At 71.0% G+C, this 51,721-nt stretch carries 49 protein-coding genes and 1 tRNA gene; 32 read left to right on the forward strand and 18 right to left on the reverse strand.

Features of this window, described 5'->3' with window-relative positions; all coding sequences use genetic code 11:
- Positions 1–174: 174 nt before the first annotated feature.
- Entirely contained in the window at positions 175–519 is a 345-nt protein-coding gene (locus tag ACEXOR_RS16740) for an Rv3235 family protein (protein ID WP_374850874.1), read from the reverse strand.
- 512 nt (positions 520–1,031) lie between these two features.
- On the opposite strand from ACEXOR_RS16740, the gene ACEXOR_RS16745 reads away from it, so the two are divergent.
- Positions 1,032–2,525 (forward strand): sensor histidine kinase, encoded by a 1,494-nt coding sequence (locus ACEXOR_RS16745; protein ID WP_374850875.1) that lies wholly within the window; start codon positions 1,032–1,034, stop codon positions 2,523–2,525.
- A gap of 88 nt (positions 2,526–2,613) precedes the next feature.
- Here the strand turns inward: ACEXOR_RS16745 and ACEXOR_RS16750 are convergent, their stop codons facing one another.
- Entirely contained in the window at positions 2,614–2,862 is a 249-nt protein-coding gene (locus ACEXOR_RS16750; RefSeq protein WP_077055322.1) for a WhiB family transcriptional regulator, read from the reverse strand.
- Positions 2,863–3,050: 188 nt separating this feature from the next.
- On the opposite strand from ACEXOR_RS16750, the gene ACEXOR_RS16755 reads away from it, so the two are divergent.
- Complete coding sequence (locus tag ACEXOR_RS16755) at positions 3,051–3,497, forward strand: hypothetical protein (RefSeq protein WP_374850876.1); 447 nt, start codon at positions 3,051–3,053, stop codon at positions 3,495–3,497.
- Here the strand turns inward: ACEXOR_RS16755 and bcp are convergent.
- Complete coding sequence (gene bcp, locus ACEXOR_RS16760; protein ID WP_374850877.1) at positions 3,481–3,963, reverse strand: thioredoxin-dependent thiol peroxidase; 483 nt, start codon at positions 3,961–3,963, stop codon at positions 3,481–3,483. The genes ACEXOR_RS16755 and bcp overlap by 17 nt on opposite strands.
- Before the next feature lie 107 nt (positions 3,964–4,070).
- On the opposite strand from bcp, the gene ACEXOR_RS16765 reads away from it, so the two are divergent.
- Together ACEXOR_RS16765 and ACEXOR_RS16770 are read left to right on the forward strand one after the other, a co-directional pair.
- Positions 4,071–4,598: a septum formation family protein gene (locus ACEXOR_RS16765; protein ID WP_374850878.1), complete on the forward strand. Its 528-nt coding sequence runs from the start codon at positions 4,071–4,073 to the stop codon at positions 4,596–4,598.
- A 114-nt stretch (positions 4,599–4,712) separates the two neighbouring features.
- A tRNA-Lys gene (locus tag ACEXOR_RS16770) sits at positions 4,713–4,788 on the forward strand.
- Positions 4,789–4,903: 115 nt separating this feature from the next.
- Here ACEXOR_RS16770 and ACEXOR_RS16775 read toward each other — a convergent pair.
- Positions 4,904–6,319, reverse strand: coding sequence for a DHA2 family efflux MFS transporter permease subunit (locus tag ACEXOR_RS16775; RefSeq protein ID WP_374850879.1), 1,416 nt, complete (start codon positions 6,317–6,319; stop codon positions 4,904–4,906).
- A gap of 77 nt (positions 6,320–6,396) precedes the next feature.
- Complete coding sequence (locus ACEXOR_RS16780; RefSeq protein WP_374850880.1) at positions 6,397–6,975, reverse strand: TetR/AcrR family transcriptional regulator; 579 nt, start codon at positions 6,973–6,975, stop codon at positions 6,397–6,399.
- 184 nt (positions 6,976–7,159) lie between these two features.
- On the opposite strand from ACEXOR_RS16780, the gene ACEXOR_RS16785 reads away from it, so the two are divergent.
- Positions 7,160–9,904 carry a LuxR C-terminal-related transcriptional regulator gene (locus tag ACEXOR_RS16785; protein ID WP_374850881.1) on the forward strand — a complete coding sequence of 915 codons (2,745 nt, stop codon included), beginning with the start codon at positions 7,160–7,162 and terminating at the stop codon, positions 9,902–9,904.
- Between the two features lie 274 nt (positions 9,905–10,178).
- Positions 10,179–11,555 (forward strand): glucose-6-phosphate dehydrogenase, encoded by a 1,377-nt coding sequence (locus ACEXOR_RS16790; protein WP_374850882.1) that lies wholly within the window; start codon positions 10,179–10,181, stop codon positions 11,553–11,555.
- Between the two features lie 7 nt (positions 11,556–11,562).
- Here ACEXOR_RS16790 and ACEXOR_RS16795 read toward each other — a convergent pair whose 3' ends face one another.
- A complete protein-coding gene (locus tag ACEXOR_RS16795; protein WP_374850883.1) occupies positions 11,563–12,078 on the reverse strand; it encodes a hypothetical protein in 516 nt (171 codons plus the stop codon).
- A 155-nt stretch (positions 12,079–12,233) separates the two neighbouring features.
- On the opposite strand from ACEXOR_RS16795, the gene ACEXOR_RS16800 reads away from it, so the two are divergent.
- Entirely contained in the window at positions 12,234–13,406 is a 1,173-nt protein-coding gene (locus ACEXOR_RS16800; RefSeq protein WP_374850884.1) for a mechanosensitive ion channel family protein, read from the forward strand.
- 29 nt (positions 13,407–13,435) lie between these two features.
- Here ACEXOR_RS16800 and ACEXOR_RS16805 read toward each other — a convergent pair whose 3' ends face one another.
- Positions 13,436–13,732 (reverse strand): hypothetical protein, encoded by a 297-nt coding sequence (locus ACEXOR_RS16805; protein WP_374850885.1) that lies wholly within the window; start codon positions 13,730–13,732, stop codon positions 13,436–13,438.
- Position 13,733: 1 nt separating this feature from the next.
- Entirely contained in the window at positions 13,734–13,925 is a 192-nt protein-coding gene (locus ACEXOR_RS16810) for a hypothetical protein (protein ID WP_259487860.1), read from the reverse strand.
- Between the two features lie 140 nt (positions 13,926–14,065).
- Here ACEXOR_RS16810 and otsA point away from each other — a divergent pair, with 140 nt between their 5' ends.
- The 8 genes from otsA (at position 14,066) to ACEXOR_RS16850 (ending at position 22,654) form a co-directional block, all read left to right on the forward strand.
- Positions 14,066–15,628, forward strand: coding sequence for an alpha,alpha-trehalose-phosphate synthase (UDP-forming) (otsA, locus tag ACEXOR_RS16815; RefSeq protein ID WP_374850886.1), 1,563 nt, complete (start codon positions 14,066–14,068; stop codon positions 15,626–15,628).
- The gene (otsB, locus tag ACEXOR_RS16820) at positions 15,628–16,422 is read left to right on the forward strand and encodes a trehalose-phosphatase (protein WP_374850887.1); all 795 of its coding nucleotides are present in this window, start codon (positions 15,628–15,630) and stop codon (positions 16,420–16,422) included. Before otsA ends, otsB begins: the two co-directional genes overlap by 1 nt.
- Positions 16,423–16,489: 67 nt before the next feature.
- Entirely contained in the window at positions 16,490–18,184 is a 1,695-nt protein-coding gene (gene ilvD, locus ACEXOR_RS16825) for a dihydroxy-acid dehydratase (protein WP_374850888.1), read from the forward strand.
- Positions 18,185–18,228: 44 nt separating this feature from the next.
- On the forward strand, positions 18,229–20,028 hold the full coding sequence (locus ACEXOR_RS16830) for an acetolactate synthase large subunit (RefSeq protein WP_374850889.1): 1,800 nt from the start codon (positions 18,229–18,231) through the stop codon (positions 20,026–20,028).
- Positions 20,029–20,031: 3 nt separating this feature from the next.
- A complete protein-coding gene (gene ilvN, locus ACEXOR_RS16835) occupies positions 20,032–20,541 on the forward strand; it encodes an acetolactate synthase small subunit (protein ID WP_374850890.1) in 510 nt (169 codons plus the stop codon).
- A 31-nt stretch (positions 20,542–20,572) separates the two neighbouring features.
- Entirely contained in the window at positions 20,573–21,598 is a 1,026-nt protein-coding gene (gene ilvC / locus ACEXOR_RS16840) for a ketol-acid reductoisomerase (protein WP_374850891.1), read from the forward strand.
- Between the two features lie 205 nt (positions 21,599–21,803).
- Positions 21,804–22,316, forward strand: a complete 513-nt coding sequence (locus ACEXOR_RS16845; RefSeq protein ID WP_374850892.1) for a hypothetical protein — start codon at positions 21,804–21,806, stop codon at positions 22,314–22,316.
- Complete coding sequence (locus tag ACEXOR_RS16850; RefSeq protein ID WP_374850893.1) at positions 22,313–22,654, forward strand: hypothetical protein; 342 nt, start codon at positions 22,313–22,315, stop codon at positions 22,652–22,654. Before ACEXOR_RS16845 ends, ACEXOR_RS16850 begins: the two co-directional genes overlap by 4 nt.
- Positions 22,655–22,729: 75 nt before the next feature.
- Here ACEXOR_RS16850 and ACEXOR_RS16855 read toward each other — a convergent pair whose 3' ends face one another.
- Positions 22,730–23,128 (reverse strand): DoxX family protein, encoded by a 399-nt coding sequence (locus ACEXOR_RS16855; protein WP_374850894.1) that lies wholly within the window; start codon positions 23,126–23,128, stop codon positions 22,730–22,732.
- Positions 23,129–23,189: 61 nt separating this feature from the next.
- On the opposite strand from ACEXOR_RS16855, the gene serA reads away from it, so the two are divergent.
- The 4 genes from serA to ACEXOR_RS16875 are packed head-to-tail and all read left to right on the forward strand — an operon-like array spanning position 23,190 to position 27,778.
- The gene (gene serA / locus ACEXOR_RS16860) at positions 23,190–24,782 is read left to right on the forward strand and encodes a phosphoglycerate dehydrogenase (protein WP_374850895.1); all 1,593 of its coding nucleotides are present in this window, start codon (positions 23,190–23,192) and stop codon (positions 24,780–24,782) included.
- A gap of 19 nt (positions 24,783–24,801) precedes the next feature.
- Positions 24,802–25,878: a 3-isopropylmalate dehydrogenase gene (locus ACEXOR_RS16865; RefSeq protein WP_374850896.1), complete on the forward strand. Its 1,077-nt coding sequence runs from the start codon at positions 24,802–24,804 to the stop codon at positions 25,876–25,878.
- Positions 25,879–25,892: 14 nt separating this feature from the next.
- Positions 25,893–27,005 (forward strand): branched-chain amino acid aminotransferase, encoded by a 1,113-nt coding sequence (locus tag ACEXOR_RS16870; protein ID WP_374850897.1) that lies wholly within the window; start codon positions 25,893–25,895, stop codon positions 27,003–27,005.
- Complete coding sequence (locus ACEXOR_RS16875) at positions 27,002–27,778, forward strand: fumarylacetoacetate hydrolase family protein (protein WP_374850898.1); 777 nt, start codon at positions 27,002–27,004, stop codon at positions 27,776–27,778. Before ACEXOR_RS16870 ends, ACEXOR_RS16875 begins: the two co-directional genes overlap by 4 nt.
- Positions 27,779–27,832: 54 nt before the next feature.
- Here ACEXOR_RS16875 and ACEXOR_RS16880 read toward each other — a convergent pair whose 3' ends face one another.
- Positions 27,833–28,273: a MarR family winged helix-turn-helix transcriptional regulator gene (locus ACEXOR_RS16880; protein ID WP_374850899.1), complete on the reverse strand. Its 441-nt coding sequence runs from the start codon at positions 28,271–28,273 to the stop codon at positions 27,833–27,835.
- A 54-nt stretch (positions 28,274–28,327) separates the two neighbouring features.
- The gene (locus tag ACEXOR_RS16885) at positions 28,328–29,179 is read right to left on the reverse strand and encodes an alpha/beta hydrolase (protein ID WP_374850900.1); all 852 of its coding nucleotides are present in this window, start codon (positions 29,177–29,179) and stop codon (positions 28,328–28,330) included.
- A gap of 244 nt (positions 29,180–29,423) precedes the next feature.
- Between ACEXOR_RS16885 and ACEXOR_RS16890 the strand changes: the two genes are divergently transcribed.
- Positions 29,424–30,935, forward strand: coding sequence for an MDR family MFS transporter (locus ACEXOR_RS16890; RefSeq protein WP_374850901.1), 1,512 nt, complete (start codon positions 29,424–29,426; stop codon positions 30,933–30,935).
- 306 nt (positions 30,936–31,241) lie between these two features.
- On the opposite strand, the gene ACEXOR_RS16895 is transcribed toward ACEXOR_RS16890, so the two are convergent.
- The 5 genes from ACEXOR_RS16895 to ACEXOR_RS16915 all read right to left on the reverse strand — a co-directional run bounded on the left by ACEXOR_RS16895 (position 31,242) and on the right by ACEXOR_RS16915 (position 35,547).
- Positions 31,242–31,874: a 3'-5' exonuclease gene (locus ACEXOR_RS16895; RefSeq protein WP_374850902.1), complete on the reverse strand. Its 633-nt coding sequence runs from the start codon at positions 31,872–31,874 to the stop codon at positions 31,242–31,244.
- Positions 31,875–31,941: 67 nt separating this feature from the next.
- Positions 31,942–32,418, reverse strand: coding sequence for a PPOX class F420-dependent oxidoreductase (locus ACEXOR_RS16900; RefSeq protein ID WP_374850903.1), 477 nt, complete (start codon positions 32,416–32,418; stop codon positions 31,942–31,944).
- A 2-nt stretch (positions 32,419–32,420) separates the two neighbouring features.
- Positions 32,421–32,972: a luciferase domain-containing protein gene (locus tag ACEXOR_RS16905; protein WP_374850904.1), complete on the reverse strand. Its 552-nt coding sequence runs from the start codon at positions 32,970–32,972 to the stop codon at positions 32,421–32,423.
- A gap of 182 nt (positions 32,973–33,154) precedes the next feature.
- Positions 33,155–33,943 carry a response regulator gene (locus ACEXOR_RS16910; protein ID WP_374850905.1) on the reverse strand — a complete coding sequence of 263 codons (789 nt, stop codon included), beginning with the start codon at positions 33,941–33,943 and terminating at the stop codon, positions 33,155–33,157.
- Positions 33,940–35,547: a sensor histidine kinase gene (locus ACEXOR_RS16915; protein ID WP_374850906.1), complete on the reverse strand. Its 1,608-nt coding sequence runs from the start codon at positions 35,545–35,547 to the stop codon at positions 33,940–33,942. Before ACEXOR_RS16915 ends, ACEXOR_RS16910 begins: the two co-directional genes overlap by 4 nt.
- A gap of 99 nt (positions 35,548–35,646) precedes the next feature.
- On the opposite strand from ACEXOR_RS16915, the gene ACEXOR_RS16920 reads away from it, so the two are divergent.
- From ACEXOR_RS16920 to ACEXOR_RS16960, 9 genes are all read left to right on the forward strand, one after another.
- Positions 35,647–37,074, forward strand: a complete 1,428-nt coding sequence (locus ACEXOR_RS16920) for a cation:dicarboxylate symporter family transporter (protein WP_374850907.1) — start codon at positions 35,647–35,649, stop codon at positions 37,072–37,074.
- 20 nt (positions 37,075–37,094) lie between these two features.
- Positions 37,095–37,961 carry an alanyl-tRNA editing protein gene (locus ACEXOR_RS16925; protein ID WP_374850908.1) on the forward strand — a complete coding sequence of 289 codons (867 nt, stop codon included), beginning with the start codon at positions 37,095–37,097 and terminating at the stop codon, positions 37,959–37,961.
- Between the two features lie 207 nt (positions 37,962–38,168).
- Positions 38,169–38,594 carry an Asp23/Gls24 family envelope stress response protein gene (locus ACEXOR_RS16930; protein WP_374850909.1) on the forward strand — a complete coding sequence of 142 codons (426 nt, stop codon included), beginning with the start codon at positions 38,169–38,171 and terminating at the stop codon, positions 38,592–38,594.
- On the forward strand, positions 38,591–38,782 hold the full coding sequence (locus ACEXOR_RS16935; RefSeq protein ID WP_374850910.1) for a DUF2273 domain-containing protein: 192 nt from the start codon (positions 38,591–38,593) through the stop codon (positions 38,780–38,782). The genes ACEXOR_RS16930 and ACEXOR_RS16935 overlap by 4 nt, the downstream gene beginning before the upstream one ends.
- Entirely contained in the window at positions 38,779–39,201 is a 423-nt protein-coding gene (locus ACEXOR_RS16940) for a hypothetical protein (protein WP_374850911.1), read from the forward strand. Before ACEXOR_RS16935 ends, ACEXOR_RS16940 begins: the two co-directional genes overlap by 4 nt.
- Positions 39,198–39,782, forward strand: coding sequence for a hypothetical protein (locus tag ACEXOR_RS16945; protein WP_374850912.1), 585 nt, complete (start codon positions 39,198–39,200; stop codon positions 39,780–39,782). Before ACEXOR_RS16940 ends, ACEXOR_RS16945 begins: the two co-directional genes overlap by 4 nt.
- A complete protein-coding gene (locus ACEXOR_RS16950; RefSeq protein ID WP_374850913.1) occupies positions 39,779–40,384 on the forward strand; it encodes a hypothetical protein in 606 nt (201 codons plus the stop codon). The genes ACEXOR_RS16945 and ACEXOR_RS16950 overlap by 4 nt, the downstream gene beginning before the upstream one ends.
- A gap of 100 nt (positions 40,385–40,484) precedes the next feature.
- A complete protein-coding gene (locus ACEXOR_RS16955) occupies positions 40,485–40,658 on the forward strand; it encodes a CsbD family protein (protein ID WP_374850914.1) in 174 nt (57 codons plus the stop codon).
- A gap of 145 nt (positions 40,659–40,803) precedes the next feature.
- Positions 40,804–41,781, forward strand: coding sequence for an NAD(P)/FAD-dependent oxidoreductase (locus ACEXOR_RS16960; protein ID WP_374850915.1), 978 nt, complete (start codon positions 40,804–40,806; stop codon positions 41,779–41,781).
- 47 nt (positions 41,782–41,828) lie between these two features.
- Here ACEXOR_RS16960 and ACEXOR_RS16965 read toward each other — a convergent pair whose 3' ends face one another.
- A complete protein-coding gene (locus tag ACEXOR_RS16965) occupies positions 41,829–43,673 on the reverse strand; it encodes an amidase family protein (protein WP_374850916.1) in 1,845 nt (614 codons plus the stop codon).
- 44 nt (positions 43,674–43,717) lie between these two features.
- The gene (locus ACEXOR_RS16970; RefSeq protein ID WP_374850917.1) at positions 43,718–44,452 is read right to left on the reverse strand and encodes a cohesin domain-containing protein; all 735 of its coding nucleotides are present in this window, start codon (positions 44,450–44,452) and stop codon (positions 43,718–43,720) included.
- Positions 44,453–44,700: 248 nt separating this feature from the next.
- Here ACEXOR_RS16970 and ACEXOR_RS16975 point away from each other — a divergent pair, with 248 nt between their 5' ends.
- From ACEXOR_RS16975 to ACEXOR_RS16985, 3 genes are all read left to right on the forward strand, one after another.
- The gene (locus ACEXOR_RS16975; RefSeq protein WP_374850918.1) at positions 44,701–46,260 is read left to right on the forward strand and encodes a deoxyguanosinetriphosphate triphosphohydrolase family protein; all 1,560 of its coding nucleotides are present in this window, start codon (positions 44,701–44,703) and stop codon (positions 46,258–46,260) included.
- A 127-nt stretch (positions 46,261–46,387) separates the two neighbouring features.
- Positions 46,388–50,386 (forward strand): Pls/PosA family non-ribosomal peptide synthetase, encoded by a 3,999-nt coding sequence (locus ACEXOR_RS16980; RefSeq protein ID WP_374850919.1) that lies wholly within the window; start codon positions 46,388–46,390, stop codon positions 50,384–50,386.
- Entirely contained in the window at positions 50,383–51,705 is a 1,323-nt protein-coding gene (locus ACEXOR_RS16985) for a M1 family metallopeptidase (RefSeq protein ID WP_374850920.1), read from the forward strand. The genes ACEXOR_RS16980 and ACEXOR_RS16985 overlap by 4 nt, the downstream gene beginning before the upstream one ends.
- Positions 51,706–51,721 lie beyond the last annotated feature (16 nt).

The following is a 51,721-nucleotide window of genomic DNA, read 5'->3' on the forward strand; positions in this document are numbered from 1 at the left end:
ATCCGGCGGGATCGTGGGGCGCGATTGCGCTGCCCCGATCCACCGACCTGCGGCCGGGGGCCGCGCTGTCGAGAGCAACAGGGCCAAGAGCAGCACGGCCCAGAGCAACAGGGCTCAGAGCAACAGAGCTCAGCGAGGCTCGGCCCCGGGCGGGTCAGGCCCGGGTGGTCCGGCTCAGAGCACGTGCACCGCGCTGGCCCGCCAGCGGTCGCCGAGCGCCTCGAGCCGGAGCGCCACGGCTCGGGAACGCGCCCGGCCGTGCACGATCACCACTGCCTCGACCACGCCCGGACTCGGTTCGCCCAGCACCGTCGACCCCATGGTGAACGTGAGCCGCCCGGGGGATTCGCCCCTCGCCGCTCGTGCCCGCCGCGCCAGTACCACCCGCTTCAGCAGGTGGGCGTGCACATCGGCCGAGAGCCAGCGGGCGATCTGGTCGATGTCGCGGGTGCCCGCCAGCACCTCCACCACGCACCGGGCGAGATTCTCGGCCAGCGCACGAGGATCGGGATGGGCCATCGGAGGGGACGCGGACGGCGGCGCCGCGGCCGTCGATCGGGAGGGGGGAGCGGACGGCCGTCTGCCCGGTGCCGCGGCCGGAGTGAACCGGCGCGGCGCGACGGCGAGGGAGGGGGAGGTCACGATGGCTCCTTTCGCCCGCATGCTCGGAGTAAGCAATGCTCAACAAGGTGTCGGCGGCTGTACTCAACCAGTGTCGAGATTGCTTGTCCAGATGCGTTTGTGCCCTGTGGAATTCCCCGGCGAACTGGCCCCCTGAGTGGAGATTGCTCATACCACCCACCCCGCTCATCCTGATGGACTGTTCCTGCGCCGGAACATGACTTCCGGCCGGGACGCCCGTTCCCCCGACCTGTCGCTGTCCCGGCCGGATGAGACAGCTCCCGCGACCGCTTCGTAGGGAAACGCGGTCGCGGGAGCCTGATCTCGGCTGTGCCCCTACCGCGCCTGTGCCCCCCGCCCCCCACCCGCCGCGCCCGTGCTCTCGGGTGCCGCATCGTAGGCTAGAACCCGTGTCAACACTCAGCGACCTCGTCACCGCCCACGGCAGCTCCACCGAAGCCGACGTCGAGTGGCTGCACCTGCTCGTGAGCGACTGCCAACTGCTCGCCGACCTCGCCTTCGCCGACATCGTGCTCTGGGTTCCCACGCACGACGGCACCTTCGTGGCCGTCGCCCACTCCCGGCCGTCCAGCTCCGCCACCCTCTTCTACCGCGACTTCGTGGGTCAGACCATCAAGCCCGAGTGGCGCAAGCAGGTCACCGACGCCTTCGAGAGCGCCAAGATCGTCGACACCGCCGCCCCCGACTGGTACGAGGAGACTCCCACCCGCGTGCGCGCCGTTCCCGTACTGCGGCGGCTCTCGGCCAGCGAGCAGACCACGACGGAGCGGCCGATCGCCGTGATCACCCGGCACACCAACCTCAGCGAGGCGCGCACCCCCAGCCGCCAGGAGCTCACCTTCAACGAGTGCGCGAACGACCTGTTCGCCATGATCTCCGCCGGTGACTTCCCCGACCTGGGCGCGCCCACGGGGCCGCGACGCGGGGCCCCCCGTGCATCCGACGGCCTGATCAGGCTCGATGTCGACGGCATCGTCACCTTCGCCAGCCCGAACGGCCTGTCGGCCTTCAATCGCATGGGGTTCGCGGGCGAGCTCGAGGGCCAGTCTCTCGCCGAGGTCACCACCGGCCTGCTCGCAGGCCGGCTCATCGTCGACGAGTCGCTGCCCCTCGTGGTCACCGGGCGAGCTCCGTGGCGCACCGACATCGAGGCGCGTGGCGTGACGGTGTCGCTCCGCGCGATCCCCCTGCGCACCCGGGGACACCGCTTCGGTGCCATCGTGATGACCCGTGACGTCACCGAGCTCCGCCACCAGGAGCGGGAGCTCATCACCAAAGACGCCACCATCCGCGAGATCCACCACCGCGTCAAGAACAACCTGCAGACGGTGGCCTCCCTGCTGCGCATCCAGGCCCGGCGCACCCACTCCGACGAGGCTCGCGAGGCCCTCACCCAGGCGATGCGTCGCGTGGCCGCCATCGCTGTGGTGCACGACACCCTGTCCGAGGGCCTGAACCAGCGGGTCGACTTCGACACCGTGTTCGACCGGGTGCTGCTGCTCGTGGCCGAGGTGGCGTCGGCCCACAACACCACCGTGCATCCCAAGTCCACGGGCAGCTTCGGCGTGCTGCCGAGCGAGTACGCCACACCGCTGGCGCTCGCCCTCACCGAGCTGGTCACCAACGCGGTCGAGCACGGGCTCGCCGGTCAGGAGGGCGAGGTCGAGATCGCGGCCACCCGTTCCGAGGAGACCCTCACGGTCGAGGTGCGCGACAGCGGAACGGGCTTGCCCGAGGGCAAGGTGGGCTCAGGTCTCGGCACCCAGATCGTGCGCACCCTCATCCAGGGCGAGCTCGGCGGCACCATCGACTGGCACACCATGGTGGGCTCGGGCACGGTAGTGACCATCGAGATCCCCACCCGCTGGCTCAAGAAGCCCTGACGAGCGGATGCGCGGTGTGCGTTCAACACGACGACGCCCGGCTTCCGCAGATGCGGGCCGGGCGTCGGGGCGCCGAAGCGCGTGAGGTCTAGGAGGCGCGTCGTGCGCGAGCGGCGCGGCGCTTGAGGGCACGGCGCTCGTCTTCACTGAGGCCACCCCAGACACCGGAGTCCTGACCGGTCTCGAGAGCGTACTGCAGGCACACCTCGGTCACAGAGCAGCGTGCGCACACGGCTTTTGCCTTGTCGATCTGATCGACCGCGGGCCCGGTGTTCCCGACGGGGAAGAACAGTTCGGGGTCGGCTGTCAGGCAGGCGGCTTTGTCACGCCAATCCATAGCGGGAGCTCCTTTATTGCAGGGTGCTGCGGTCGAGATGACCGAGTGATTCGGGTAAAGGTCAAAGGCACGGTAGACGTTGCAGTCAGATCAGACTGCACCCGCTCACGTCTTCGTGAGCAACATTGACCTTCAATATGCTCGCATACTGGTATTGGCAAATCAAGGGTTTTCTCAGGAGTACAGGCGTGGATGACAAGGCGAACGACAGGCGAACACCCGGTGAACCCACCCCGTTCGACGACTCCCGGCGGCCCGCCCGGCCGGCCCTGCTCACCCTGCTCGCGGTGATCGTGGGGGCCGAGGCCCTGGTGATGGCCGGGGTGGTGGTGTGGCTCCTGGTCGAGCTCCTCACCGATCGGCCGGCCTCGTACGAGACGGCCCTCGCGATCGTGGTGCTGGCCGCCATCTCCGCCGTGTTCCTGGCCTTCGCGGCCCTTCACACCCTCCGCGCCGCGCCCTGGACCCGAGCGGCCACGCTCACCTGGCAGCTGTTCCAGATCGTGATCGCGATCGCCTGCTTCCAGGGCATCGTCGCATCACCCGAGGTGGGCTGGTGGCTCCTCGGATCCGCGGTGGCAGCCGTCATCCTGCTGTTCACCCCCGCGGTGGTCGAGGCTACGCGTCGAGTTTGAGCTTCTTGCGCAAAGACGCGACGTGGCCGGTGGCCTTCACGTTGTACAGGGCCAGGGTCACCACGCCCTCCTCGTCGATCACGAAGGTCGACCGGAGAACGCCCGTCACGACCTTTCCGTAGAGCGACTTCTCCCCCCAGGCTCCGTAGAGGCGGTGCACAGCCGTGTCGGGGTCGGACAGCAGCGTGAAGTTGAGGTTCTGCTCCTCCACGAAGCCCTTGAGCTTGGCCGGCTTGTCGCGCGAGATGCCGAGCACCGTGTAGCCGGCACTCTTCAGCGAGTTGAGGTTGTCACGGAAGTCGCACGCCTCGGTGGTGCAGCCCGGCGTGCCCGCCTCGGGGTAGAAGTACACGATCACGCGCTGTCCGCGGTAGTCGCTGAGCGATCGCTCGACGCCCTCGGCGTCGAGCAGGGTGAACTCGGGTGCGGGCGTACCCGCTTCGATGCGCGCGGAGGTGTCGGTCATGCCTCCAGTATTTCGCACCCGACCGCCCTTCGGCGACGCCCCGGCGGTCGCGACTGAGTAGCAACTACTCCTCACTGTCGACGGATGCCGGCCAGGAGCATGAAGGCATGACGAACCGATCCCGATCCCTCGCCCTGGCCGCCTCGGCCGCCCTTCTGCTCGCTCTTTCCGCCTGCTCGGCCGGCGGGGCCTCCGGTGCCGGCCGCGCCGTCGGCGGCCCGTCGATCAGCGATGCCGCAGCGACCGCCGACCCCTCTCCCTCGGGGCCGGCAGGCCACGCCGATGTGTTCTCCCTGCACCCGGGTGACTGCCTGATCGACTCCGGCGACACGGAGGTCTCCGAGCTGCCCGTGCTCGACTGCTCCGCGCCGCACGACTTCGAGGCCTTCGCGGAGTTCGATCTCGCGGGCGCGGGGTATCCGGGCGACGAGGCGGTCTCGGCCGAGGCCCACTCGAACTGCACCGCCGCGTTCGACCCGTACGTCGGCATCGCCTACGACGCCTCGAAGCTCGACGTGCGCTTCCTCGCGCCCACCGAGGAGTCGTGGAGCGAACTCGACGACCGCACCGTGGTCTGCCTCGTGTTCGACCCCTCCGGCCCGCTCACCGGCAGCGTGCAGAATGCCAGGATCTGATCCCCGGCGTCCACGATTCGAGGGTTGATCAGGGCTGTTCGCCATCGCGCCGACAGCGGTTCGCGAAGGCCGCGAGAGCATGCTAATGTTGTCGACTGGCTCGCTAAGAGCCACGCACCTCTAGCTCAATTGGCAGAGCAACTGACTCTTAATCAGTGGGTTCTCGGTTCAAGTCCGAGGGGGTGCACCACACGCAGTCACACGAACCGCCCGGGAGCTCTCCCGGGCGGTTCGTCGTTCCTGGTGCGGTGTCGTTCCTGGTGCGGTGTCGTTCCTGGTGCGGTGTCGTCGGTGGCGCGAGCGCGTCAGGCGAGGCGCAGATCCGCCGCCCTGACGCGGGCGGGACGAACGGCCAGCACGGCCAGGGCTGCCAGCGCCGCCGTGACGGCCGCCCCGACGAACACGGATGAGAAGCCGGCGGTGAGGGCATCCGGAGCCGTCTGCCCGCTCTGGGCGGCACCGGCCGTCACCGATGCGGCGATCGTGCTGAGCACCGCCAGGCCGATGGCGCTGCCCACCTGCTGGCCCGTGTTCACGAGGCCGCCCGCGAGGCCGGCATCCGCATCGGCCACGCCGTGCATGGCCAACTGCGTCGCCGACACGAACGCTCCGCCGAGGCCGACGCCCACCAGGAGAGTGGGGCCGAGCAGTTGGGCCGCGAACTGCGCGTCGCTCGGGGCGGACGCCAGCCACAGCAGACCGGCGGCGAGCACCAGCAGCGAGCCCACGAGGGTGGGGCGGGCGCCGACTCGGGTGAGCACGGCCGGCACGGCTCCGGCCACCAGCACGAGTGCTCCGGCGAGAGGCAGCTGGCTGAGACCCGCGGTCAGGGCGTCGTAGCCGAGTACGGCCTGGCTGTACACCGAGAAGGCGAAGAACAGCGCCGTCATGGCCGCTCCCATCAGCAGCACGGCGATGTTGCCCGCGGTCACCGAGCGGTTCGCGAAGATCGAGAACGGCACGAGCGGGGCGGCGGAACGTCGCTCGACCAGGACGAAGGCGACGATGAGCCCGGCCGCCACCACGATCAGAACGAGGGTGAGCGGATGCGCGAAGCCGACCTGTTCGAACGCGGTCAGGGCGCCCACGAGGGCCACCAGGCCACCGGTGATCGTGGCCGCACCGGCGTAGTCGAGCGGTGCACTCGTGCTGGGCGCATGCCGTCGGATGAGCGCGGGGGCGAGCAGCAGCACCGCCGCGCCCACCGGGATGTTGACGAAGAACACGGCCTGCCAGCCGAGCGCCCCGGTGAGCACGCCGCCGAGGAGCACCCCCGCTGCGCTGCCGATGCCCGCCACCGCGCCCCAGATGCCGAGGGCCTTGGCGCGGTCTCCCGATTCGGGGAAGAGCCGGGTCACGAGGGCGAGCGCGGCCGGCGCCAGCAGGGCGGCCGAGGCACCCTGCACCGCGCGGGCGGCGAACAGCATCCCGCCGGACATCGAGAGCCCGGCGAGGGCGGAGGCGGCGACGAACCCGACCGTGCCGATGAGGAACAGCCTGCGGTGACCGAAGCGATCCGCGAGGCGGCCGCCGAGCAGCAGCAGGCCGCCGAACGGGAGCACGTAGGCGGTGATCACCCAGCTGAGGGCGGCGGTGTCGAGAGCGAGAGCCGCTCCGAGCGAGGGGAGCGCGATGTTCACGATCGACGCGTCGAGCACCACCAGGAACTGGGCGAGGGCCAGGATCGCGAGGGCGATCCAGCGGCGGGGAGAGGGGGACATGATGAGCCTTTCGAAGGGGTGCGTGACTGATCAGTCACTGATGTGGACACGAGAAAACGGCGCGAGCCGTTCAGGATTCAGAGGCGCTCGTCGAAATCGGGGTGGCGGAAGCCGTGTGCGATCAGCGACGCCCAGGGCGCCGAGTCGGAGTCGAGGCCGGTGGTGACGATGAGGTGGCAGAGCTGCCCGAAGGCGATGAAGCGCTGCACGTCGGCGTCGTCGGCGCCGGAGCGCGTCTTGGCGAACAGCGTGACCCGCTCGAGCCCCCGGCGCAGTGCGGCACGGATCTCGGGCACGTCGGCGGCGGACTGCGCGTGCACCTGCAGCATCAGCAGGCGCCGGTCGGCGATGAGGGAGGCGTAGGCGTCGCCCATCCGGTCGAGCACGTGTTCCGGCCTGCTGCCGGCATCCGCGCTCGAGGCGCCCGTTTCGAGCGCGCCGACCACCTGGCGGAAGCACTCGTCGAGCGCCGCCACGAACAAGGGCTCCTTGCCGGGGAACAGCTTGAACACGTAGGCCGGGGAGATCCCGGCACCCGTGGCGATCGTGGCCACCGAGGTTCCGAGGTAGCCCGACCGGGCGAACTCGGTGAGCGCCGAGTCGACCACGGCTCCACGCCGGACGTCGGCGGTGGAGAGAACGGATGCGCGTGCCATGTGAGTGACTGTACACTCACTCTTCGCGGAAATTCAACCCCCGTCTGAGGGGCAAGCCAGCCGGGGACTACGTAATCCGGTCGTCGCCGCTACGTAATCGGTGTCTCGGAGCCCGAGCCGTAGTGCCGGAAGTGAGTAGAACCTACTCAAGCGCGCGGCCCTCGCGCCGAGAAGGAGAACGACGATGTCAACCCTGAATGCCCACGGTAGCCCGCCCCGACACACCGACGCCGACGATGCAGCGAGGACTCGGCGAGCAGCCCGGAAGCCCGCGAACGCGGCCGACGGCACTCGCCTGCACGGCCGCGATCGCGCGTTCAACCAGATGGTCTCCGCCCTGACCCGCACGGCGCCGGGCCAGGTGGTGCTCGTCACGGGGGCGCGCGGAGTCGGTCGTTCCGCCCTGCTCGACGCGGTGGCCGCCGAGTTCGCGGACGAGCGCCCCGTTCACGTCATCCGGGGGCGAGCCGACCTGCGGCCCGTGGCTCTCGGTGCACTGGCCCCGGTGCTCGCGTCGCTGCCCGTCACCGGGTCGGACAGCGCCGCCGTGGTGGAGTTCCACCGGACCGTGAACGAGCCGGGCACCCTGCTCGTGGTCGACGACGCCGAGCTGCTCGATGCCGCAAGCCGCTGCCTGCTGGAGCAGGTGGTTCTCGAGGGGCGCGCATCCGTTCTGGTGTCGCGCGCGGTGGGCCGCCTCGTCGAGCCGACGGTCGATCCGCCGTCGTTCTGGCGGCACGCGGGGATCGTGATCGATCTGCCGCCCCTCGCCTCGTCGGACGCCCACGCGGTGGTGAAGGACCGGCTCGGCCCGAGTGTCGGCGCGGCGGCCGCCGACGAGATGGTGCGCCTCGCCGCCGGCAGCACCCGAACCCTCGTGGAGCTCGCCGAGGCCTCGATGGGTGCGTGTGATCTCGCCGACGACTCGGGGGAGTGGCGCACCGCCTGGACGCACCTGTCCGAGGGAGTGGTCGCCTCGCTGCCGGTCGATCCGCTCGCGGCCGACGAGTTCGTGGGCGACCTGCTCGCACTGCTCGCCGTGGCCGGAGACCTCCCGGTGGAACAGGGCGGCACCTCCGGGGTCTCGGCCGGCGCGACCCGGCTGGCCGAGGGGCTCGGGTACGTGAGCACCCGCCTCGCCGACGGGCGCATCTGGGTGAGCCTGGCGCATCCGTTGTTCGCCCCCGTGGTGCTCGCGACGGTGCCCGAGAGCGAGCGGCCCGGGTTCTCCGCCGCCGGCGCCGACATGCTCGACGGCTACCCCGTCCACGTGGTGCAGCGGGCCCTGCTGCAGCTCGCCGCCGGACAGCGGGTGGCCGCAGCCGCACTGCTCGACCTCGCCCGGCGCGAGCTCGGGGCGCAGCGGTACACCACAGCCATCACCCTCGGCGCGCACGCGGTGGAGGCCGGCGGCTGCGATCCGGTGCTGCGCTCGGCGGGCGAGTACGTGCGGGCGCAGGCGCTCTCGCAGATCGGCCGGGTGCGCGAGGCCAGCGAGCACTTCTCCGCCGCCTGGCGCGCGGTCGAGGAGGGTCGCGCACTGGTGCCCGGGGTCTTCATCACCCAGCTGGCGCAGGCGGAGGGCAACCATCTCGCCTTCCGGCTGCTGCAGCCCGAGCTCGCGGTGACGCGGGTCGAACCGGTGCTCGAGCATCTCGTCGATCCGGCGCTTCGATCGGTGGTGGAGTCCGATCTCGTGAAGTGGCGGCTGATGGCCGGTCAGGGCCTCTCGACCGACCTCGACTCGACCTCGATGCTCGGGCCGGTCGAGACCCCGAGTGATCTCAATCTCCTCATCATGACCGCGACCCTGCACACCATGGGCGGCAACCTCACCCTCGCCGGCGAGGCGGTGGTGCGTGGGCTGGCGGAGTGCGACCGGTTCAAGGACGTGCTGCCGAACGCTCGCGACCTGCTGCAGCTGTCGGAGGTGCTGGTGCTGTCGTTCACGGCGCGGTTCCCCGAGGCGAGAGCAGCGGCCCGGGCCAATCTCGCCCGCGCGGAATCGGCCAACCCGAGCGCCAGGGGCATCTGGAAGTTCGCTCTCGCCATGATCGAACTGCACACCGGCTCGCCCGCCCGTGCCTGGAAGTACATCACCGAGGGCCGTCGCGACCTGGTCTGGCGCGACGTGGCGGGCCTGCTGCCCACCGCCGACGCGCTCTCGGCCGCGGTCGCCGCCCGCACCGGCCGGTTCGCCATCGCCCGCAGCTGGCTCGATCAGCTCACACCCACCGAGGTGCGCGATCCCAAGGTCGAGCTGTACGCCTCGCTCGCCCGTGCGTGGGTGTCGGCCGCGGCGGGGCGACCGGGATTCGCCATCCGGAGCCTCGGGCCTGCGCTCCAGAAAGCGGCCGACGGCGGGCAGCGCTACCTGGCCGCACTCGTGGCCTACGAGGCGATCCGCATCGAGCCCGTCGTGGGAGCCACCGTGATGCTGCCCCATCTCATCGCCGCCCGGTCGGCGTTCCCCATCTGCGAATCCCACGCGAGGGCCGTCATCGCACGCAACGACGTGCTGCCCATCGCGAAGGAGCTCGCCGAGGCGGGCCTGCTCGGGCCGGCCATCGATGCGGCCCGATGGGCGGCCGACCATGCCGACGGCGACCTCGCACGGGCCTCCCGCGCGCACCGGCTGGCCGACTCGTGGACGGTGCGGGCGGGGGTGGCGATGGGCCATCGCCGTCGGCAGACGCATCCGCGCGTGATGCCGCTCACCGACCGCGAGTGGCAGCTCGCCTCGGGTGCCGCTTCGCACCGCACCAGTGCCGAGCTGGCGGCCGAGTACGGCATCTCGGTGCGCACCGTCGACAACCACCTGGCCCGGATCTACAAGAAGCTCGGTATCGCGAGCCGGCGCGAGCTCGCCGCCGAGCTCGGTGCGCTCCAGCTCGACGACCCGCACCACCGGCCGGGCGAGATGGAGTAGGAATTGCTCATCCCGCCACCGGTGGGGATGGCTCCACAATGGGCAATGGCATCCAGCCGGGTCATCACCGGCGCGACCGTCGCCGGCTCAGCCGGACAACCCGTTCCTTCGTCAGTTCGTGGTGGTGGGCGGTCGCGCGATGACCCACGGGTGGAGGCGGCCTTCGGGTGGTCGCCTCCACCCGTACTCGGGCTGCTGAGCTACTCGGGCTGCTGAGCTAACCGGGCCACTGAGCTACTCGGGCGGCTGAGCTAGTCGGGCTACTGTGATGCTCATGAACCAACGCGTCGACACGCTTCTCATCTTCGGTGCGAGCGGAGACCTCACGGCCCGCCTGCTGCTCCCCGGTCTCGCTCAGCTGCTCACCGATCAGCCCGACCGCACGCTCACGCTCATCGGGGCCGGCGGCATGGCCTGGAGCGACGAGCAATGGCGTGCCGTGGTGACGAAGTCGTTCTCGGAGGTCGACGCCTCGGGAGCAGCCGTCGACAGAGTCCTGGCCACGACCAGGTACGTCGAGGCCGACGTCACCGACCCGAAACAGCTGGGCGACCTGCTCGCCATGGCCACCGGTACCCCCGCCGTCTACTTCGCGTTGCCGCCCGCCGTGGCCGCTCAGGTCGTCACCACCCTGCAGAAGATCGACGTGCCGAAGGGGCTCACGCTGGCCCTCGAGAAGCCGTTCGGCATGGATGTCGTCACCGCGGAGGCGCTCAACGGCGAACTGGCGAAGCTCGTTCCCGAGAACCAGGTGCACCGGGTCGATCACTTCCTCGGCCGCTCGACGGTGTTCAACATCCTCGGGCTCCGCTTCGCGAACCGCATCTTCGAGCCGCTCTGGAGCTCGGAGCACATCGCGAAGGTCGACATCGTCTACGACGAGCAGCTGGGCCTCGAGGGCCGGGCGGGGTACTACGACAAGGCCGGCGCACTGGTCGACATGATCCAGAGTCACCTGCTGCAGGTGATGGCGGTGCTGGCCATGGAACCGCCGTCGACGCTCGGCCAGGACGACCTGCGCGACGCCAAGGAGCTCGTGCTGCGCGCCACGCACCTGTGGGCCGACGATCCGGTCGCCTCCAGCCGGCGGGCCCGCTACGTGGCCGGTACGATCGACGGTCGCGAGCTGCCGAGCTACGCCGCCGAGAAGGGCGTCGACCCGGCCCGCGAGACGGAGACGCTCGCCGAGGTGACGCTCGAGGTGCAGACCTGGCGCTGGAAGGGTGTTCCGATCACGCTCCGCTCGGGCAAGGCCCTCGGGGAGCGCCGCCGTCAGATCGTCATCACGTTCAAGCCCGCGCAGCAGTTGCCGGTGGGGCTGACGGGCGAGAGCCGCCCGACGGTGCTGCGCATCTTCCTGGCCCCGGATGCGATGTCGCTCGAGATCGACATCAACGGCCCCGGCGACCCGTACGCCCTCGAACGGGCGAGCCTCGAGGCGGTCTTCGGCGACGGGCAGCTGCTGGCCTACCGCGAGGTGCTCGCCGGCATCCTCGACGGCGACCCGACGCTCGGTGTGCGCGGCGACTCCGCGGTCGAGGGCTGGCGCATCCTCGAGCCGGTCATCGCCGCATGGCGCAACGACGAGGTCCCGCTGGCGGAGTATCCCGCGGGCAGCTCAGGGCCGGCCGACTGGGCACCGCTCGGCTGAGGGTCGCTCAGGCCGGGGTGCGGGCGGAGTCGGTGCGGCGGTGGGCGGCGGCGGCGGCCTCCACCTCGGCGTGGTGGGCGACGAGGGCGCGCAGGGCGTCGTCGTCGCGCGGGTCTGGGCCCGCGACATCCGGGGTCTGGGCTGCGGCCACGGCAGCACCCGAGACCGCACGGGCGAGTTCGCGAGACACCTCGACGCGCTCGACGGGGGCCAGCGCCGGACGCACCGGCTGCACGGCCCTGAGGCGCGGGGTGAACACGGCGGGTGCCGGAGCGGCCACGGCCGACGTCGACTTCACGGTGATGCCGTGCTCGGCGAGGTTGGCGACGATGTCGTGCGCGACGGAGCGGGCGAGTGCGGTGTGGAAGATGTCGTCGGTGTCGGCGGTGCTGCGGCGCGTGATGGCGAACGATCCCAGCGGGCCGAAGTTCTCCATCAGGGTCTGACTCACCAGCTCGTACAGGCGTTCCTGACTCACCGTGCTCTCGCGTTGAGCCTTCGCGCGACGCCTCCAGCCGATCATCGCAACTCCCTTCGCGCCACCCTTGTGTGAACAGTGTGCGGGCTGGGCATCCGCCGCCCCGTCAGACACGCCGCGTGCCCTGTCGCAATTGCCTGATTAGGCTGGGTTCCCGGGTCACCCGGGCCATCCGGAGACCCGCTGACCGAAGGGACCTCATGCCCGTCGAACGAACCTGGATCGCCTTCGCCATCGCCGCCGTGCTGGCCGCCGTGGCCGCCGTGCTGATCACCGCGCTGGTGACGCTGATCGTGCGCGCGGCTGCCCGCCGCCGACGCTGGCCCGACGCGCTGGTGCGGCGAGCCCGCATCCCGTTCCGCATCTTCCTGCTGGTGGTGCTGCTCTGGATCGCCACGAGCATCACCATCCCGGCGGGCGACTGGCGGCCGGTGGTCGACCAGCTCTTCCTCATCGCCACGATCGCGCTCGGTGCCTGGCTGGTGTGCGCGCTGGCCATCTTCTTCGAGGACGTGGCGCTCGCGAGGTACACCATCGACCGGCCCGACAACCGCATCGCGAGGCGGATGCGCACCCAGGTGCTCATCCTGCGACGGCTGGGCATCGCGGTGGTGATCGTGCTCGCGATCGGCGCCATCCTGCTCACCTTCCCCGGCGCGCAGGCCGTGGGCACGAGCGTGCTCGCCTCGGCGGGGCTGGTGTCGATCATCGCGGGTCTGGCCGCCCAGTCGACCCTGGCGAACGTGTTCGCGGGCATGCAGATCGCCTTCAGCGACGCGGTGCGCGTCGACGATGTGGTGATCGTCGAGAGCGAGTGGGGGCGCATCGAGGAGATCACGCTCACCTACGTGGTGGTGCACATCTGGGACGACCGGCGCATGGTGCTGCCGAGCACCTACTTCACCTCCAAGCCCTTCCAGAACTGGACCAGGCGCAACTCCGAGCTGCTCGGTTCGGTGGAGTTCGACCTCGACTGGCGCGTGACGCCGGGGGAGATGCGGGCCGAGCTCGCGCGCATCCTGGCCCGCACCGACCTCTGGGACCAGCGGGTGTCGGTGCTGCAGGTGACGGATGCGGTGGGCGGCTACGTGCGCATCCGCATCCTGGTGACGGCGGTCGACGCGCCGACCCTGTTCGACCTGCGCTGCTTCGTGCGCGAGGAGATGATCGCCTGGCTCTACCGGTCGAGCCCGCAGTCGATCCCGCGCTCGCGGGTGCGGATGATCGACGAGGAGCCCGACATCTCGCACGCGCCCGCGAAGGGCGAACGCGAGGCCGCCGGGCTCTTCCACGGCGACGTCGGTGCAGACGGCAGGGCGAGCTTGTTCACCGGGCCCATCCAGACCGCGCACATCCCACCTGAGGAGCAGTAGGCGAGGGGCGGGAGTTCAGGGGCGGGAGTTCAGGGGGAGCTGGGCGGCGCCTTGGGCTTCCGCGGGGCCTTGGGCCCCGCGGCATCCGAGTCGCCCGGCCCGGCTGCGCCACGGATGGGCGGCACCGGCCAGACGAAACGCGCGGATTGGCCGTTCTTGGCCAAGTAGACCTGTGCGGCCCGCGTGCCGAACCAGAGGAAGCGAACCAGCAGCACGACCAGGCCGAGCACCACGAGGAACGCCACCGCGGCCACCACGATCGAGAACGCGCCGCCCATCACGTGCGCCAGAACAGCCAGGATGCCACCGTCGCGACCGCCGAACATGTCAGCGACCGAGCTCGCGGGCGTCTTCGTCGGACTGCAGCACGCTGCCGACGGCGAGGGCCAGGGTGATGCCCCAGCTGAGCCACATCAGCACCAGGCGCCAGTCGCGCGGGCCCTTGCGGGTGGTCTGCACCACCGAGAAGCCGCCGATGATCGAACTGATGATGCTGCTGTTCAGGATGAATTTGCGCACGGCGGTCTCCGGGGTTGTCGACGATGTTTGAACCAACGCTACTCCGGGCCGGTCGGAGGTGCCCCTGGTAGTGTGATGAACGGAGATCCGGCCCGGATCCGTGCGGATCTGCTCGCCTCCCGGACTCGCTGAACGGACCCATGCCTTCCTCGAAACACACTTCCGACTCCTTCTCCTTCGTGGTGGTCTCGAACCGCCTCCCCGTCGACCGGGTGATCGGTGCCGACGGTGAACCGTCGTTCCGGGTCTCTCCTGGCGGTCTCGTGACGGCGCTCGAACCGGTGATGCGCGAGGCCGACGGCGCCTGGATCGGCTGGACCGGATCGGCCGACGACGAGACCGACCCGTTCGAGCACGACGGCATGCACCTCATCCCGGTGACGCTGAGCGCCGAGGAGGTGGAGCTCTACTACGAGGGCTTCTCGAACGACACGCTCTGGCCGCTCTACCACGACGTGATCGCGCCCCCCGCGTATCACCGCGAGTGGTGGGAGAGCTACGTGCGGGTGAACCAGCGTTTCGCCGACCGGGCCGCTGCCGTCACCTCTGACGGCGGCACGGTGTGGGTGCAGGACTACCAGCTGCAGCTCGTGCCCACGATGCTGCGCGAGCAGCGGCCCGACCTCACCATCGGGTTCTTCAACCACATTCCGTTCCCGGCATACGGCATCTTCTCGCAGCTTCCCTGGCGCACCCAGATCGTGGAGGGACTGCTCGGAGCCGACGTGATCGGCTTCCAGCGCACGGCGGATGCGGGCAACTTCACCCGCGCCGTGCGACGCCTCCTCGGCCACCAGACCAAGGGCACCGTGATCGACGTGCCGGTCGAGGCCGAGGTGGAGGTCAAGAGCGCCAAGCATCGCATCTCGCAGGTTGGCGACGACAAGCTCGTGCGCACGGTGGTGGCGAAGGCCTTCCCCATCTCGATCGACGCGGCCCGCTACGAGGAGCTCGCGCGACGCCCCGACATCCAGGAGCGCGCCCGGGAGATCCGCGAAGGGCTCGGCAACCCGAAGGTGGTGATGCTCGGGGTCGACCGGCTCGACTACACCAAGGGCATCGGCCACCGGCTGAAGGCCTTCGGCGAGCTGCTGGCCGACGGCACGGTCGAGGTGGAGGACGTGACGCTCGTGCAGGTGGCGAGCCCCAGCCGCGAGCGGGTGAGCGCCTACCAGAACCTGCGCGACGAGATCGAGCTCACGGTCGGCCGCATCAACGGCGACTTCGGCACCATCAGCCACACCGCCATCAGCTACCTGCACCACGGGTACCCGCGGGAGGAGATGGTCGCCCTCTACCTCGCGGCCGACGTCATGCTCGTCACCGCTCTCCGCGACGGCATGAACCTGGTTGCCAAGGAGTACGTGGCCTCGCGCTTCGACAACGACGGCGTGCTCGTGCTGAGCGAGTTCGCGGGCGCGAGCGACGAGTTGCGCACCGCGCTGCGGGTGAACCCCCACGACATCGAGGGGCTCAAGGAGTCCATGCTGCAGGCGATGGCCATGCCGAGGAGCGAACGGTCCCGGCGGATGCGCGCGATGCGCAAGCGGGTGCAGGAGAACGATGTGGCGCGCTGGTCGTCGTCGTTCCTCAGCACGCTCACCACGCCCTCCGACGGGCTCGCCCTGCCCAAGGCGAACCTCGCCGCGACGAAGCCGGTGGTCGACGAACCGGGCGCCGTCGAGGCGGAGGAGGCCGACTGATGGGCGCATCCGTCACCCCCGCCCTGCAGGCCGAGCTCGAACGGCTCGCGACCACCCCGGTGCTGCTGGTGGCCGTCGACTTCGACGGCACGCTGGCGCCCATCGTCGACCGGCCGGCGGATGCGCGGGCCTTGCCCGCGGCCCGATCCGCCGTTCTGGCCCTGCTCGACCTGCCCCGGACGAAGGTGGCCTACGTCTCCGGCCGCGCGATGGCGAGCCTGGAGGCCGTGAGCGATCTGCCGGAGACCGCCCTGCTGGCCGGATCGCACGGGGTGGAGGTGCGCACCGAGGGGCACACCTCGCTGGACCTCACGCCGGAGGAATCCGCGCTGCGGGAACGGCTCGGAGCGGCGCTCACCGCGGTGGCCGACCCGCTCGAGGGCGTGTGGATCGAAGAGAAGCCCGCGGGCTTCGGCGTGCACACCCGGCTGGCGTCCGCCACCGACACGGCGTCGGCCGAGGCGGCAGCCCTCGCCGCCACCGAGGCCGATGTCGACGCGCTCACGGTGCGGCACGGTCAGGACATCCTGGAGTTCTCGGTGCGCGGCACCACCAAGGGCGACGCCGTGGCACGCCTGCGGGAGCAGACCGGGGCCACGGCCGTGCTCTTCGCGGGCGACGACGTGACCGACGAAGACGGCTTCGGGGCGCTCGGCGACGGCGACCTCGGAATCAAGGTGGGGTCGGGCGACACGGCGGCGCGTCACCGGGTCGCCGGCCCCGAGGAGATGGCGGCGGCGCTCGCCGTGCTGGTCGAGGCCCGCCGGCAGTACTTCTCCACAGCGGGCCACTGAGCGTGGGGTTTCCCCAGAGCGGGCGGGGAGTGCCGGAGCACGGGCCGGACAGATCTAAACTTCTCCCATGCCGGAAATAGACATGAAGCCGCGTAGCCGCACCGTCACCGATGGAATCGAAGCCCTCACCTCCCGCGGGATGCTGCGAGGCGTCGGCATGGGCGACGGCGATTGGGAGAAGCCGCAGATCGGCATCGCGAGCTCGTGGAACGAGATCACCCCCTGCAACCTCTCGCTCGAGCGTCTCGCGCGAGCCTCGAAGGAGGGCGTGCACTCCGGTGGCGGGTACCCGCTGCAGTTCGGCACCATCTCCGTGAGCGACGGCATCTCGATGGGGCACGAGGGGATGCACTTCTCCCTCGTCTCGCGCGAGGTCATCGCCGACTCCGTCGAGACCGTCATGATGGCCGAGCGCCTTGACGGCTCCGTGCTGCTGGCGGGCTGCGACAAGTCGCTGCCCGGAATGCTGATGGCCGCCGCCCGGCTCGACCTGGCCTCCGTGTTCCTCTACGCCGGGTCGATCGCGCCGGGCTGGGTGAAGCTCTCCGACGGCACGGAGAAGGACATCACGATCATCGACTCCTTCGAGGCCGTCGGCGCCGTGCGCGCGGGCCGTATGTCGATGGAGGATGCGCACCGCATCGAGTGCGCCTTCGCCCCGGGCGAGGGCTCGTGCGGCGGCATGTACACGGCCAACACCATGGCCAGCGCCGCCGAGGCGATGGGCATGAGCCTGCCGGGGTCGGCCTCGCCCGCCGCGGCCGACCGCCGCCGCGACTACTTCGCGCACCGCTCCGGCGAGGCCGTGGTGAACATGCTGCGCCTCGGCCTCACCGCGCGCGACATCATCACCAAGAAGTCGCTCGAGAACGCCATCGCCGTGGGCATGGCCTTCGGTGGCTCCACCAACCTGGTGCTGCACCTGCTCGCCATCGCCGCCGAGGCCGACGTGGAGCTCACTCTGGCCGACTTCAACAAGGTGGGCGACAAGGTGCCGCACATCGGCGACCTCAAGCCCTTCGGCCGCTTCGTGATGAACGACGTCGACCGGCACGGCGGCGTGCCGGCCGTGATGAAGGCGCTGCTCGACGAGGGCCTGCTGCACGGCGACGCCATGACGGTCACCGGCAAGACGGTGGAGGAGAACCTCGCCGAGATGGACATCGCGCCGCTGGACGGCGAGGTGCTGCGGCCCCTGTCGAACCCCATCCACAAGTCGGGCGGCCTCACGGTGCTCACCGGTTCGATGGCGCCCGAGGGTGCCGTGGTGAAGTCGGCCGGCTTCGACGCCGACGTGTTCGAGGGCCCGGCGCGGGTGTTCGAGCGCGAGCGGGCTGCCATGGATGCGCTCACCGAGGGGCGCATCAACGCGGGCGACGTGGTCGTCATCCGCTACGAGGGCCCCAAGGGCGGCCCCGGAATGCGCGAGATGCTCGCCATCACCGCCGCCATCAAGGGCGCCGGTCTCGGCAAGGATGTACTACTATTGACCGACGGCAGATTCTCAGGCGGCACAACCGGCCTGTGCATCGGCCATATAGCACCCGAAGCGGTCGACGCAGGTCCGATCGCCTTCGTGCGCGATGGTGATCTAATACGGGTCGATATCGCAGCTCGCTCGCTCGACCTACTTGTCGGGCCCGAAGAGCTTGCAGCTCGCCGAGACGGCTGGGCTCCACTTCCTCCGCGCTATACCCGTGGCGTTCTCGCGAAGTACTCCAAACTCGTGCACTCCGCTGCGGTGGGCGCGATCACGGGGTAGCGTCGCGCATCCACCTACCGTGCTCTCTGACTGAGGAAACAACCATGTCCACGGACGCTTTCCCCGTGCCAACCAAGAAGTCGCCGTCGAGCGCCGAACCCGAGATCCTCACCGGATCGGGTGCGGTTCTGCGTTCGCTCGAGCACCTGGGCGTCAAAGACGTCTTCGGGTTGCCCGGCGGCGCGATCATCCCGTTCTACGACGAGCTGATGACGCAGGACAAGATCCGCCACATCCTCGTACGCCACGAGCAGGGCGCCGGCCACGCGGCCGAGGGCTATGCGGCCGCGAGCGGCAAGGTCGGGGTGGCCATCGCCACCTCCGGACCGGGTGCCACCAACCTCGTCACCGCGATCGCCGACGCCTACATGGACTCGGTACCGCTCCTGGCCATCACCGGCCAGGTGTTCTCGCACCTGATGGGGACGGACGCCTTCCAGGAGGCCGACATCGTGGGAATCACGATGCCGATCACCAAGCACTCCTTCCTGGTGAAGCGGGCTGAAGACGTGCCGGCCACCATCGCGGCGGCCTACCAGATCGCCTCCACCGGCCGCCCCGGCCCGGTGCTGGTCGACATCACCAAAGACGCCCAGCAGGCGTCGGCGCCCTTCGTCTGGCCGCCCAAGGTCGACCTGCCGGGGTACCGGCCCATCACCAAGGCTCACGGCAAGCAGATCCAGGCCGCGGCCCAGCTGCTGGCCGAGGCCAAGAAGCCGGTGTTCTACGTGGGCGGCGGTGTCATCCGCGCCGAGGCCTCGGCCGAGCTGCTGCAGCTCGCCGAAGCGACCGGTGCTCCGGTGGTCACCACGCTCATGGCGCGCGGTGCCTTCCCCGATTCGCACCCGCAGCACCTCGGCATGCCGGGCATGCACGGAACGGTGCCGGCGGTGCTGGCCCTGCAGGAGAGCGACCTTCTCATCTCACTGGGCGCGCGCTTCGACGACCGCGTCACCGGCAAGGCGAGCGAGTTCGCTCCGAACGCCAAGGTGGTGCACGTCGACGTCGATCCGGCCGAGATCTCGAAGATCCGCATCGCCGACGTGCCGATCGTGGGCGACGCGAAAGACGTCATCGCCGACCTCATCCAGGCCTACGCCGAGGTGGCGGGCGGCACGCCCCTCGACCTCGAGGAGTGGTGGACCTACCTGCGCGGGCTGCAGGAGGAGTTCCCGCTGGGCTACTCGGAGCCCACCGACGGACTGCTCGCCCCGCAGTACGTGATCAAGCGCATCGGCGAGCTCTCGGGCCCCGAGGCGGTCTACGCCTCCGGCGTCGGCCAGCACCAGATGTGGGCGGCGCAGTTCATCAAGTACGAGCGGCCCCACGCCTGGCTCAACTCCGGTGGCGCCGGCACGATGGGGTACTCGGTGCCCGCGGCCATGGGCGCGAAGGTCGCCGAACCGGAGCGCACCGTGTGGGCGATCGACGGTGACGGCTGCTTCCAGATGACCAATCAGGAGCTCGCCACCTGCACGATCAACGACATCCCGATCAAGGTCGCCATCATCAACAACTCCTCGCTCGGGATGGTGCGCCAGTGGCAGACCCTGTTCTACGACGGGCGGCACTCCTTCACCGACCTGAACACCGGGCACGAGACGCGCATGGTGCCCGACTTCGTGAAGATGGCGGATGCGTACGGTGCGCTGGGCATCCGGGTCACGAAGCCCGAGGAGGTCGACGCGGCCATCAAGCTCGCCCTCGAGACCAACGACCGCCCGGTGGTGATCGACTTCATCGTGTCGGCTGACGCGATGGTGTGGCCGATGGTGCCGCAGGGCGTGAGCAACAGCTTCGTGCAGTACGCCCGTGAGCACGCACCGGAATGGGATGGGGAGTAGACCATGAGCACGCACGTTCTGAGCCTCCTCGTCGAGGACAAGCCGGGTCTGCTGACCCGCGTGGCCGGGTTGTTCGCCCGCCGCGGCTTCAACATCGAGTCGCTCGCCGTCGGTCACTCCGAGATCCCGGGCCTGTCGCGCATCACCGTGGTGGTCGACGTCGAGGAGCTGCCGCTCGAGCAGGTGACCAAGCAGCTGAACAAGCTGATCAACGTCATCAAGATCGTCGAGCTCGACCCGGCGCAGTCGGTGCAGCGCGAGCACCTGCTCATCAAGGTGCGCGCCGACAACACCACCCGGTCGCAGGTGCTCGAGGCCGTCACGCTCTTCCGGGCCCGCGTCGTCGACGTGGCGACGGATGCGCTCGTGATCGAGGTCACGGGCGACTCCGGCAAGACTCAGGCCTTCCTCAGGGTGCTCGAGCCCTACGGCATCAAGGAGATCGCCCAGTCGGGCCTTCTCGCGATCGGCCGCGGCGGCAAGAGCATCACCGAACGCGTCTTCAAGAACTGACCATCAGCCCCATAACAAGGAGAAAACACACGTGACCGAGATCTTCTACGACCAGGATGCCGATCTGTCCCTGATCCAGGGCAAGAAGGTGGCCGTCGTCGGCTACGGCTCGCAGGGCCACGCCCACGCCCTCAACCTGCGCGACTCGGGTGTCGAGGTCGTCGTGGCGCTCAAGGAGGGGTCGAAGTCGATCCCCAAGGCCGAAGAGGCCGGCTTCACCGTGCTCTCGGTGGCCGAGGCCACCTCGTGGGCCGACGTCATCGTCATCCTCGCGCCGGACCAGCACCAGCGCGGCATCTATGCCGCCGACATCCAGCCGAACCTCGCCGACGGCAAGACCCTCGTCTTCGGCCACGGCTTCAACATCCGCTTCGGCTACATCGAGGCGCCCGAGGGCGTCGACGTGATCATGGTCGCCCCGAAGGGCCCGGGTCACACCGTGCGCCGCGAGTACGAGGCCGGCCGCGGCGTTCCCGTGATCGTCGCCGTGGAGAAGGATGCCACCGGCTCCGCCTGGGACCTCGCCTGGAGCTACGCCAAGGGCATCGGCGGCCTTCGTGCCGGCGGCATCAAGACCACCTTCACCGAGGAGACCGAGACCGACCTGTTCGGCGAGCAGGCCGTGCTCTGCGGCGGCGTCTCGCAGCTGGTGCAGTACGGCTTCGAGACCCTCACCGAGGCCGGCTACCAGCCGCAGATCGCCTACTTCGAGGTGCTGCACGAGCTGAAGCTCATCGTCGACCTGATGTGGGAGGGCGGCATCGCCAAGCAGCGCTGGTCGGTCTCCGACACCGCCGAGTACGGCGACTACGTCTCCGGCCCCCGTGTGATCGACCCGCACGTCAAGGAGAACATGAAGGCCGTCCTCGACGACATCCAGTCGGGTGCGTTCGCCAAGCGCTTCATCGACGACCAGGATGCCGGGGCTCCCGAGTTCCTCGCCCTGCGCGAGAAGGGTGCCGCGCACCCCATCGAGGCCACGGGCAAGGAGCTCCGCGCCCTCTTCGCCTGGAAGCAGCAGGACGCCGACTACACCGACGGATCAGCCGCGCGCTGATCCCCTGCGGTACTGGAGGGGCCCCGGAGCACACGTTCCGGGGCCCTTCCCCGTTCCGTACCGTGTGCGGGGGCCGCGGACGGCGCCGAGCCGTCCCGTCCCGCCCTCTGAGGCGCGGCAGAGGGCGATCTGCGACGGCTCGGCGACCAGGGTGCGTGCGCCCCCGTACTGCGGGTGGGGCACCGGTGCCCGGTAGGGTGAGGGCATGAGCGATCCGCGCGACGACGAGGCCCTCGGGTGGGCCGGGGATGACGATCCGACCCTCGTTCCCACGAGCACGACCGCGAGCACGGGTGCCAGCGCGAAGACCGGCGCCCGCGCCGGGACGGGTGCCGAGGCCGTGCCGCGCACGGTGCTCGACGAGGCGGAGGAGGCTGAGGACCGCGCGGTCGAACGCGAGCTGGCCGAGGCCGAGGCGGCATCCGCTCAACTCGGCTCCGCCGCCCTGATCGCCCTCGGCGTGCTCGGCGGCGTGTACCTGCTCTACACGATCGGCTGGGTGATCGTGTTCACCCGCTACGAGGTGGCCTCGGAGATGACCTTCGGCGTGTTCAGCGACCTCATCTCCCGCACCCTCGCCGTGGCCGCCGCCCCGCTCTGGTTCGTGGCCACCCTCACGCTCACCCAGCGGCGCGACCTGCGCTACCGCTTCCTCTGGCTCGTGATCGGAGTGCTCGTGCTCGTGCCCTGGCCGTTCCTGATCGGGGGCGGGGCATGAGCGCCGGCTCCACCGCGGCGACGCCCGCGAAGCGCGGGTTCCGCACGTTCGGCAAGGCGGGCTGGGCTGTGGCGCTGGTGTTCGCGTTCCTCTACGCGTACCACCTGTGGGGTGGGCTGGCGAACCTCATCGGAGTCGTCTCGCTGCTGAACAGCTTCGGCACGGCGCCCGACGGCGGCCTGTGGGCGCTCATCATCGGCTACGCCATCGTGCCCGTCGTGGTGTACCTGGCGGCCCTGCTGGTGGGGCGCACGCTGCGTACCTGGGAGCGCGCGGTGGTGTTCATCGTGGGCTTCGCCGTGGTGTCGGTGGTGTCGCTGAGCCTGCTCGCGCTGTAGGCCTGCCGCGCTGTAGATCTGCTGGCGCCTTAGGCCTGCGCGCATCCGGAACAGGCCGGGCGTTCTCGAAGAGGGCTAGAAGAACGCGACCAGCAGGATGAGCGCCGCCAGCACGATCTGCCCGATCAGTCGCGGCACGAACGGGATGGCGAGGGCCCCGAATCGGTCGCGCCGGCCGGCCGCGTAGGCGTTCGCCGGGAACACGCAGGCGAGGAAGACCACCAGCGCCAGCCCGGCCGCCACCCGCGTCGGCGGGAACACGAGCCCCAGGCCGCCGGCGATCTCGCACACCCCCGTGAGGTACACCAGGTTCAGCGGCGACAGGATGCCGGTGCGACGCAGCCGCGGCGGGATCATCGCAGCCATGGTGCGCGCCGAGCCCGGCACGAAGTGGTTCACGCCCATCAGCACGAACACGGCGGCGATGAGCAGGCGGAGCACGTCGAGGACGACGCCCGACGTCATGAAGTCCATCCGCCCATTCTGCCTGCACTACGCTGGACGGGTTCCCCACCGCAGAACCGAAGGACCCGTCGTGTCGAAGCCGGTCGTGCTGATCGCCGAAGAACTGTCCCCCGCCACCGTCGACGCTCTCGGGCCCGACTTCGACGTTCGAAACGTCGACGGCACCGACCGCGTCGCGCTGCTCTCGGCGCTCGCCGACGCCGACGCCGTGCTCGTGCGCTCGGCCACGAAGATCGATGCCGAGGCCATCGCCGCGGCACCCCGGCTGAAGGTCGTGGCCCGCGCCGGCGTGGGCCTGGACAACGTCGACATCAAGGCGGCCACCACCGCCGGAGTGATGGTGGTGAACGCCCCGACCTCGAACATCATCTCGGCGGCCGAGCTCACGGTGGGCCACATCCTGAGCCTCGCCCGGCACATCCCCGCCGCGCACGCCGCGCTGGCCCAGGGGCAGTGGAAGCGCTCGGCCTACACCGGCGTGGAGCTGTTCGAGAAGACCGTGGGCATCATCGGTCTCGGCCGCATCGGCGCCCTGATCACCGCGCGCCTGCAGGCGTTCGGCGTGAACGTTATCGCCTACGACCCCTACGTCACCAGCGCCCGCGCGCAGCAGCTCGGCGTCACCCTGGTGACCCTCGACGAACTGCTCGCCCAGAGCGACTTCATCACCATCCACATGCCGAAGACGCCCGAGACCACGGGCATGATCGCCGACGAGCAGCTCGCGCTGATGAAGCCCACCGCGTTCATCGTGAACGTGGCCCGCGGCGGCCTGATCGACGAGGATGCGCTCCACCGCGCACTCACCGGCGGCGTCATCGCGGGTGCGGGCCTCGACGTGTTCGTGAGCGAGCCGCCGAAGGACTCCCCGCTGCTGGCCCTGCCCAACGTGGTGGTCACGCCCCACCTCGGCGCCTCCACCGACGAGGCCCAGGAGAAGGCGGGCGTCTCGGTGGCCAAGTCGGTGCGGCTCGCGCTCTCGGGCGAGCTGGTTCCGGATGCCGTCAACGTGGCCGGCGGGGTCATCGACCCGTACGTGCGCCCCGGCATCGGTCTGGTCGAGAAGCTCGGGCAGGTGTTCTCCGGTCTCGCCGGCAGCCCGCTGACCAGCATCGACGTGGTGGTGAAGGGCGAGCTCGCCGACTACGACGTGAGCGTGCTGAAGCTCGCCGCCCTCAAGGGCGTGTTCACCAACGTCGTGTCGGAGACGGTGTCGTACGTCAACGCGCCGCTGCTCGCCGAGCAGCGCGGGGTGGCCGTGCGACTCATCACCGACGCCGAGTCGGCCGAGTACCGCAACGTCATCACGCTCACCGGCGCCCTGAGTGACGGCTCGCAGATCTCGGTCTCCGGCACGCTCACCGGCACGAAGCAGATCGAGAAGATCGTCGAGATCAACGGCTACGACGTCGAGGTGCCGTTCGCCGAGCACCTGATCGTGATGCTCTACACCGACCGCCCGGGCATCGTGGCGGTGTACGGCAAGGAGTTCGGCGAGGCCGAGGTGAACATCGCGGGCATGCAGATCGCCCGGCACGAGGCCGGCGGCAAGGCGCTGAGCGTACTCACCGTCGACTCGCCCGTGCCCGACGGCCTGCTCGAGAAGCTGCGCACGTCGATCGAGGCCGACCTGATGGTGGAGGTGGACGTCGTCGAGGGCTGATCGCCCATAAACTCGGGTCATGGTTCGGACGATCAGACTTGCGCTCATTCCCGGGGACGGCATCGGACCGGAGGTGGTGGCCGAGGCCGTGAAGGTTCTCGAGGCCGTGGCTCCGGGGGCCGACGTGGAGTTCGAGAAGACGCACTTCTCGCTCGGCGCCGCCCGCTTCCTCGAGACCGGTGACGTGCTCACCGACGACGACCTGGCCGCCATTGCGGGGCACGACGTCATCCTGCTCGGCGCCGTCGGGGGAGTGCCGGGCGACCCGCGGCTGAAGAACGCGAACATCGAGCGCGGCCTGCTGCTGAAGCTGCGCTTCTCCCTCGACCACTACGTGAACCTGCGCCCCACGGTCATCTACCCGGGCGTTCCGTCGCCCCTCGCCGAGCACGGCGACGTGGACTTCGTGGTGGTGCGCGAGGGCACCGAGGGGCCCTACGTGGGCAACGGCGGAGCCATCCGCGTCGGGACGCCGCACGAGGTGGCCAACGAGGTCTCGGTGAACACCGCCTACGGAGTCGAGCGCGTGGTGCGGGATGCGTTCGCCCGCGCATCCGCTCGTCGCAAGAAGCTCACTCTGGTGCACAAGACCAACGTGCTCACCTTCGCGGGCGGGTTGTGGAAGCGCATCGTCGACGAGGTGGGGGCCACCTTCCCAGAAGTGGCCGTCGACTACCTCCATGTCGACGCCGCGACCATCTTCCTGGTCACCGATCCTGCTAGATTCGATGTCATCGTCACGGACAACCTCTTCGGCGACATCCTCACCGATCTGGCCGGCGCGATCAGCGGCGGCATCGGGCTGGCGGCCTCGGGCAACATCAACCCCGACGGCGCGTTCCCCTCGATGTTCGAACCGGTCCACGGATCAGCTCCCGACATCGCGGGGCAGCAGAAGGCCGATCCCACGGCCGCCATCCTCTCGGCAGCACTGCTGCTCGACCACGTCGGGCTGGCGGATGCGGCCGGCCGGGTGCGTCGGGCCGTCGAGGCCGACATCTCCTCCCGAGACGGATCGGCCCCGCGCACGACCACACAGATCGGCGACGCCATCGTCGCCGCGATCGGCGCCCCAGAACCCACTCCGACCCACTGATCGAAAGACAGGCCATGACCATCCGAGAGTCGTCCACGTTCCCCCTCCGCTTCGAGCTCACGCCCTCGCAGGCCGCACGCGACGAGGCGGAGCGCGAGGTCATCCTCGCCGACCCCGGGTTCGGCAAGCACTTCACCGACCACATGGTGAAGATCGACTGGACGGTCGACGACGGCTGGCACGACGCGAGCGTCATCCCCTACGGCCCGCTGCTGCTGGATCCCTCGGCCGCGGTGCTGCACTATGCGCAGGAGATCTTCGAGGGCCTGAAGGCCTACCGGCACGCCGACGGCTCGATCTGGACCTTCCGGCCCGAGAAGAACGCCCAGCGGCTGCAGCGCTCCGCCCGCCGGCTGGCGCTGCCCGAGCTCGCGGTGGACGACTTCATCGAGTCGCTGAAGCAGCTCGTGGCGGTGGACGGATCCTGGGTGCCGGACGCTCCGGAGACGAGCCTGTACATCCGGCCGTTCATGATCGCCAACGAGTCGTTCCTCGGCGTGCGGCCCTCGCAGCGGGTGGCCTACTACGTGATCGCGAGCCCCGCGGGCGCCTACTTCCCGGGCGGGGTGGCCCCCGTGTCGATCTGGCTGTCGACCGAGTACTCCCGCGCCGGGCGCGGCGGCACCGGTGCGGCCAAGTGCGGTGGCAACTACGCGGCCTCGCTGCTGCCCCAGCAGGAGGCCTACGAGAACGGATGCGCCCAGGTGCTCTTCCTGGACGGCGAGACCGGGCAGCACATCGACGAGCTCGGTGGCATGAACATCTTCTTCGTGCACGCCGGGGGGAAGATCGTGACCCCGCGGCTCACCGGAACCATCCTCGAGGGCATCACCCGCGACAGCATCATCCAGCTCGCGAAGGATCGTGGGCTCACGGTGGAGGAGCGCGACGTGACGGTGGAGGAGTGGCGTCAGGGCGTGGCCGACGGCAGCATCACCGAGGTGTTCGCCTGCGGCACGGCCGCCGTGATCACGCCCATCTCGGCGCTGAAATCGGCCGACGGCGTGATCGGCGACGAGAGCGCGGCGGCCGGTGAACTGACCATGTCGATCCGCCAGGAGCTGACCGACATCCAGTACGGCCGCATTCCCGACCGCCACGGCTGGCTCACTAGGCTCGACGCATGAAGATCGCACGGTTCAGTCACAACGGCGCCATCAACTTCGGCATCCTCGACGAGGGCGAATCGGGTGGCACCGACCTGGTGGTGCTGAACGGCGACCCGCTGTTCTCGGGGTTCGACACGACGGGCGAGCGCATCCGTCTCGCCGACGTGACGCTGCTGGCGCCCGTCATCCCGCGCTCGAAGGTGATCGGCATCGGCAAGAACTACCTCGACCACGTGGCCGAGATGAACACCGGTGAGGCCCCGGCCGAGCCGCTGATGTTCCTGAAGCCCAACACCTCGGTGATCGGCCCCGGCGACCGCATCGTGCGGCCGGCGCAGTCGACCCGGGTGGACTTCGAGGGCGAGCTGGCGGTGGTGATCGGTCGCGTGGCCAAGAACGTGAAGGCGGGCGACGCCGCGAGCGCGATCTTCGGTTACACCGTGGCCAACGACGTCACCGCGCGCGACCTGCAGAAGAGCGACGGACAGTGGACGAGGGCCAAGGGTTTCGACACGTTCTGCCCGCTCGGCCCGGTGATCGAGACAGAGTTCGACCTCGAGGCCGCCACGGTCGAGACCCGGCTGAACGGCGTGCTCGCGCAGAGCGCGCCGGTGACCGACATGATCCACTCGGTGGCCGAGATCGTGGCGTACGCCTCGTCGGTGTTCACGCTGCTGCCGGGCGACGTCATCCTCACCGGGACGCCGGCAGGCGTGGCCGCGATGGAGGCCGGCGACACCGTGGAGATCGAGATCGCGGGCATCGGGGTGCTGTCGAACCCGGTGTTCTGAGCTTCGGGCGGCGCTGAGCCTCAGTCGGCATTGAGCTTGCGGCGGCGCTGAGCCTCAGTCGGCGGTGGGGCTCTCCGCCACCAGTTCGAGAGCATCCAGGGCCGCTCCGAGGTGCTCGATCTGCGCCTCGTCGAGCTCGTCGAAGAGGGCCAGCACCCGCTCGGCGCGCAGGCGACGCGCGCGCAGGATGGCCTCGGCGCCGGCCTCGGTGGCGCTGACGAAGAACGACCTGCCGTCATCCGGATCGGCGCTGCGGCTGGTGAGCCCCCGGCTCTCGAGCTCGGCCAGCAGGCGGGTGATGGTGGGGGCGGCGACCCGCTCGGCCCGGGCGAGGTCACCGGGGCGGATCGGGCCGTTGCGCACGACGATCGACAGCGCAGACACCTGACCCGGGGTGAGGTCGCCTGCCGGGCGGATGCGGCGGTTCAGTCGGCCCACCGCGAGCGCGAGCCGCGCGGCGATCTCGGCTCGGTCGGAGCCGTGGTTCTCGGTCATCAGGGAGCTTTCGGGTCACCGGAGCGAACAGTTCCGATGAGTCTCGCACACCCGTCATCCGTTCGCGGTCTGCCTCGTCACGAACTCGAGCACCTCGTCGGCCACGGCGCGCCAGCCGGAGTCGATCGTGAGCGAATGGCCCCGGTTCGGCATCTCGATGAACTCGGTGAGACCCGGGTTCTTCTGCTGCAGCGTGTAGGCCGACTCGGCGATGGCGCGGGGAACGGTGTTGTCGACCTCGCCCGAGACGATCAGGAGGGGCCCGCGCGCCGGATTCTTGGTGTCGACCTTGGTCTCGGCGAACGGGTTGAGGTTGGCCGTGGCCGCCTGGAAGAGCGGTACCCCGGATGCGGCGACGTGGTAGGTCTCGTACAGGTCGGCGGCCTCGTCGTCGTCGAGCGCGTTGGCCCAGCCGAACCGGAACTGCTCCAGGGTGAGCGACACCGCCCGGCGCAGGTTGAGCGGGTTGCCGAGCACGGGAGCGGCGGATTTCAGCGACGACACCGGGAGCGGCAGCACGCCCTGGAACGGGGCGGGGTCGATGGCCACGGTGGCCTCGGCGGCGCCGGTGCCCGCGATCTTCTGGGCGATCAGTCCGCCGAAGGAGTGCCCCACCACGGCCGGTGCGAGGGTGAGGGCGTCGATGGCCTCGAGGTAGTGGTCGGTGACCTGCTTGACCATCTTGTGGGCGAAGACATCCGGATCGCGGCGCGCCTCCTCGACGCTGTCGGGGTCGTCGGGCCAGCCGGGGGCGATGGTGGTGAAGCCGTTCTCCTCGAACAGGTCGCGCCAGGGGCGCCAACTGCTGGAGAGCAGCCACAGGCCGTGCACGAACACCACGGGCTGCAGCCCGGAGTCGTTGGCGCGGGCGATCTCGTCGTTCTCGGTGGGGCTGAGCGTGGTCACGGCGTGTCCTTCTGGTCGGTGGTGCGACGGGTGGATCGACGGATTGTGTGTGGAAGGTAGCGCGTCGGGATGGGCGGCACAAGAGATGCCCGTCGCAAGCTCGCCACGGGATGTGTACACTGTTCACATCATCGTGCGGCCGGGCACGGGAATAGAACGCGGGCGGCGGGGCGTTCTTGGTCTTCGCACGCTTCTGCTCCTGCTGCACCCTCTTCTTCTTCCGCCTCCTTCCGACGGGACCACCATGACCTCAACCGCCCCGGCCGAGACCACCGGCGTGGCTCCACGCGACCGCCTCGTCATCAACCTGCTGCTGGTCAGCGCCTTCGTCGTCATCTTGAACGAGACGATCATGGGCGTGGCCATCCCGCACCTCGTGGTCGACCTCGGCATCACCGAGGTGGCCGCGCAGTGGCTCTCGACGGCGTTCATGCTCACGATGGCCGTGGTCATCCCGATCACCGGCTTCCTGCTGCAGCGCTTCAACACGCGCCCCGTGTTCATCACCGCGATGACGCTGTTCTCGATCGGCACGCTCATCGCCGCCGCCGCGCCCGGGTTCGAGGTGCTGCTGGTGGGCCGTGTGGTGCAGGCCAGCGGAACCGCCATCATGATGCCGCTGTTGATGACCACGGTGATGACCCTCGTTCCGCCCGCCGTGCGCGGCCGCACGATGGGCAACATCTCGATCGTCATCTCGGTGGCACCGGCCATCGGCCCCACCATCTCGGGCATCATCCTGAGCACGCTCTCGTGGCGCTGGATGTTCATCCTGGTGCTGCCGATCGCCCTCGGCGCGCTCGTGCTCGGCGCCCTGCGGGTGCAGAACGTGACCGAGCCGCGCCGCGTGCCGATTGACGTGGTGTCGGTCATCCTGTCGGCCGTCGGCTTCGGCGGGCTGGTCTACGGGCTCAGCACCCTGGGCGGGGCCGGCGCGACCTTCCTGTCGAGCTGGCTGCCGCTGATCGTGGGTGTGGCGGGGCTCGCGGTGTTCGTGCTGCGCCAGGTGCTGCTGCAGCGTCGCGACCGCGCGCTGCTGGACCTGCGCACCTTCCGCTCGCGCACCTTCACCGTGTCGATCCTCCTGATGGCGGTGAGCATGATGGCGCTGTTCGGCACCATCATCGTGCTGCCGTTCTTCCTGCAGGGCGTTCTCGGGCTCGACCCGCTGGCGACCGGCCTGCTTCTTCTGCCGGGCGGCCTGGTGATGGGCGCGCTCGCACCCTTCGTGGGCCGGCTGTACGACCGCTTCGGCCCGCGGCCCCTGGTGCTGCCCGGCGCTGCGATGGTGAGCCTGGTGCTCTGGGGCCTCACGACGGTGTCGCCCACCACCTCGGTGTGGTTCGTGCTCGCCGCGCACGTGGCGCTGAGCGCCGGACTCGCGTTCATGTTCACGCCGCTGTTCACCGCGGGACTCGGTTCGCTGCGGCCTCGCCTCTACTCGCACGGCTCGGCCATCATCGGCACCGTGCAGCAGCTCGCCGGTGCCGCCGGAACCGCGCTGTTCGTGGCGCTGATGGCCAGTGTCACCGCCTCGCGGCTGGCCTCGGGCTCGACCCAGGTGGTGGCATCGGCCGCCGGCATCCAGGCCGCGTTCCTGTGCGGCGCGATCATCTCGCTGCTCGGCGTGGTGGCCGCGCTGTTCGTGCGCCGACCGGCCGAGCCCTCGCACGACGACGAGAAGTCGACGGATGGCGGCACCGCCGCCGGCGAGCGGGTCGCCGACGGCACCGCCGCGGCCGCTCCGCTGCACTGACCCCCTCCACCCACTGCTGCGCTCGCCGCGACTCGTCCCGAATCGCCCGGGATTGCGGTCTCTCGCGCCCGAACGGGACGAGTGGCGGGGGTGCGCACACGCGCGGGTGGCGCGGGTGGCGGTGAAGCGGCCGGGCTAGAACTGGGGTGGTTCCGGCGGGGCCTCGGGCGGTGACGTGGGCGGGCCGGGAGGGCCTGCGGGCTCGGTGGGCGGTTCGGTGGGGGGAGGGAAGGTCGACATGGGGCCGACCCTACGCCCCATCGTCCCGCGGCGGCGGAACCGGGGCGGGGACGGCTCGGGGGCGCGTCAGGCGAACTGCAGGGCAGCGGCGCCGGCGGCGCGCTCGCGCGGGTACCAGGCGGTGCCGCGCGAGGGCAGAGCCGGCAGCGGCTGCGCGGCGGCCGCGTCGGCGATGGCGCGCCATCCGGAGCGGTCGACGGTGTGCGACTGGTAGGCCGCCAGCAGTGCAGCGGTGGCGCGGGCGTCGACGGATGCGCGGTGTGCGCCGGTGAGGTCGATTCCGAGAACGTCGCAGCAGCTGGCGAGGCCGCGGCGAAGGCCGGGCAGATAGTGCCGGGCGAGCTGCATGGTGCAGAGCGTGACGAGCGGATGGCGCGGCCGGTAGCCGATGCGCGCCAGCTCGGCCAGCAGGAACCGCTGGTCGAACGCGATGTTGTGCGCCACGACGACACGCCCCGAGAGCAGCCCCAGCAGTTCGGGCGCGATGTCGGCGAAAGTGGGGGCACCCTCGAGGTGCTCGGCGGTGATGCGGTGGATGCGCGTGGGGCCGGGGCCGCGGCCCGGGTCGATCAGCGTGTCCCACGAGCCGGTGACCGTGCCGTCGACGTCGGAGTGCACGACGGCGATCTCGATGGCCCGGTCGTCGCCCGGCACGAGACCCGTGGTCTCGAAGTCGATGGTGGCGAACCCGGTGCTCATGGTGATCGCCACAGTAAAGGCTGCCCCCGACAACCGCGGGTCGCCGCGCCGGGCGACCCGGCGCTCCTCAGGCGGGGCGGATGCGCAGCATCACGCGCGGCTTCTGCGTCTTCGCGGCGATGCGCTCGACCAGCATGAACACCCGGTACTCCACCGGATGCTTACGCCGGAACAGCCCACTGCCGCGCTCGACGGAGGCGGCGTCGGACTCGATCGTGGCCACACCGTGCCGCACGGGTTCGCCCTCGCGCACGGCGCCCATCCGGCTGCTCGGGCGCAGCTCCACCCGGGCGTCGTTTCGCAGGCGCTTCACCTTGCCGGTGTCGTCGGGCGTGGTGACGAGCAGGGTGTCGCCGTCGCGCACGATCCACACGGGCGTCGACACGGCGGCACCCGACTTCCGGAACGTGGTGAGCGAGACGAAGTGCTCGTCGCCCAGGGCGAGGAGCTGCTCGGCGGCGGAAGCGGAGGCGGAGGAGCCTGAACCGTCGTCGGAACCGGCGTCGGAGCCGGAACCGTCGTCGGCCGAGGGCCGGTCGGCCACGGTCAGCGGTTCTCGCCGACGGAGCGGATGCTGCGCAGCTCGTCAGCCAGCTCGCCCTGCGCCGGGTTCGCGGGCGCAGGGGCGGTCTCGGGATGCTCGTGGTCGTGCTCGGCGACCCAGTCGCGCTTGTCGTCATCGGTCATGTTCGCGACACTACTCCGGGCCGCGCCGAGCCGGGCCTCCCCGAGCCGGGCCTCCCCGAGCCGGGCCCCGCCGGCCCGGGCGAATGCGATGCTCTCCTGAACGATCGTGAGCACCACGGCGAGCTCGTCGCCGTCGCGCGGCCCGTAGATCATGAACTCGGTGCCGAAGTCGGCGTACTGGTGCGGCTCCGCCCAGCCGAGGGCTGCGAGTTCGGCACCGCGCTCGGGCGGAAGGCAGAGGTGAACGCTCGTGTCGAACACGCCGTGCAGGTGCACCGGCTCGAGGCGACGACCGGGTGCGAGGTTGGTGCGGGCATCCGTCTCGTCGTGCAGGTCGACGAGGAACACCGCCCGAGACGAGACGGGCGACACCTGGCTGCGGCCCTCCTCGACCCCGGGAAGCGCGAACACGGCCGCGACCAGTCGGCCCCACAGCTCGGGCGACGACCGCTGGTCGAGCTGCCGGTGCGGGCCCTCGTCCGACGTCCCCGGGCGTGCCCCCGCGCGGGTGGGAACACCAGACCCGTCACTTTTGGCCCCAAAACCGCCCGTTTCGGGCGAAAAGTGACGGATCTGGTGTGGGGGTGTGGGGGTCATGAGGTCACCGTACGGTATTCGACCTCGGGGCGGCCGGGGGCGCCGTAGCGCTGGGCGCGCACTGCGGTACCCGTGTCGCTGAGGTGCTCGAGGTAGCGCCGCGCGGTGACACGAGAGAGCGTGAGCCGCCCGGCGAGCTCGGTGGCCGAGAGCCCCGCGGGGGCGCTCGCCCGCAGTGCCTCGCGCACCTGCTCGAGGGTCGACGCCGTGAGGCCCTTCGGCAGCGCTCCGCCCGTCGACCGCCGCAGCGCGGCGAAGGACGAGTCGATCTCGACCTGGTCGGTGAGCACCGAGTCGCCCAGCCGACGGTGGTAGTCGCGGTAGGCGACCATCTTCTCGGCGAAGGTGGCGAACGTGAACGGCTTGATCAGGTACTGCACGATGCCCAGCGACACCGCCGACCGCACCACCGCCGCGTCGCGCACCGCCGTGACCGCCACCACATCGGTCTCGATGCCCGCCGAGCGCAGTTGCCGGCAGAGTTCGATGCCGGTGGTGTCGGGCAGGTTCACGTCGAGCAGGATGAGTTCGATCGAGGGATGCCCGGCCCCGGCCGCTTCGCGCAGCGCCCGGATGGCGGCCGATCCGGTGTGCGCCACCGCCGCCAGCTCGAACCCCTCCAGGCGACCCACGTACGCGGCGTGCGCCTCGGCGGTGAGCGGATCGTCCTCCACCACCAGCACGCGGATGACGCGGCCGTTCCCCGCGGAAGGCAGAGCCTCGCCTCCCGGCACGCCCTCGCCCGGCCACGCGGCATCCCCGGGCACGCGCGCCTCCCCGGTCATCGCGGCAGCTCCACCGTGAAGCGCGAGCCCTCGACGCTCACGCGCCCGCCCAGCCGGGCCACCGACTGACGCACGAGCGCCAGCCCGATGCCGCGACCGGTGACGGTGCGCGCATCCGTCGCCGTCTTGGTGCTCACGCCGTACTCGAACAGGCGCCCGGTGGCCGCCGGGTCGGGCCCCGGCCCGCTGTCGGAGACCCGGATGCGCAGCCACCCGGGATCGTCGCCGTCGATCGCCACGCGCACCTGCGGGGAGGGCGTTCCGGCCACGGCGTCGAGCGCGTTGTCGATGAGGTTGCCCACGACGGTGATCAGCTCCTGCGGCGGCACCCCGCTCGGCCCGATGCGGGCGGGGATGTCGATCTCGAACCCGATGCGGCGCTCGGCCGCCTGGGCCGACTTGCCGAGCAGCAGAGCCAGCAGCACCGGCTCCTCGACGGCGGAGAGCAGCCGGTCGGCGAGCTGCTGGCTGATGGCGAGCTCGGAGGTGGCGAGCTCGGCCGCCTGCTCGGGCCGGCCCAGCTCGATCAGGGCGATGATGGTGTGCAGGCGGTTCGCGAACTCGTGCGCCTGCGAGCGCAGGGCGTCGGAGAGCGTGGTCATGGTGGCGAGCTCTCCGGTGAGCTCCTGCAGGCGGGTGTGGTCGCGCAACGTCGTGACGGTGCCCACGAAGCGGGCGGGAGTGCCGGCGGAGCTCCGCGACACGATGCGATCGCGGTCGACCACGAGCACGTGCGTGGGGGTGATGACGATCTCGTCGACCGCCACGGCGTCGGCCGCCAGCACCTCGCGCATCGGTTCGGGCAGAGTGAGCTCGGCGAGCGGCAGCGGGCGCGCATCCGGAACCTGATGGCCGGGCAGCGCGGGAAGGCCCAGCAGTTCGGCCGCGCGGTCGTTGTAGAGCACCACGTCGCGCTGCCCGTCTTGCAGCACGAGGCCCTCGCCGATGGAGTGCAGCACGCCCTCGTAGTAGGCGAACATGCGGCTCATCTCCTCGGCCCCGCGGCCCCAGGTGACCCGGCGCAGGTACCGGCTGAGTGCCCAGGAGGCCAGCGCGCCGAGGGCGAGTGCCGCGGCTCCGGCCACGAGCACGGTGCCCACGCGGGCGCCGAGCGCGACCTCGGTGTTCGACACCGTGATGCCGGCGGAGACGAGCGCCACCACAGTGCCCTCGGCGTTCTCGATGGGCACCACCGCCCGCACCGACGGGCCGAGCGTGCCCGTGTAGGTCTCGGTGAACGCCTCTCCGGCGAGAGCCCGGTCGATGTTGCCCACGAAGGGCTGCCCGATCTGCTCGGGGTCGCGATGGGTGTACCGGATGCGGTCGGGCGCCATCACGGTGACGAAGTCGATGCCGGCCTCGGTCATCACCCGCTCGGCATAGGGCTGAAGGGAGGCCGTGGGGTTCTCGCTCTGCACGCCCTCGAGCACGAACGGATCCTGGGCGAGGGTCTCGGCGACGGCCAGTGAGCGGGCGGCGGCGTCGCGTTCGACGTCGGCCCGGGCATCGGCCCAGCTCACCAGCACGGCGGCGGCCGTGAGCGCGAGGATGACGACGAGCTGCAGGGCGAACAGCTTCGTCGCGATGCTCCAGCGTCGGATCATTCGTTCTCGCCTCCGTGACCAGTATGAACACAATGCCGGGCCGGGGCCCGGCGGCGCGCATCCTGTGGAGAACCTACTCATCGAGGAGAAGAGGAAGCAATGGCGCTCCACACCGAAGGGCCCGCCCGCACGAAGCGGCGGCGCATCGACTCGTCGCACTACCTGTACATCGCCGTGATCGTGGCCGTCATCGGCGGCGCGACCGTCGGGCTGCTGGCGCCCGGCTTCGCGGTGGGGCTGAAGCCGCTGGGTGAGGCCTTCGTGGGGCTGATCAAGATGATGATCGCCCCCATCATCTTCTGCACCATCGTGCTCGGCGTGGGGTCGATCGCCAAGGCGGCCACCGTGGGCAAGGTGGGCGGGCTGGCGCTCGGCTACTTCATCGTGATGTCGACCTTCGCGCTCGGCATCGGCCTCCTGGTGGGCAACATCATCCACCCCGGGGAGGGGCTCGTCATCCCGGATACGGGGTACGACGCCGGCGACAGCGCCGAGTCGTCAGACCCCACGGAGTTCCTGCTCGGCATCATCCCCACCACGCTGTTGTCGTCGTTGACCGCGGGCAACATCCTGCAGGTGCTGTTCGTGGCCCTGCTGGTGGGCTTCGCGCTGCAGAAGATGGGGGCGAAGGGCGCGCCCGTCCTCGGCGCGATCCGGCAGATCCAGGCGCTCGTGTTCCGCATCCTGAGCATGATCATGTGGGTGGCGCCGATCGGTGCCTTCGGCGCGATCGCCGCGGTGGTGGGGGCCACCGGGTTCCAGGCCATCATCAGCCTGGGCACCCTGATGATCGCGTTCTACATCACCTGCGCGTTGTTCATCGTGGTGGTGCTCGGCACCCTGCTGCGACTGGTGGCCCGCGTGAACATCTTCAAGCTGATGAAGTACCTCGGCCGGGAGTACCTGCTGATCGTGTCGACCTCGTCCAGCGAGGTGGCGCTGCCGCGGCTGATCGCCAAGATGGAGCACATCGGGGTGTCGAAGCCGGTGGCCGGCATCACCGTTCCGACGGGCTATTCGTTCAACCTCGACGGCACGGCCATCTACCTCACGATGGCCTCGCTGTTCATCGCGAGCGCCATGGGCACCCCGCTGGCGCTCGGCGAGCAGATCTCCCTGCTGCTGTTCATGATGCTGGCCTCCAAGGGCGCCGCCGGAGTCACCGGCGCCGGCCTCGCCACCCTGGCCGGCGGGCTGCAGGCGCATCGCCCCGACCTGGTCGACGGCGTGGGCGTGATCGTGGGCATCGACCGCTTCATGTCGGAGGCGCGCGCCCTCACGAACTTCACCGGCAACGCGGTGGCGACCCTGCTGGTGGGCACCTGGACGAAGGAGCTCGACCGCGAGCAGCTGACGGCGGTACTCGCCGGGCAGCGGCCGTTCGACGAGACGACGATGAGCGTCGACGACCACCTCGGCTCCGGCGAGCAGGCCGAGGTGGAGCGCGAGTCGCGGCCCTCGACGGCGGCCATCGCTGCGATCGTGGGCGAGCTGGAGGGGCACAAGCCCGCCGCGAAGAGCCGCTGACGGCGTGACTACGATGCCGTATGGCTCTTCCGCGACAGGACACCCTGATCACCTACCCCGACGGGCAGACCACGCAGAGCGACGTGGTGGTGCACCGAGAGGTGCTGCCCGACGGCCGGGTGGCCGTGCTGCTGGGGTCGACCCCGTTCCATCCGGTCGACCCCACCTGGCCCGACCAGGGGCCCGACCGCGGGATGCTCGTGACGGCCGAGGGGGAGCATCCGGTGATCGATTGCCGGGTCGGCGCCACCGACGGTGACGAGCTGCACCTCGGCGAGCGGCTGCCCGTGCGGCTCGGCACCGAGGGGTGGGCCTTCGTGGTGGCGCACATCGTGGACGCCGGGAGCGACCTCGCCGAGGGCACGGCCGTGACCGCCGTGGTCGACGTCGGCCACCGCCGGGCCCTCTCCGAGGGTCACACCCTGTGCCATCTCGCGTCCCTCGCCCTGAACCGGGCGCTCGCCGGTTTCTGGAGCAAGGAGGTGGCGACGGATGCGCTCGGCAGCCCCGACTTCGACCAGACCGCCATCACCTCGTCGAGCATCCGTGCCCACGGCTCGGTCGACGTCTACCGGCTGGGCAAGTCGCTGCGCAAGAAGGGATTCGACTCGGCGCGGCTCTCGACGGAACTCGACGCGGTGGCCGAGGCAGTGCAGGTCACGCTGGCCGGATGGGTCGCCGGCGACGCCGAGGTGGCCATCCGTCGGGAGTCACCCGAGCTGAGCGCCCGCCGCACCTGGTGGTGCGGGTTGCCCGAGGGCGAGGCCGCCATCCCGTGCGGTGGCACCCACGTCGAGCGGCTCGGGGCGCTGGAGCACCCGTCGATCGCGCTCGAGCTCGACGACGAGGGCACCGCGCTCACGATGACTACCCGGAAAACTACTTAGAATGGCTAACTACTAGCTCTTCTACTCTTTCTCGTGCCAGGCTTGCGAACGAATCGGTCGCCCACCCGGTTCACCGGCTCAGCGCCGTCGAGACGATCGCGAGAAGTTTTTGCTCGTCATCCGTGACGATCTGCTCGTTCGACCCGTCTGAAGTCATGTAAGCCCGAACGGCCCGGTTGTTCCGGGCCACACGACAAGGAGCAGACAATGGCAACCACCACACCCGCCACCACGGCCACCGCCACCCAGACCGTTCTCGGCAAGACCGTCATCAACGACGGCGTCGTCTCGAAGGTCGCCGGAATCGCAGCCCGCGAGTCCGCCGGCGTGTACGCCCTCGGCGGGGGCGCGGCTCGCGCTTTCGGCGCCATCCGCGACGCGATCAGCAGCACCGACCTCGGTCAGGGCATCTCGGTGGAGGTCGGCGAGACCCAGGTGGCCGTCGACGTGACCATCGTGGCCGAGTACCCGGCTCCGCTGCAGGACGTGGCCGACGGCGTGCGTGCCAACATCATCCGTGCCGTCGAGACGATCATCGGTCTCGAAGTCACCGAGGTCAACGTCACCGTCAACGACGTGCACCTGCCGTCCGACGACGCCGACGACGAGGTCGCAGAGGCGCGAGTCCTGTGACCGCGGCACGCACCGGCATCATCGTCGGAGCCGTGCTCGCCCTGACCTGGGTGATCGTGGGCTTCTGGGCCTTCCTGTTCGTGGCCGTCGCCATGGCGATCGGTGCGGCGGTCGGCCGAGTGGTCGACGGCGAGCTCGACGTCTCCCGCGTGGTCGACGCCTTCCGTGGGAAGCGCACCTCGTCATGACCCTCACCGCTGAACGTCCGGCTCGCCCGGCCGGCTCGGCGGAGGCCAGCACGTCTTCACCGGCCGCACCGAGGCCGCGCGGGCGCAACCGCATCTCGGCCAAGGCCCTCGACCGGGTCGCCGCCGCCGTGGCCGCCGAGGCCCTGGGGGTCTCGGCCAAGTCGGTCCGCATCGGCCTCGCCGACGCCGAGGGTCTGCTCGCCCTGACCGTCTCGACCCCCATCCGGGTCGTGTCGCTGGCCAGGATCGCGAACGAGCCGTCGGCCGTCGCCCGGTCGGGTGGCCCGATCCTGGACCGGGTGGCCGCAGCCCAGCAGGTCATCCGCACCCGGGTCGGTCAGTTGACCGGCTCCACCATCGGTCGCGTGACCATCACGGTCACCGGCATCGACATCCGCCCCGAGGAGAGAGTCGCATGAGCACCGCATCGTCGTCGCTCGGCCGCCGCATCACGCGGCGCGAGCTGCACTCCCCGCGGTCGGCCGCGGCCATCACCGTGGCTGTGCTGCTCGTGATCGCCCTGGCCTGGGTAGGCACCGAGATCGTGATCGCGCTGCTGGGGCTCCCCGCCCTGCTGGTGGCTCCCGCCGACATGTTCGCCGCCCTGACGAACCTGCCCGAGGCGCCCGCCGCGATCGTGGTGGCCGTCGGAGCGGTGGCCGTGGTGCTCGGCCTCGTGCTGATCGTGCTGGCACTCGCCCCCGGTCGCCGGCCGCGGCACGTGCTCGAGTCCGAGCGCGCCGCCACGGTCGTCGACAACGAGGTGGTGGCCTCGGCCATCGCCCGGCACGCCTCCCTGGCCGCCGACGTCGACCCCGATCACACCACCGTCGCCGTGTCGAAGCGCTCGGCCGTGGTCGATCTCGTGCCCACCTCGGGCGTCGCGGTCGACCGGAGCGCCGTCGCCCAGGCGGTGGACCGGCAGATCGAGTCGTACGGACTGCGTGGACGCCTCACCGGCCGTGTGCGCGTCTCGGAGAGAGGACGGGTCGGAGCATGAACAGCACCAACCGCGCCCTGAACCGCCTGCTGCTGCTGGTGGTCGGTCTCCTGCTCGTCGCCGTCGGAGCGGCAGCGGCCACCGCCGTGCTGCTGCCCGCCGTGCGCGACGCCTGGACGTCGGCGGCCGACCCGGTTCGCAGCCAGGTCGAGAGCTGGCTCCAGTCGACCCCGCTCGGCACCACGGGGGTGAGCTGGATCATGCCGGCGGTGCTCGTGCTGATCGTGCTCGCCGTCATCCTGTTGCTGGCGTTCTCGTTCCGGCAGGGCCGCGGCCGCACCGGCACCGTGGTGGAGGAACCCGTCGGCGATCACGACCGCACGGTCGTGGCCTCGAAGGTCGCCGAACAGGCTCTGGAAGACGCGCTGTCGGCCCGCCCCGAGTTCGTGGCCTCGCACGTCTCGACCTACCGCGTGAAGCGCACCCCCACGCTCAAGGTCTCCGTGACCTGCCGGCGGGGCGTGTCGCCGAAGGATGCGTCGGACATCGTGGAGAGCACCCTTCGTGCGCTCGACGCCCTGCTCGGCCGGGAGCTTTCCGCACTCGTGCAGATCAGCGGGGGCTTCCGGGCCCGCGTGAACGGATCCACCCGGCTGCAGTAGCAGTCACACCAGGCCCGGTGACCGCCGGGCCGCACACACTCACCGGTCCGGTGACCCGCCGGCCGTTCCCCGAGAAACACAAAAAGAAGGAGTACCCATCATGAGCGCAGCAGACAAGATCAAGAACGCCGCCGAGGACCTGGCCGGCAAGGCCAAGGAAGCCGTCGGCAACCTGACCGACAACGACAAGCTCGTCGCCGAGGGCAAGGCCGACCAGACCAAGTCCGACGTCAAGAAGGCCGGCGAGAACGTGAAGGACGCCTTCAAGAACTAGTCGCCCTGCACAGAACGCATCGGGCCCTTCGGGGCTCGGTGCGTTCTGCTGTCTGCGTGCAGCGGGCAGCGGGTTGGCAGACGCGCGGGCGGGCAGGCGCGCGCGCAGGCGAGCGCGCCGCCACCAGCCGGGGCACGATGGACGGATGACCTCTTCCTCGGTTCTCGTCGTCGGCGCCGGCATCTCGGGCCTCGCCTGCGCACGGGCGCTCACCGACCGCGGCATCCCCGTTCGCGTGGTCGACCGGGCCCGTGCGGTAGGCGGACGGCTCGCGTCGAAGCGGCTCGGCGGCCGCGTGGTCGACCTCGGCGCCCGCTACTTCACCGTGCCGCCCGATTCGGCCTTCGAGCGCGTCGTGGCCGACTGGACCACCCGGGGGCTCGTGCGCCCCTGGACCGACACCTTCCAGGCCGTCGAGTTCGCTCCGGATGGCGCGGCCGCCCCGAGCCGGCAGCGCAAGCAAGGCCCCGTGCGTCACAGTGCCCCGGCCGGGCTCCGCTCGCTCGCGACCGACCTCGCCGAGCGACTCGCGGCCGACGGGGTGCCGATCGACCTCGAGACCCCGATCGACTCCGTGGGCGACGACGGCCGGGTGGCGGGAGCGGCCTACGACGCCGTGGTGCTCGCGATGCCCGACCCTCAGGCCTCGCGCCTCGTGGCCGACGGCTCGCCCCTCGGCCGCCTGCTCGGAACCGACGGCTGGGAGCCGGCGCTCGCCGTGACGATCGGCTGGGCCGAGCGGCACTGGCCCCGCGACCTGCACGGGGTGTTCGTGGGCGGCTCCGGCGTGCTGGCCTTCGTGGCCGACGACGGCGACCGGCGGGGTGACGGAGCGCCGGTGCTGGTGGCGCACACCACCGCAGCCTTCGCGCGGGCGCACCTGGAGCATCCGGAGACCGCGGTCGAGGACGTGGTCGACGCCGTGCGGGCACTGCTCGGCATCGACGCGGCCCCGATCGAGGCGTACGTGCACCGGTGGAGCTTCGCCAACCCGGGCACACAGCATCCGGAACCGTTCGGGCGGCGCGGGAGGCTCGCGGTGTGCGGCGACGCCTGGGGCGAGCGCTCCTCGGTGTCGACGGCCTGGGCCTCGGGCGACGCCCTCGGCCGCGCCCTGCCCTGACCCCCGGAGGGTCGGCGGGTGCCGAGTCCGGGGGCCGAAGGGGAGCGTTACCCCAGCGCGCCGAAGCCCGTCGGCGTGGTGCGGGCCCGGGTGGCCTGCTCGAACGCGTAGCCGAGGCCCACGAGCTCGCCCTCGGCGTAGTCACGGCCGAGGAACTCGAGGTTGACCCCGGCTCCCGCGCCGGCCGCCACCGCATCCTCGGCGGTCGACTGGCCCATCGGCACCGTGACCGCCGGCAGGCCCGTGTTCGGGCTGAGGCGGAGGTTGGTGCCCTGGGTGCCGTACGGCGTGCCGGTGGGGTACACGATGGTGTCGAGGTCGAGGTCGTCCATCATCGAGGTGACCAGCGCGTTGCCCGTGGCGATCGCCGTGGTGTGCGAGCCGGTGGGGCCGGCCCACGCCTGGTAGGTGGCGTCGGTGACGTTGTTGCGCTGCTCGTAGATGGAACGGCGCGAGGTGACGAACCGGCCGGTGTCGAGGATGGCCCCGAGCGACCGCGCCTGCACCTCGGGGGCGAGGTGGTTCTGGATGTACACGTCGAGATCGTGCTTGAACTCGTTGGTGCTGCCCGACGGCTCGTTCAGGATGGCCGCGAACCCGTCCGGCGGGGTGATCTCCACCACGGTGGCGCCGAGCGACTCCATCCGGGCCCTGGCTTCGTTCCAGAGCCGCAGGGTGGTGGCGTTCGTGCCGATCATCGAGGGCACGAAGCCGATGCGGGCGCCGGCGAGCGAGTCCGCGTCGAGGTACGAGGTGTACGACTCGGGCACCTTGCCCTCCTGCTCGGCGGTCACCGGGTCGGCCGGGTCGACGCCCACCACGGCGTCGAGCGCGATCGCCGCGTCGGTCACGCTGCGGGCGATCGGGCCGCCGGTGTCCTGCGAGAGGGCGAGCGGGATGATGCCGTCACGGCTGGTCAGGCCCACCGTGGGGCGGATGCCCACCAGCTGGTTGTACGACGACGGCACGCGGATCGATCCGCCCGTGTCGGTGCCGAACCCGATGCCGGCCAGGTTGGCGGCGATCGCCGCGCCCGTACCGCCGCTCGAGCCACCCGCCGTGTAGGCGGTGTTGTAGGGGCTCTTCACCAGCAGCGTCGATCCGGCGGGCTGGCCCACGGAGAACTCCGAGGCGAAGCCGTACGCGAACTCGTCCAGGCTCGCCTTGGCGAGGATGACGGCCCCGTCGGCCCGGAGGCCGGCCACCATCGCCGCGTCGGTGCTGGTCTGGTTCGCCTCCCAGCAGCCGCAGCCGCCGGTGGTGGGCATGTCGACGGTGTCGTAGTTGTCCTTCACCGCGATCGGCACACCGAGCAGCGGCGAGGTCATCCCCTCGGCGGCCCGGGTGGCGTCGGCCGCGGCGGCGGCCTCGAGGGCCGCATCGCTCGTGGTGATGATGGAGTTCAGCGGGTTGGCGCCCGAGACCACGGTGCGGTCGTAGGCGCTGATGCGGTCGAGGTAGTCCTGCGTGATCGCCACCGAGGTGGTGACGCCGGCGTTCATCGCGGCCTGCATGTCGATGGCCGAGGCCTCGACGAGGTCGAACGGGCCGTCGTCGTACACGATGCGCTGCGAGAGCGCGGCGACGTCGAACACGGTGATCACGCCGTCGGCGTCGGTGTCGGCGGTGACCACGGCGGCCCAGTCGGCGGATGCGCTGGTCGCCCCGAGCGCGGCCGTCAGGGTCTCGAGGTCGAGCTCGGTCACCTGGCGGTCGCCGGTGAGGTCGAGCTCCGTGTAGTACGGCGCGAGCAGGCTGCTCGTGGCGGCGGCGGGAGCCGCGGTGGTCGCCGGATCGGCGTTCGCCGGGGTGGCCACCAGGGCGCCGGCGGCCAGCACCGACAGGATGCCGGTGGCAGCGGCGGCGGTGGTGCGGACGCGTCGTGGGGTCACGGTGCTCTTTCTGGTCGACGGATCGGTGCGACGGCTGAGGGCGCTCATCGGGTACCCGCCGTCCGGCGGCGCAGCACCACGAGGAGGCCGGCGCCCAGGGCGAGCAGGGCGACGAGCGCGATCACGGCGACGCCGGTGACGCTCTGACCCGTGCGGGCGAGCGAGCCGTCGTCGGCCGGAACCGCGGCGGCCGGCGTGGAGGTGGCCGAGGGCGTCGGCGTGGGGGTCGGTGTCGCCGTGGGGGTGGGCGTCGGTGTCGGCGTGGGCACCGGTGCCGGGGCGATCACGACGGGAGCCGGTGCGAGCGCGGTGACCGTCGTGCGGGCGCCGGCCGCATCCACCAGCGTCACCGTGGCGACGAGGCTGGTGCTGCCGGAGGCGACCGCGGTGAGCTGCAGGCCGGCGGTGAGGTCGCCGGAGATCGCCGGCGACGAGCCGAGGCGGGTGTGCAGCAGGGTGACGACGCCGTCGGAGTCGTCGGTGTCGAGCGAGTCGAAGCCGCCCGCAGGGCCGGTGGAGCTGTCGGGCACCACGTCGACGGCGGCGGGGTCGACGGCGAGGTCGATCTCGTAGGCGTAGACGTCGGTGGTGGCCGGGAGCGCGATCGACACGTCGATGGTGTCGCCGATGCCGACGGCCGGGGTGGCGGTGATCACGACGGGGCCGGCTGTCGGCGCCGCCAGCGCCGGTGAGGCGCCGAGCAGGGTGAGGCCGAGGGCGACTCCGCCGGCCAGAGCGGCCGTGCGGAGGCGCCGGAGGCGCGGTGCGGATTCATGCATCAGGGCGAGGTCTGCTTTCGCGTTCGGGAGCGGCTCCGCGGAGTGCGGCCGCGGCTCCGTGCACGCCGAAGGCCGGCCCCAGGAGGGCCGGTGGGCGGGCGAGGAGACGCAGCCACCCGGAGGCCGAGGGGGTGAACCGCTCGGAGTGTGGTGCAGGAGCCCTCACGCTAGACCCGCCACGTCACCACCGTCTTTCGCCCGTGTTTCCCGCGCGTTACGGCTGCCCCGCACGCGAATAAGGTGGGGGCATGGGTGACGAGCAGAGGCTGAGACGGCGCATCCCCGAGCCCGTCGACCGGTTCGCGACGGGGGAGCAGCACCCCGAGTACCGGGTCGACCTCGAACGCATCCGGTTCTCGCCCTACTTCGCCCGGCTCTCCGCCGTGACCCAGGTCATCTCGCCCTCCGGTGTCGGCCAGGTGGTGCACAACCGCCTCACCCACTCCATCAAGGTCACTGCCGTCGCCCGTGCCATCGCCATGCAGCTCACCACGACGGATGCCGCCCAGACCGCGCTGGTCGAGCGGCTCGGCGGCTGCGACCCGGTGGTCGTGCAGGCGGCCGCCAGCGCCCACGACCTGGGACATCCGCCCTTCGGCCACCTCGGCGAGCAGGTGCTCGACCGGCTGGCCCGGGAGCGGCTCGGCCTCGCGGAGGGCTTCGAGGGCAACGCGCAGTCGTTCCGCATCCTCTCGGTGCTCGACGTGTGCGAGACGGTGGAGGAGGGGCTGAACCTCACCGCCGCCTCCCGTGCCGCCGTGCTGAAGTACCCGTGGGGCCGCAACCACTGCCGGCCGGGGCTCGACACCGACGACCCCACCGAGCTGCCGCGCGGCTCCACCGCGAGCCGCTGGGAGACCGCGCCGCCGAAGTTCTCGGCCTACACGCTCGACCTGGCCGACCTGCTCGACGCCCGCAGCGGTTTCACCGCCATCGCACCGTGGCAGCAGACGGTGGAGTGCTCGGTGATGGATGTCGCCGACGACATCGCCTACTCCCTGCACGACCTCGACGACTTCTACCGCGCCGGCGTGCTGCAGCAGGCCGCCGTGGCGGTGGAGTTCCGCACCTTCCTGCGCGATCAGGCGGCGCTCGCCGAGCTCGACGCCGAGGAGCTCTGGGCCCGCACGCCCGGGCACTCGCTCGAGCTGCTGCGCCGCCGCATCGTGTCGCGCGACCCGTGGATCGCGAGCGACGAGCACTTCCGCTCCTCGGTGCAGCGCGTGTCGACCGAACTGGTGGAGGGACTGCTCGCCGTGCCGTTCGACGGCTCCACCCGCACCGAACGGGCGATCGAGTCGTTCGTGTCGTCGTGGATCGGCCGCCTGCAGCGCTCGGTGCTCGTGCTGGCCGACCCGAACGTGCGCTCCGGCCACGTGTCGCTGCTGCCCGACGCCTGGCACGACGTGACGGTGCTGAAGTTCGTGCACACTCGCTTCGTGATCGACCGCCCCGACTTCGCCACCTACCAGCGCGGCCAGTCGCGGGTGCTCGAGGTGCTCGTGACGCAGCTCGACTCCTGGCTCGCCGATGCGCGCGACGGCACGCGGGCACCGCAGAAGCTGCTCGACCTGGTGGAGCTCGCCACCGACGGCTACTTCCGGCTGCGCGCCGACGCCCCCGAGTGGCTGCCCGTCGACCACGACCCGGATGCAGCCGGGGCCCCGCTCAGCGACCCCGCCGCGCTGGCCCGCCTCGGTCGCGCCCGCGGCATCCTCGACTACGTGGCGACGCTCACCGACGAGCAGGCCATCGCGCTCGCGGCGCGCCTCCGCGGCGACCGCGAACCCTGGGCGTTCGGCAGCTGAGCGCGGCGGGCGCGGCGGCCGCCGACCCTCGACGACCGGGCGCGACACGCGGTGACACACCGCGACACGCGGCGACCTGTTCACCGATCGTCTCCATCTGTTCACCTCGCTCGGCCAGCATGGAACCATGAACCCGCAGTCCCCGCTCGATCGGAGCGCGCTCGCCGCACCGCCCCGCACCCTCGTCGACGTGCTCCGCGCCACGGTCGCCGCGCATCCCGAGGCCTCGGCCCTCGACGACGGCGCCGGGGCGCTCAGCTACCGCGAGCTGATGGCCAGGGTGATCGCGGCAGCGGCCGAGCTGCAGGCCGCCGGGGTGCGCCGGGGCGACCGCGTGGGCGTGCGGATGCCGTCGGGGCAGCGGCAGCTGTACATCGCCATCCTCTCGGTGCTCGCCGCGGGAGCCGCCTACGTGCCCGTCGACGTCGACGACCCGGAGGAGCGGGCCGAGCTGGTGTTCGGCGAGGCCCAGGTAGCAGGCGTGATCTCGGGCGAGGGCTACCGTGCGCGCCGGCGGGCACCGGATGCCGCTGACGAACAGCTGCCCGCCTCCGCCGCCCTCTTCACGGCCGGCCCCCACCCCAGCACCTCGTCGCTGCCGATCGTGTCGCCGCCCGAGCCGGAGGACGACGCCTGGATCATCTTCACCTCCGGCTCCACCGGCACCCCGAAGGGCGTGGCGGTGACGCACCGATCGGCGGCCGCGTTCGTCGACGCAGAATCACGCATCTTCCTGCAGGACGACCCGATCGGGCCGGGCGACCGCGTGCTCGCCGGCCTGTCGGTGGCCTTCGACGCCTCGTGCGAGGAGATGTGGCTGGCCTGGGCGCACGGAGCCTGCCTCGTGCCCGCCCCGCGCTCCCTGGTGCGCAGCGGCGTCGACCTCGGGCCGTGGCTGACCTCGCGCGACGTGTCGATCGTGTCGACCGTGCCCACGCTCGCCGCGCTCTGGCCGGTGGAGTCGCTCGAGAACGTGCGGCTGCTCATCTTCGGCGGCGAGGCCGTGCCCGCCGAGCTCGGCCAGCGCCTGGCCACCGCCGGCCGCGAGGTGTGGAACACCTACGGCCCCACCGAGGCCACCGTCGTGGCCTGCGCGGCACCGCTCGGAGGCGACGGGCCGGTGCGCATCGGCCTGCCGCTGGACGGGTGGATGCTCGCGGTCGTCGACGAGGCGGGCGAGCGTGTCGCCCCCGGAGAGTCGGGCGAGCTCATCATCGGGGGAGTGGGCCTCGCCCGCTACCTCGACCCGGCGAAGGACGCCGAGAAGTACGCGCCCATGCCCACCCTCGGCTGGGAGCGCGCCTACCGCTCGGGCGACCTGGTGCGCTTCGACCTCGAGGGCCTGGTGTTCCAGGGGCGCGCCGACGACCAGGTGAAGGTGGGCGGCCGCCGGATCGAGCTCGGCGAGATCGAGGCGGCGCTGCAGGCGCTGCCCGGCGTGGGCGGAGCGGCCGTGACCGTGCAGCACACGGCTGCGGGCAACGCGATGCTCGTGGGCTACATCGTGAACGCCGACGGCGACGCCGCGGCCTTCGACCGCGAGGCCGCCGTCGCACGCCTGCGCGAGGAGCTGCCGGCAGCCCTGGTGCCCCTCATCGCCGTGCTCGACGAGCTGCCGGTGCGGGTCTCGGGCAAGGTCGACAAGAAGGCGCTGCCCTGGCCCCTGCCCGGGGCCGGAACCCTCGGCGACGGCGACGCGGCCCCGCTCGACGACCCCTTCACGGCGCGCATCGCGAGCCTGTGGACGGGCGTGCTCGGCGCATCCGTGGCCGACGTCGACGCCAACTTCTTCGACCTCGGCGGCGGCTCGCTCGCGGCGGCCCAGCTCGTGGCCGGGCTGCGCGAGATCGATCCGGAGTTCACCGTGGCCGACGTGTACGCGCATCCGCGGCTCGGCGCGATGGCCGACCTGCTGCGGGCGCGCGACGACGTGGCCGCCGCGGCGGAGGCCGGAGCCGGCACCCCGGCCGGCCCCGCCCGGCCACCGGTGGCGCCCACCCCGCGACGCATGCAGGTGCTGCAGACCGTTCTCGGCATCCCGCTGTTCGTGCTCGCCGCCCTGCGCTGGCTGGTGTACCTGTTCACCGCCTCGGCGATCCTCGTGCCGCTCGGCGGCTTCGACTTCCTGCCCACCGTGCCGCTGTGGCTGCTGATCGTGGGGCTGCTGCTGTTCGCGACCCCGTTCGGCCGGATGGCGATCTCGGTGCTGGCGTCGCGGCTGCTGCTCGGCGGTCTCGAACCCGGGGACCACCCGCGCGGCGGCCACTGGCACCTGCGGCTGTGGCTCGCCGAGCAGATCGCCCACCAGGTGGGCGCCGTGAGCCTCGCGGGAGCGCCCTGGATCAACTACTACGCCCGTGCCCTCGGCGCGAAGATCGGCGACGACGTCGACCTGCACGCCCTGCCGCCGGTGACCGGCATGCTCACCGTGGGCCGCGGTGCCGCCGTGGAGCCCGAGGTCGACCTCTCGGGCTACTGGGTCGACGGTGACGTGCTGCGCGTGGGCGCGGTGCGCATCGGCGCCGGGTCGACCGTCGGCGCACGCAGCACGCTGCTGCCGGGCACGCGGCTCGGCAAACGGGCCGAGATCGAACCCGGCTCCTCGGTGTTCGGCCGGGTGCCGTCCGGCCAGCGCTGGGCCGGGTCGCCCGCCCACCGCATCGGCACGGCGCGCGGGTGGTGGCCGACGGCCCGTCCGGCGAAGGGCACCCGGTGGGTGATCGCGTACGCCGCATCGTCGGTGGCGCTCTCGCTGCTGCCCGTGGTGGCGCTCGCGGCCGGGGCCGTGCCCGTGCTGGCGGCCGTTCGGGGAGCCGACGGCCTCGGCGACGCGGCCATCCGGAGTCTCGTGGGCGTGGTGCCGGGAACGCTGCTCGCCGGGTTCGTGCTGGCGCTGCTCGTGCTCGCGTTCACCCGGCTGCTCGGCCTCGGCGTCACCGAGGGGGTGCACGCCGTTCGCGGGCGCGTGGGCTGGCAGCTCTGGTCGACCGAGCGCCTGCTCGACCTCGCGCGCACGCTGCTCTTCCCGCTCTACTCCGGCCTGTTCACCCCGGTGTGGCTGCGCCTCCTCGGCGCCCGCATCGGTCGCGACGTCGAAGCCTCGACCGTGCTGCTCATCCCGGCGATGACGACGGTGCGCGACAGTGCGTTCCTCGCCGACGACACGCTCGTGGCCTCGTACGAGCTCGGCGGCGGGTGGATGCGCGTGGCCCGTGCCGAGATCGGCGAGCGGGCGTTCCTCGGCAACTCGGGCATGGCGGCGCCCGGCCACAAGGTGCCGCGCGACGGCCTCGTGGCGGTGCTCTCCTCGGCCCCGCGCAAGGCGAAGTCGGGCTCGTCATGGCTCGGCTCCCCGCCGGTGCGACTGCGCCGCACGGTGAACACCGGCGACGTGAGCCGCACCTTCGCGCCGCCGACCCGGCTGCGCGTGGCGCGCATCCTGTGGGAGCTCTGCCGGGTGGTGCCCGTGATCGTCACCTGCCTGATCGGGCTCGGCGTGGTGCTGGCGCTCGCCGCGCTGGCCTCGGTGGGGCTCTGGCTCGCCGTGGTGCTCGGCGGCGTGGTGCTGCTGGTGGCCGGAGCGGTGGCGGCCGCGGTGAGCACGGTGGCGAAGTGGGCGCTGATCGGGCGCATCCGCCCTGGCGAGCATCCGCTCTGGTCGAGCTTCGTGTGGCGCAGCGAGGTGTCGGACACCTTCACCGAGATGGTGGCTGCCCCCTGGTTCGCCCAGGCGGCCACGGGCACGCCCGCCCTGGTGTGGTGGCTGCGCAGCCTCGGTGCGCGCATCGGCCACGGGGTGTGGTGCGAGACCTACTGGCTGCCCGAGGCCGACCTCGTGGTGCTCGCCGACGCCTCGACCGTGAACCGCGGATGTGTGGTTCAGACGCATCTGTTCCATGATCGAATCATGAGTCTGGACACCGTCATCCTCGATCGCGGGGCGACCCTCGGGCCGCACAGCGTCATCCTGCCCGCCGCCCGCATCGCCGAAGAGGGCACCGTCGGCCCCGCCTCCCTCGTGATGCGCGGCGAGCTGGTGCCCCGGTTCAGTCGTTGGAGCGGCAACCCGATCGGTCCGTGGCGCGAGGTGCGCACCGCGGAGTACCGGGCCGAGGCGCTTCGATGACGGGGCGCGGCGTCGCCTTCTCCGGCGACCCGTACACCCCGGGCGTGGGCACCTGGTCGTACCGGGTGGAGCATTACGACCTCGACCTCGACTACCGGGTGGAGACCAACCGGCTCGACGGCGTGGCCGTGATCACCGCGGTGGCCACCGTCGATCTCGACCGCATCGAGCTCGATCTGTCCAAGCTCAAGGCCTCGAAGGTGAAGGTCGACGGCCGGAAGCCCTCCCGCGTCTCGCAGACCTCGCACATCCTGACCGTGCGACCGGATGCGCCGATCCCGGCGGGTGCCCGCTTCGAGGTGCGGGTCGAGTACGCCGGGCGTCCCGGCCCCCGCCGCAGCACGTGGGGGCCGATCGGCTGGGAGGAGCTCACCGACGGCGTGCTCACGGCGTCGCAGCCGATGGGCTCCTCGACCTGGTTCCCCTGCAACGACCGGCCGGAGGACAAGGCCACGTACCGCATCCGGGTGACCGCCGAGGAGGGGTACACGGTCGTAGCGAGCGGCGATCTGGTTGATCGCAGCAGCCGGGCCGGGCGCACGAGCTGGGTGTACGAGCAGAAGGCGCCCACGTCGGCGTACCTGGCGACGGTGCAGATCGGGCGGTACCTGGTGCGGCCGACCGGGGGTGGCGCGGACTCCTCGGTGCCCGTCGACCTCGTGTACCCGCCCGCCATCGAGCCCCGCGTGCGGGTCGACTTCGGGCGGCTCGACGAGACCATCGCGTTCTTCGAGAGCGTGTTCGGCCCCTACCCCTTCAGCCGCTACGCCGTGGTGGTCACCGAGGACGAGCTCGAGATCCCGCTCGAGGCGCAGGCCATGGCGGTGTTCGGCCCGAACCACGTCGACGGCCGGCACGGCTCCGACCGGCTGATCGCCCACGAGCTCGCGCACCAGTGGTTCGGCAACAGCGTGGGCGTGGCCGCCTGGCGCGACATCTGGCTGAACGAGGGCTTCGCCTGCTACGCCGAGTGGCTCTGGTCTGAAGAGCGGGGCGGCCCGTCGGCGGATGCGCTCGCCCGCGAGCACCACCGGCTGCTGGCGGCGGCTCCCCAGGACCTCGTGATCGCCGATCCCGGCCCGGTGGCGATGTTCGACGACCGCGTCTACAAGCGCGGCGCCCTCACGCTGCACGCCGTGCGGCTCGCGGTGGGCGACGCGGCGTTCTTCGACGTGCTGCGTTCGTGGACGGCTGCGCACCGTCACGGCAGCGCCGACACCGCTCAGTTCGTGGCGCACGCCGAGCAGCGCAGCGGCCGACCCCTGGGCCGTCTCTTCGACGCCTGGCTCGAGCGCACCCCCCTCCCACTCCTGGGCTGACTCCTTCGCCGAGTTG

Source organism: Herbiconiux liangxiaofengii, from assembly GCF_041927335.1.
Classification (GTDB): Bacteria; Actinomycetota; Actinomycetes; order Actinomycetales; family Microbacteriaceae; genus Herbiconiux; species Herbiconiux liangxiaofengii.

Excerpts from the sequence above, each read along its gene's own strand:
- ACEXOR_RS16875 (WP_374850898.1), top strand. The coding sequence starts at position 27,002 with ATGAAGATCGCACGGTTCAGTCACAACGGCGCCATCAACTTCGGCATC.
- otsA (WP_374850886.1), top strand. The coding sequence starts at position 14,066 with ATGCCTTCCTCGAAACACACTTCCGACTCCTTCTCCTTCGTGGTGGTC.
- ACEXOR_RS16805 (WP_374850885.1), bottom strand. The coding sequence starts at position 13,732 with ATGTTCGGCGGTCGCGACGGTGGCATCCTGGCTGTTCTGGCGCACGTG.
- ACEXOR_RS16920 (WP_374850907.1), top strand. The coding sequence starts at position 35,647 with ATGGCGCTCCACACCGAAGGGCCCGCCCGCACGAAGCGGCGGCGCATC.
- ACEXOR_RS16865 (WP_374850896.1), top strand. The coding sequence starts at position 24,802 with ATGGTTCGGACGATCAGACTTGCGCTCATTCCCGGGGACGGCATCGGA.
- ACEXOR_RS16845 (WP_374850892.1), top strand. The coding sequence starts at position 21,804 with ATGAGCGATCCGCGCGACGACGAGGCCCTCGGGTGGGCCGGGGATGAC.
- ACEXOR_RS16980 (WP_374850919.1), top strand. The coding sequence starts at position 46,388 with ATGAACCCGCAGTCCCCGCTCGATCGGAGCGCGCTCGCCGCACCGCCC.
- ilvN (WP_374850890.1), top strand. The coding sequence starts at position 20,032 with ATGAGCACGCACGTTCTGAGCCTCCTCGTCGAGGACAAGCCGGGTCTG.
- ACEXOR_RS16970 (WP_374850917.1), bottom strand. The coding sequence starts at position 44,452 with ATGCATGAATCCGCACCGCGCCTCCGGCGCCTCCGCACGGCCGCTCTG.
- ACEXOR_RS16930 (WP_374850909.1), top strand. The coding sequence starts at position 38,169 with ATGGCAACCACCACACCCGCCACCACGGCCACCGCCACCCAGACCGTT.
- ACEXOR_RS16910 (WP_374850905.1), bottom strand. The coding sequence starts at position 33,943 with ATGACCGGGGAGGCGCGCGTGCCCGGGGATGCCGCGTGGCCGGGCGAG.
- ACEXOR_RS16775 (WP_374850879.1), bottom strand. The coding sequence starts at position 6,319 with ATGTCCCCCTCTCCCCGCCGCTGGATCGCCCTCGCGATCCTGGCCCTC.
- ACEXOR_RS16790 (WP_374850882.1), top strand. The coding sequence starts at position 10,179 with ATGAACCAACGCGTCGACACGCTTCTCATCTTCGGTGCGAGCGGAGAC.
- ACEXOR_RS16890 (WP_374850901.1), top strand. The coding sequence starts at position 29,424 with ATGACCTCAACCGCCCCGGCCGAGACCACCGGCGTGGCTCCACGCGAC.
- ACEXOR_RS16870 (WP_374850897.1), top strand. The coding sequence starts at position 25,893 with ATGACCATCCGAGAGTCGTCCACGTTCCCCCTCCGCTTCGAGCTCACG.
- ACEXOR_RS16740 (WP_374850874.1), bottom strand. The coding sequence starts at position 519 with ATGGCCCATCCCGATCCTCGTGCGCTGGCCGAGAATCTCGCCCGGTGC.
- otsB (WP_374850887.1), top strand. The coding sequence starts at position 15,628 with ATGGGCGCATCCGTCACCCCCGCCCTGCAGGCCGAGCTCGAACGGCTC.
- ACEXOR_RS16940 (WP_374850911.1), top strand. The coding sequence starts at position 38,779 with ATGACCCTCACCGCTGAACGTCCGGCTCGCCCGGCCGGCTCGGCGGAG.
- ACEXOR_RS16985 (WP_374850920.1), top strand. The coding sequence starts at position 50,383 with ATGACGGGGCGCGGCGTCGCCTTCTCCGGCGACCCGTACACCCCGGGC.
- ACEXOR_RS16750 (WP_077055322.1), bottom strand. The coding sequence starts at position 2,862 with ATGGATTGGCGTGACAAAGCCGCCTGCCTGACAGCCGACCCCGAACTG.
- ACEXOR_RS16800 (WP_374850884.1), top strand. The coding sequence starts at position 12,234 with ATGCCCGTCGAACGAACCTGGATCGCCTTCGCCATCGCCGCCGTGCTG.
- ACEXOR_RS16830 (WP_374850889.1), top strand. The coding sequence starts at position 18,229 with ATGTCCACGGACGCTTTCCCCGTGCCAACCAAGAAGTCGCCGTCGAGC.
- ACEXOR_RS16915 (WP_374850906.1), bottom strand. The coding sequence starts at position 35,547 with ATGATCCGACGCTGGAGCATCGCGACGAAGCTGTTCGCCCTGCAGCTC.
- ACEXOR_RS16945 (WP_374850912.1), top strand. The coding sequence starts at position 39,198 with ATGAGCACCGCATCGTCGTCGCTCGGCCGCCGCATCACGCGGCGCGAG.
- ACEXOR_RS16955 (WP_374850914.1), top strand. The coding sequence starts at position 40,485 with ATGAGCGCAGCAGACAAGATCAAGAACGCCGCCGAGGACCTGGCCGGC.
- ACEXOR_RS16850 (WP_374850893.1), top strand. The coding sequence starts at position 22,313 with ATGAGCGCCGGCTCCACCGCGGCGACGCCCGCGAAGCGCGGGTTCCGC.
- bcp (WP_374850877.1), bottom strand. The coding sequence starts at position 3,963 with ATGACCGACACCTCCGCGCGCATCGAAGCGGGTACGCCCGCACCCGAG.
- ACEXOR_RS16785 (WP_374850881.1), top strand. The coding sequence starts at position 7,160 with ATGTCAACCCTGAATGCCCACGGTAGCCCGCCCCGACACACCGACGCC.
- ACEXOR_RS16765 (WP_374850878.1), top strand. The coding sequence starts at position 4,071 with ATGACGAACCGATCCCGATCCCTCGCCCTGGCCGCCTCGGCCGCCCTT.
- ACEXOR_RS16880 (WP_374850899.1), bottom strand. The coding sequence starts at position 28,273 with ATGACCGAGAACCACGGCTCCGACCGAGCCGAGATCGCCGCGCGGCTC.
- ACEXOR_RS16780 (WP_374850880.1), bottom strand. The coding sequence starts at position 6,975 with ATGGCACGCGCATCCGTTCTCTCCACCGCCGACGTCCGGCGTGGAGCC.
- ACEXOR_RS16975 (WP_374850918.1), top strand. The coding sequence starts at position 44,701 with ATGGGTGACGAGCAGAGGCTGAGACGGCGCATCCCCGAGCCCGTCGAC.
- ACEXOR_RS16855 (WP_374850894.1), bottom strand. The coding sequence starts at position 23,128 with ATGGACTTCATGACGTCGGGCGTCGTCCTCGACGTGCTCCGCCTGCTC.
- ACEXOR_RS16795 (WP_374850883.1), bottom strand. The coding sequence starts at position 12,078 with ATGATCGGCTGGAGGCGTCGCGCGAAGGCTCAACGCGAGAGCACGGTG.
- ACEXOR_RS16960 (WP_374850915.1), top strand. The coding sequence starts at position 40,804 with ATGACCTCTTCCTCGGTTCTCGTCGTCGGCGCCGGCATCTCGGGCCTC.
- ilvD (WP_374850888.1), top strand. The coding sequence starts at position 16,490 with ATGCCGGAAATAGACATGAAGCCGCGTAGCCGCACCGTCACCGATGGA.
- ACEXOR_RS16925 (WP_374850908.1), top strand. The coding sequence starts at position 37,095 with ATGGCTCTTCCGCGACAGGACACCCTGATCACCTACCCCGACGGGCAG.
- ACEXOR_RS16950 (WP_374850913.1), top strand. The coding sequence starts at position 39,779 with ATGAACAGCACCAACCGCGCCCTGAACCGCCTGCTGCTGCTGGTGGTC.
- ACEXOR_RS16895 (WP_374850902.1), bottom strand. The coding sequence starts at position 31,874 with ATGAGCACCGGGTTCGCCACCATCGACTTCGAGACCACGGGTCTCGTG.